Source organism: Acuticoccus mangrovi, from assembly GCF_016411865.1.
In the GTDB taxonomy this organism is placed as follows: Bacteria; Pseudomonadota; Alphaproteobacteria; order Rhizobiales; family Amorphaceae; genus Acuticoccus; species Acuticoccus mangrovi.
The window spans coordinates 113,658-161,165 of the sequence record NZ_JAEKJA010000012.1; the positions used below are offsets into that span (position 1 = coordinate 113,658).

A 47,508-nucleotide genomic window follows, 5' to 3' on the forward strand; every position below is an offset into this window, starting at 1 on the left:
TGGCGAGACGCGAGCGCGGCGCTCACCCGCTCCGCGCCGCGGCCGCACGGCACATCACCAACGCACCCAACCCGACACGGAGCCCCGTCGACAGTGACCAGTCCCGACCAGCCCCTCCTCGCCCTGGTCCATCACGAGGAGGCCGAGACGCTCGCCAGGCACATCGCCGCCCTCGCGCCGGACCTACACCTGGAGCTCGCCGCCGACCCGGACGCGCTGGCACAGGCGTCCCAGCGGGCGGACATCATCCTGACGGGCCGCCTGCCGGCCGGCTTCGTGTTTCCGCCGTCCGGCGTCACGTGGCTGCAGTCGACAAGTTCCGGCATCGACTACCTCATCCCGATGCTCACGAACCTCCCGGACGTCCTCATCTGCAACGCCAAGGGGCTGCACGCCGACGCGATGGCGGACTACGCGTTCTGCATGATGACGGCATTGCTCATCGACCTGCCCCGCCTGCAGCGCGAGCAGGCCGCGCGGGTCTGGTCGCCGCGCTCGGTCCCGACGTTGCGGTCCCGCAGCCTCGCGGTCCTCGGGCAAGGCCCCGTCGGGCTCGAGATCGCCCGCCGCGGTGCCGATCTCGGAATGCGGGTGACGGCCGTGTCGCGGTCGGGCGACAGCGGACCGGACGGCCTCGCCGCACGTCGCCCCGTCGAGGCCCTTCACGAGATCCTCCCCGACAGCGACGTCGTGGTGCTCGCCCTGCCGTCCACGCCGCAGACGCGGCATCTGATCGACGCCGACGCCCTCGCGCTGATGCGGCCGGACGCGATCCTCGTGAATATCGCGCGCGGTGCCGTCGTCGATGAAGCGGCCCTCGTCGCCGCGCTGCAGGAGAGCCGCCTCGGCGCCGCGGCGCTCGATGTGTTCGAGCAGGAGCCGCTGGCGGCGGACAGCCCGCTCTGGGCGATGCCGAATGTCATCATCACCCCCCACATGTCCGGCAATCCCGCGGACTTCTGTGCCTCGATGGCGCACCTCTTCGTCGACAACTACCGGCGTTTTCGGGACGGCACGGATCTTCTGAACGTCGTCGACTGGCGCCGGGGATATTGAGGGCGGCGCATATGGCGATCCGCGCCGCATCGGGGCGCGGCGCGGCGGCTTTGGACGGCCGGCGACCGTCCCGCGCCGCCCTTACCGCGCCCGGACCTTGATTAGACGTAGACCTTCCCGTCCATGATCAGCCGCGCGGTGCGGACGACGCCGATGAACGGCGCCTTCGCGCCAAGCCGAACCTCGGCCCGGATCACGCCGGATGGATGCCCGAAGCGGACGGTCTCGGCATCGGCGGCGGCCCCGCGCAGACGGTGCACCAATGTCCCCGGCGTGCACGCTGCCGCCGCGGTGCAGACGGTTTCGGCCACGCCATACGCCTTGTGCAGGCTCCGGCAGAAGAACTCCCGGCTGATGAAGTCGACCTCGTCCGCCGAGACGAGCGCTCCCGAGCCATACGCCTTGTAGGCCGCCGGGGAGCCGACCGCCGCGAGAAGCGGGATGTTCTCGCTCACCGATCCATCCGCCATCACGATGCCGCACATCGTCGCGACGTGGGTCCGAATGGCCTCGACGCGGTCGATCAGATCCGATCGGGGATCGATTTCGGCGGGGCCGTCCGTCGCGGCGAGGCCGAGCGCCTCCAAGGCGATGAAGGCCATCGGATTGCCGGCGTCGACGATGGACAGCTCGACCTCGCCGACGCCGGGGACCGTGACCCGATCGACGGGTCGCCCGGTGGGCAGAAGCGATCCGGTGCTCGACCCGACCGTCGCACCGAAATCGAGGAGGATCGGCGCGCCGGTCCCCGGAACGCCGGCGACGGTGGCCTCTCCCGCCTCCGCCGCTCGGCCGTCCGCGCAGGCCACCCGAGCCTCGACGCAGCGGCCGGTATTGGTCAGATGGACGCGAACATTGACCGCCGCGCCCCGCGCCGCGACGTAGCCGGCGTTCACCGCGTAGGCGGCGACAGCGGCCAGAACGTTGCCGCAATTGCCGGTGTAGTCGACGTAGCCGACCTCGATGCCGACCTGGGCGAACGTATAGTCGATGTCCGCCTCCGGGACGGTCGGTGGCCCGACGATGGCGAGCTTGCTCGTGAGCGGGTCCGCCCCGCCGAGGCCGTCGATCTGCCGTCGGTCCGGGCTTCCGAAGACCTTCAGGATGATGCCGTCACGGGCCGGCCCCGGCGGCGGCAGTTCGCTTTCGGAGAGGATCACGGCCTTGCTCGAGCCGCCCCGCATCAGGGTGCAGGAGAGTGACTGGGTCATGGACATCTTCCCCTCAGCGATCGTAGTCGCGCACGTCGACGAGGTGTCCGGCGACGGCCGCGGCCGCGGCCATCGCCGGGCTCATCAGGTGCGTGCGGGCGCGCCGCCCCTGGCGCCCCTCGAAGTTGCGGTTGGACGTCGAGGCGCACCGCTCGCCCGGCGCCAGACTGTCGGCGTTCATGCCGAGGCACATGGAACAGCCCGCCTCGCGCCACTCGAACCCGGCCTCTTTGAAGATCTTGTCGAGCCCCTCGCGTTCGGCCATCGCCTTCACGAGACCGGACCCCGGCACCGCGAGGCCCTGCACGTGGCCGCTGATGCGCCGGCCCGCCAAAATCTCCGCCGCCGCGCGCAGATCCTCGATCCGCGAATTCGTGCACGAGCCGATGAACACCTTGTCGATCGGAATGTCCTGGAGCGGCGTTCCGGGCGTCAGACCCATGTAGGACAGCGAGCGCTCCATCGCGGCGCGCCGGGACGGGCTCTGAAGCGCCGTCGGATCGGGCACGCAGTCGGTGATGGCGAGCACATCCTGCGGGGAGGTGCCCCAGGTCACGTGCGGTTCGATCTCGTTCGCATCGAAGAGGACGGCGTTGTCGTACGTCGCGTCGTCGTCCGTCGCGAGCGTCTGCCAATAGTCGAGCGCGCGGTTCCACATCTCACCGCGCGGCGCCATCGGGCGGCCTTCGAGGTAAGCATAGGTTTTCTCGTCCGGGGCGATCAGGCCGGCCCGCGCTCCGGCCTCGATCGACATGTTGCAGACGGTCATCCGCGCTTCCATGCTGAGCGCGCGGATCGCCGAGCCGGTGTACTCCACCACGTGCCCCGTCGCCCCGGAGGTCCCGAGCCGGCCGATGACGTAGAGAATGAGGTCCTTCGCGCTGACGTGTCGCGGCAGCGTGCCGACCACCTCCACCTTCATCCGTTTCAACGCCTTCTGGATCAGCGTCTGGGTCGCGAGCACGTGCTCGACCTCGGAAGTGCCGATGCCGAACGCCAGCGCGCCGAACGCCCCATGCGTCGCGGTGTGGCTGTCACCGCACACGATCGTCATCCCGGGGAGGGTGATCCCCTGCTCCGGCCCGATCACGTGGACGATGCCCTGGCGCACGTCGTTGAGGCCGAAGAACGGAATGCCGTACTCGGCGCAGTTGGCTTCCAGCAGCTCCACCTGGATGCGGCTTTCGGGATCCTCGATCGGCCCGGTCCGCGGGGTCGTGGGCACGTTGTGGTCGGCGACCGCGAAGGTCGCGCTCGGTCGGTGCACCCCGCGGCCGGTGAGCTTCAGGCCTTCGAAGGCCTGCGGGCTCGTCACCTCGTGCACGAGATGGCGGTCGATATAGAGCCAGCAGCACCCGTTCTCGTCGCGGGTCACCAGATGGTCGTCCCATATCTTCTCGATAATCGTGCGGCCTGTCGCCATCACGCGCCTTTCTGCCTACTGCTGGGGCCTGTCCGACGAGCGCTCGCTCGTTCGACCGCCTCTGATCCGTTGTTCTCGTGCCCGGTCCGGGCGGCACACGGCCGATGCGTCGCCAAAGCGGGCTCGAGAGAAGCGAAGTGTCGCGTGCAGCCGTCCGGCTTCCGTCGACCCGCATGAGACGAGCGAGCGCCCCGCCGTCCGGCCGGAATGGCGGGGCGTCGGCTCGTCGGAGCTAGACCGTCGTCAGCCCGAAGAGCGCCCCCGGCTGGTCCTGATTTTCGAGGTCGAAGACGAACGCGATGATGTCGTCGATGCGATCGGGGGAGAGGAGGCCGTCGCCGCACTCGATGAACTTGTCGCGCAGCATGGCGTCGCTCATCCGATTGGTCGGCTCGCCCACCAGCTCCTCACGGTTGACCCGCCGCCGGAAGGACCGGCCGTCCTTCAGACGGATCTCGGTTTCGCCGGTCGGGATCGTCAGATCGAATTCGGGCTCGTACTCCAGCTGCACCTTGTCGATCATCGCGCGCACGACATCGCTGGTGTAGTTGTCCTCGTTGTAGATACCCGCCGAGATCTTTCCCTCGAGCGCGGCCATCGCGGTCAGGAAGTACGTGCTGTGGTCGGCGGTCTCCTTGTTGCGCGGGTATTTCTTCACGGGATCGCCGGTGTGGATCAGGGTCCGCTTGTTGGTGCGCACGATCACCGTGTCGATATCGTCCGGCGCGATCCCGTGTTCCGTCACGAGCTGGCATGTCGCCGTCAGGTGGCCATGGTTGGTGGCCTCCGCCGGCAGGCTCTTGATCACGGTGTGAAGGATCCAGGAGCAGCCCGGCCCACAGCTCCCGTCGCCGTTCCCCCAGGAGAACATCTCGTCGCCGCCGAGAACCGCCTGGGCGAAGCCTTTGGGGCCTTCGATGATCCGCAGCGGGCCCGTCAGCCCGCGCCGCGCCAGCTCGACCGCCTGGTAACCCCGCTCCGAGATCATGCCGTCGGCAAGGTTCTTGGTCATCGTGTACTCTTCGCCGTCGGCATCGAGGATATCGAGCCCGACGGTGAGGCTGCCGGCAACCCCCATGGCGTTCGCAATCTGCGGTCCCGACGCGCCAAGAAGACGCCCCGCCATGGCGACGCTGCCGTAGACGAGGGTCGAGCCATGGTGGAACTTGCGCGCCTCGAGCGACACCCGGAAGCCCGACAGGAGACGCCCGACGACCTCGTAGCCGACGGCGATCGCCTCGATGATGTCCCGCCCCGACGCGCCGACCTTCTCGCCGAGGCACAACGCGACCGGGAGCGCGCCGCTCGGGTGCGCCGCCACGAGATCGTTGACGCCGATGGGGATCGGAAGGTCGTCGTTGTAATCGAGGTAACGGACCATCGCCTGGTTGGCGATGATGGCCGCCGACATGCCGACCTTGTGGCCGGAGCCGATCAGCGTCGCCTCGCCGGCGCCGCCCTGCGCCTGCGCCCAGTCGGTGACGATCCCACCGGTCGGGCTGCGATACCCGCCGATGCCGCAGGCGAGCGCATCGACGATCAGCCGCTTCGTCAGGGCAAGCGCTTCGGCTGAAAGATCCCCCTTCGGGAGCCCGGCGGCAAAATCTCCGAGCTGCTCGGAGACGGACGAACCGATATGCGCCTGCATCATAATCAGTGACCTCGGTGGTGGGGCAGACCTTCGGGCGCCGCTATCGGCGCGAACTGCCATCGATGGGGTGTTTCAGAAGACGGTCCGGCCGTGCCGGCGAGGCCGCCGGCGCGGGGAACTGGGCCGCACCGGCTCATCCGGGCCGCGCGCCGGGGAGTGGGCGGATCCGCGAGGTGCCGCCGACGTCGAGGGCGAGGATCGCGCGGGCGATCGTCCCGAGGGGCACTTCGTCGTCGGCGACGTCGTCCGTCGCCTCGAGCCATGCCCGCAGCGGCGCCCCGGTGTCGCTGACGATCTCCACGAGCGCCCCGCTGCCGCCGAGCGCATCGGTGGTGGCCGGTGAGAGACGCAGGATCCGCCGACCATCGCGGAAGGTGTCTTCGCCGCCGGCAACGACGAGACCCCGGTCTCCTGTCGCCCCGGCGGCCCGCGCTTCCGCCGTCGCCGCAGCGTCGAGCACGCCGTCGCGCACGATGACGCCGTAGCGCTCCGCCGCACGCGCTTCGGTGATGATGCCCTCGTGGAGGTCGGCGAGAACCTTGTCGACGGGGCGCTCCAGGGGCGAGCCGTAGCCACCGCCGCCGCCGGACTGCAGCACCGCGATGTCGCCCTTCACCATCGGAAAGCCGGAGATCTTGCCCGGAATGGGAGACGGGGAGATCACCTCCTCGCCGCGCACGACGTAGAAGTTGTTTGGCGCGGCGGCATAGCCGGCACACACGCCGTACGGCGGCAGAATGTTGCGGTCCGAGAGCTCGGAGAACTTGCCCTCGTCGGCGAGAAGGCGGACCTCGCGATGCATGCCGAGGCCGCCGCGATAGGTGCCGTCGCCGCACGAATCCGGTCGAAGCGTGCACGCTTCCACCAACAGAGCGTGTTCGATCTCCACGGACTCCACGGGTTGGATCGAGGCGAAGTCGCCCTCGTCGTAGGCCCGCAGGGTGTGGTGGCCGTCGTGACCGTTGTAGCCGCCGGTGCCGCCGGCCGGATATTCGTAGAAGATCGTCTGCCGGTCGCGCGCGCGGTTGTAGGAGCCGATGTAGGTGTGGTTCGACGCACCCTTGATGTCGCCGGACACGTAGCGGGGCACGGCGCGCGCCAGAGCCCCCATCACCACCGATTCGACACGGCGCCGAATCTCGGTGTAGCCGCCGGTCGCGCCGGGCGGCTTCACGTTGACGATGGACCCTTCGGGCGCCGCCACGGTGATCGGCACGAACGCGCCGTGGTTGATCGGCCCTTCGGGGTCGAGCAGAGCCTTGAGGGCGACGAAGCTGCCCATCGCGGCGACCGCGAGGCTGCCGTTGGTCGGCCCGGCCAGCTGAGGGGACGAGCCGGCGAAGTCGATCGACAGCGTGTCGCCGTCGACGGTGATGGCAACGCGCAACAGGACCGGATTGCCGGTCCGCAGATCGGCATCCATGTAGTCTTCGTAGTAGTAGGTGCCGGGCGTGATGGCGGTGATGGCCGAGCGCATGCGCCGCTCCGCCCGATCGATGAGCCCGCGCATGACGGCGGTCACGGCCGGGAAGGTAAACCGCGACACGAGCTGATCGAGGCGGGTCGCCGCCGTGTTGCAGCACGACAGCATGGCGAAGAAGTCGCCTTCCCGCTCGTCCGGCACGCGGACGTTGGAGAAGATGAGCCGCAGCAGCGCATCCACCGGTTTGCCGCGCTCGTGCACCTTCACGAAGGGAATTCGCAGCCCTTCCTGGTGGAACTCCGTCGCCTCGCCGGAGATGCTGCCCGGCGTCATGCCGCCGACGTCACCCCAGTGGGCGCGGGTGCAGATGAAGCCGAGGAGATCGTCGCCGCAAAAATGCGGGACGATCATCGCCACGTCGTTCATGTGCGTGCCGGACGTATAGGGATCGTTGACGAGGATCACGTCGCCCGGGTGGAGATCGCCGCCGAAGAAGGCCCGCGCCTCGCGCACCTGCCACGGCAGCGGCAGGATGTGCGCCGGACTGTCCTCCGACTGCGCGACGAGGTTGCCCGAGGCGTCGAGCAGCGCGCAGGAGAAGTCGTGCCCCTCATAGATGATCGACGAGTGGGCGGTGCGGATCATCGTCACCCGCATCTCGCGCACGGTGGAGACGAAATATTCCTGGATGATCTCGAGCGTAACGAGATCGATGTCGCTGTCCGTCACCGCCGACGCTCCATTCTGATGTTGCCGTGTTTGCAGAGTCCGGCGGTCCAGCCGGGCGGCACGTAGGTCGTGCAGCTGAACTCCTCGATGACCGCGGGGCCCTCGACGACGCAGCCCGGCGAAAGGTCGTCGCGATCGTAGACCGCGCTCTCGCTCCACTGGCCGCGCCAGTAGGTCGGGCGCGAGCCGCTCGGCTCCGGCATCACACCGGCATCGAGCGTGTCGATCCGCGGCTGCGTGACCTTTCCTTGCACCACGACCCGCACGGTGACCACTTCGATCGGCTTGTCGCTCCGCACGAAGCCGTAGCGGGTGCGGTAGAGCGTCTCGAAGCGCTGGCGCATGGTCTCTTCGGTGTCGCCCGCGGTGACGGGAACGCCGATCTCGAAGGCCTGGCCGCGATAGCGCAACTCGATGTGGGTTTCGGCGGAGACGGCGTCGCTCTCGAACCCGTCGGCCATGAGCTGCTCGCGCCCGCGTTCGACCAGCTCCGCGGCGGTGTCCACGAGCTGGGCGAAGCCGGCGGCGGTGAAGGTGCCAATGGCGGTCGCCGCATAGTCGTAACGCAGGTTCGCCCCGGTGAGGCCGAAGGCGGACAGGTTGCCCGCGTAGGGCGGCACCAGGATCTCGTCGATGCCCAGCTCCTCGGCGATTTCCGCGCTGTGCAGCGGGCCGGCCCCGCCGAGGGGCAGCAGCGTGAAGAGGCGCGGATCGTGGCCCCGCTCGACCGAGATCTCGCGAATGGCGCTGACCATCCGGGCGACGGCGAGCCGCACCACGCCCTCGGTGAGGAGATCGGCGTCGCCATAGCCGGTGGCGGCGACGAGGCGATCGCGGGCCGCCTCCGCGGCACTCCGATCGATCGTCATGCGACCGCCGAGAAGCGTCGCCTCGCCGAGCCGGCCGAGGAGCAGATCAGCGTCCGTCACGGTCAGCTCGGCGCCACCGCGGCCGTAGCAGGCCGGCCCCGGCGTGGCGCCGGCGCTGCGCGGACCCACCCGCAGGCTGTCGTCGATGTCGACCCAGGCGATGCTGCCTCCGCCGGCCCCGACGGTGTTGATGTCGAGCTGCGGCACCTTGAGCGGCATGCTCGCGATCATGCTTTCCGAGGCCATCATAGGCTTCAGCCCCTGCACCAGAGAGACGTCGGTGCTGGTGCCGCCCATGTCGCAGGTGATGAAGTTCTCGACCCCCGCCTCGCGACACACGAGAAGCGCGCCGTTCACCCCACCCGCCGGGCCGGAGAGGATCGTGCGGAACGGCTCGGTGCCGGCCTTTTGGGCCGTCATGATGCCGCCGTTCGAGCCCATCACGTAGAAGCTCTGGTCGCGCTCGCTGACGAACTTTCCAAGCCGCTCGAGGTAGCCTTCCATCTTTGGAAGGACGAAGCCGTTCACGACGGCGCTCGACAGCCGCTCGTACTCGCGGAATTCGGGAACGATGCTCGACGACGTGATGATCTTCGCGCGATTGAGCTTGCTGCGGAGAAAATTCGCGACGAGCCGCTCGTGGGCGTCGTTCTTGTACGCGTGAAGCAGGCAGATCACGACGACGTCGGCGTCGATCTCCTGAAGCGCCTGGGCCGCCTGCTCGAGCGTGGCCGGATCGGGTGCCCGCAGGACGGAGCCGTCCGCCATGATCCGCTCGTCCACCTCGATGCGCTGCGACCGGGGCACGAGCGGCGGTGCCTTGACGAAGCGCGTGTTGAAGAGGCCAGGGCCGGCACGGCGCGTTCGCCCGATTTCGAGGAGATCGCGGAAGCCCTTCGTCATCACGACCGCGAGCTTCGCCCCCTTGCGCTCCAGCAGTGCGTTGGTCGCCACGGTGGTGCCGTGCACCACGCGCGAGCCCGGCGCGTCGCACTCGCGGGACTCGCTCAGGATGCGCTCGACGGCCTCCGCCGGGTTGGCCGGGGTCGACGGTACCTTGGCGATCTGGACGCGGCCGGTCGTCACATCGTGGAGAGCGAGGTCGGTGAAGGTGCCGCCGGTGTCGATCCCTATGATTTTCATGCTGTTCTACCCGAAGTGGGCGCGCGAGGCGGTCAGCCACTTGTCGAAGTGGGCCAGCCCATCGCGCAGATGATAGTGCGGCGTGTAGTCGAGCACCCGGTGCGCCCGATCGTAGGAGAGCGGCCCGAGCGGCTGCTCGAGGACACCGTTGCGCACGACCATCGGCCCGTCGCCGAGCTCCATCGTGGCATCGGGATAGAGCTCGCGGATGGCCGCCGCGATCTGCTTCCAGGTCAGCACGACTCCGGTGCCGATATTGTAGGACCGGCCCTCGAGCCGCTCGGGCGCGACATCGAGCGCGGCGAGCGTGGCCCGGGTGATGTCGAGGATGTAGACGGGCTCCTTGGTTTGGTCCCCGCCGCGAGCCATGTGGAACGGCTTACCGATCTGCGCCGCCTCGAGCATGTCCTGGATGACGTTGCCCCTCAGGCCCGCCGGTCGACCGGGCCCGTAGATGTGCGGCATGCGCAGCGAGACGAAGTCGACCCCGAAGGCTGACGCGTAGACGTTGCCCCACTTCTCGGCGGCGAGCTTGGTCACGCCGTAGGGAGAATCGGGGTCGGTGGGATGGAGCTCGTCCACCGGCTCATACTGGCCCGGCCCGTAGACACTCTGGGAGCTGATGAGGACGATGCGGCCGAGGTCGAGGGAACGGGCCGCCTCGAGCACGTTGGTGATGCCGAGCAGATTGGTGGTGATGGTTCGCACCGGATTGTCGATGGACAGACCCGCGCCCACGATCGCCGCGGCGTGCACGACCCGCTTGGCGCCGGAGTGGGTCAACGCCCGCAGCAGCGCGAAGGAGTCGAGGATGTCGCCGAAGTAGAACGGCGCCGCCGCGATCGGATCGGAGTCGGAGATGGCCGTCGGGGGTCGCTGGTCGAAGAGCGCGACGGGTACGCCTTGGTCGAGCAGGGCTCTCGCGACGGAGGCTCCGATAAAGCCCCCGCCACCCGTCACGAGGACGGTGTCATGTGTCATCGGATCTCTCACTTGGAGTAGTATTCGGGCCAGACAGGGATCTCGAAGTTGATCGTGCCGCCCATGTGTTTCGCGTAGAGGTCGCGGATGGTCCCGTCGCTCCAGGCATCCATAATGGTCTTCTGAAGGAACAGCCGCCATTCTGAGTCGTCATGACGCACGCCGAGCACCCACGGATCGGGCTTGAACGGCGGTCCGACCAGAACGAGGCTGTCGTCGGCATCGGCAAACTTGCGCAAGGTCAGGTCGGTCGTGCTCATGGCGTCGATCCGCCCCTGCTTGAGCGCCAACAGCGCCTGCGGATATTCTTGGAAGTAGACGAGCTCGGCATCCGGCTGGAAGGCCAGCACGCCCTTGGCGTCGTTCGAACCCTGCACGGTGCCGACTTTCTTACCGCCGACATCCGCAATACTGTTGATCCCGCTCCCCTTCTCGACCAGAAGCGCTTGGCCGCCCAGGAAATAGGGGTCCGTGAAGTCGATGACCTTGCCGCGCTCGACGGTGGGGTTCATCACGGCGATGATCATGTCGACGTTGCCGTTGACGAGCATCGGAATGCGGGTCCGCGAGGTCACGGGGATGAGCTCAAGCTTTACGCCGAGCTTGTCGGCGATGTACTTCGCGAAATCGATCTCGAAGCCGACCCACTCGCCATTCCGGTCGATGTAGCCGGCCGGCGGAAAGTCGTTGCGGGCGCCGGCGATCAACGTTCCCCGCTCCTTCACCACGTCCAACGTCGATTCGCCGGGACCCTGGGCGGCGGCGTCGGTCGAGAGGGATGGGAGGGCCGCGGCGACAAGACCGAGCGCGAGCGCGGTGGCCGAAGCGTACTTTTTGAAGAACGTGTTCATGGGCTTCCTTTCCTGCGGGTCGGATTGGACGACGGCGCGTTGGATGCACCTCCCCCGTTCGGGCTCTCCACGAACCCGTCGGATGCGCCTGGTGGATGGGTCGGATTTAGGCTTTTTGGAATGTTCCGTGACGAATCATACGCTTTATCTCGATCCGTCGTGTATATCTCGATACTATAGTACAAGGTATAAAGTATACAAGAGCAACGAATGCAAATATTTCAATCGGTTTGAATTCTCTATTATTGACGATCGTCGCTGCGCGAAAGAGATCGACAATGCCGATTACGAATACAACCGATGTCGTCTTGTAGACCATCACAGCCTGGCTCATGAGGGCCGGCGTCATGTTGGCAAATGCCTGCGGCAGCACGATGTGTCTCAGGATCTGGACGAGATTCAGGCCGGTTGCCCGCCCCGCCTCCACGTTCCCATGGTCGATCGAGTTGATGCCTGCCCGGACGATTTCGGCCGAATACGCCGTGTTGAACACGATCAGCGCGACGAGACCGGCGGTGTAGGCCGGAACCGCCCCGACCAGGTGGGGAAGAAGAAAGTAGATCCAGAAGATCAACATCAGGACCGGAATCCCGCGGATCGTCTCGATGAGGAGCAGGGCGGGCAGCCGCAGCACGCGGTGTCCCGACGCCCGGGCGAGCGCCAGCGGCGTGCCGAGAAGCAGGCCACCGATCAGCGTGAACACGGTGAGATGGACCGTGGTCCACAAACCGGTCGAGAGAAAGTACAGATTGTCGGTGATGACGGAAAAATTCATGCTCACCCCATCAGGCCGCCGCGGTGACGTTAGCCATCGCCGTCATGTCTTTGGTGACACGCGATTTCGTCTTGCGATTGAGCCGGTGCTCGAGAATATACGCGCCCGCGCCGACGATCCCGCCGACGGCGAGATAGGCGAGCGTCGCCGCCGTGGCCGCCTCGAAGCCGCGGAAGGAATAGGCTTCGATCTGCTGCGTCTGGAAGGTGAGCTCCGGGATCGAGATCGTCATGGCGACGGAGGTGTTCTTCAGAGTCTCGAGCACCTGGGTCGTCGTCGGAGGGATCACGATGAAGCCGGCCTGCGGCAGGATGATCCGCCGCATGACCTGGGTGCGGGTGAGGCCGGTGGCGAACCCGGCCTCAAACTGCCCGCGGGGGATGGCCTGAATGCCGGAGCGGAAGATCTCCGCCAAATACGCGCTCTGGTGCAACCCGAGCCCGATGATCGCGGACTCGTATGCGTCGAAGCCGGCCCCGAAGTACAAGAAGAACATCTTGACCACGAGCGGCGTGTTCCGGAACACTTCCACATAGATTTCGCCGAGTGCCCGCGCCCAGCGAAGATGGCTGGCCCCCAAGATCCCAAACACGATTCCCAAGACCAGGGACGATAGAACACCGGTCACGAACAGGAACATCGTGATCCAGAAGCCCTCCAGCAGGAGGTCGCGGTATTCCCAAAGCACAGGCCAATGGAATTCGTAATTCATGCCGCTTCGCTCCGCACGCGATAGGTGGGCAGACCCGCGAGGGCGTCGGCCGCGGTAGGCAGCCCGCCGACCCACTGCAACAGCTGCTCGACATCGCTCGCCGGGGCGCCGCCGTAGGCGATGCAGTCGCGCACCTTCGCCACGAGCTGCTCGCGCGTGAGCGGCTTGTCGAAGTGCCCGAGCATCACGTCGACATGCTGGGTCAGCGTGCGACCGTCCTTCAGCGTGATGATGATGTCCTGCGGGCCGAAGCAGTAGTCTTCGTCCGTTTCCACCGTCGTCACCCGGTCGGCCAGCGCCCGGATCGCCGGATCGAGGACGACCTCGGGCTCGAGCTCGGCGAGGCCGAGCTTGCCGCGGAAGACGGCGACGGCGGCGTTGTAGGCAGCGTTGAACTGCGCGCTCACCTGCGGCGAGTCACCCGGACGATAGGGGCCGCCCACATAGTCGTGCGCCTCGTGCGGCATGCGCAGCTCCATCTCCGCGACATCGTCCGGCCCGAAGCCGACCGCCTCCTTGAGCGCGATCACGGCGTCGACCGCCGCATGGCAGAAGCGGCAGGACGGGTAGGGCTTCATCGACGCGGACATGCCCTCGAACCGCACGCCGAGGTCGTCGCGGAGATATTCGGGCGCGTAGTCGCCCAGCTCGTAGAGCGGGAAGAGCCCGAAGCGGCCCTCCAGCACGTCCTTCGCGCCGGTGAGGCCGGCGCCGGCATAGACCGCCGCCTCGACCGCCGCGCGCGCCGCGAACGCCGGCTGCATGCGCTTCGTCAGGCTCCCGTCGAGGATGCACTGGAAGTTCCCGGCCGCCAGGCTGTAGGCGATGCCCATCGCGTTGCGCAGCTCGGTTTCCGACAGACGGGCGATCATGCCCGCCGCGATGGCCGCCCCGAACACACCGCACGTCGCGGTCGGATGCCAGCCGCGATAGACGCGGATGGCCATGCCGAGGCGGTAGGAGATGTCGATCCCTGTCACGATCGCGCGCAGGAACTCAGGACCGCTGACCGGTCCGCACCGTTCGGCCATCGCCATCGCCGCCGGCAGCACGACCGCGTAGCCGTGCATGTCGCCCCGCTCGTGGGTGTCGTCGAAGTCGAGCGCATGGGCCATCAGGCTGTTGCCCATGGCGGCCGCCGGGGCCGGAACCCGCCGGTCCCGCACGAACAGCCGCGCCTCCGGCTTGCCGCCCCAGTCGACGAGCTGATCGATCACCGCCTCGCAGCCCGGAGCGCTGGCTCCGGCTGCGATGAGCCCCATCGTATCGAGGAGGTAGCTCTGCGTGGTCGCGATCACATCCGCCGGAATGTCGTCGAAGCGGATCCGGATGGCATGCGCGACGATCCCCTCAATGGCGTCGGCCATGCCTCAGGCCCTCCCGGCCGGGGTGAAGAGGGAGAGGAGCTCGGTGACGTCGTCCTGCGGGCCGAGGGCCGACAGGCGCGACACCATGGTGTCGGTGCGGTCCGCATAGTCGGGCAGATAGCCCAGCAAGGCGCGGAACTTCTCGACGATCTCCCGCTCGAACCGGCCCTTCTCCTCGTAGATCGGGTTCTCGGGGTCGCCGGAGGGAAGGTCGCGATAGGCCGTCACGCTGCGCCCGTCGTAGGTGTTGATCGTCACCTCGGTCGGGAAGCGTGCGGGGTAGCCCTTCTCGTACTCGTCGTCCGGGATGCCCTCCACACGGGCGCAGAGGTCGAGCACCGCCGGATCGTGGATCGCCTCCTCGGAATAGTGGACCGGCATCACCGGTCCGTGGATGATCGACGCGGCCACGGAGAACGGGATCGAGAACTGCGCGTCGACCACCGATGTCGGCCGGTAGCGGCGGCTCTTCGGGGTGCACAGGGTCTGGTAAGCGGTGCGGTAGACCCGAACCTTGGCGTCCTTCACCGAAGCGGCGTCGATCTTGTGCTCGCTCGTCAGCGCCAGGGTCGCGTCGATCACCTGGTGGTAGAAGCGGCAGCCGGCGTACGGCTTGAAGCTCGTCCCGTAGCCGCGATACTCGGTGCCGAGACCGTCGAGGATCATGTTCACGTCCCACTTGCGCTCGAACGAGAACGCCTTGAGGAAGCCGTGGACGCCTTCGATGATCGTGGACGGGCCGGTGTAGCCGTTCTTCGCCAGAAGGACCGACAGAATGCCGGCCTCGGCGGACTTGCCCGGATGCAGGCGCTTGATCCAGGAGCCGTCCGTCTTCCACTCCTCGAGCCCAGCGGCCTGGGTTCCGGCGATGCCGAGGGCCGCGACCATCTGATCCCGGTCGAGCCCGAGGATCTTGCCGGCGGCGGCCGCCGCGCCGAACACGCCGCAGGCGCCGGTGGGGTGGAACCCCTCGTCGTACATCGTCCCGAGGAAGGCGTCGCCGATCCGGCACATGAGCTCGTAGCCGCAGATGACGCCCTCGATGAGCTTGTCCCCTTTGGCGCCGACGAGTTCGGCCGCGGCCATCGCCGCCGGCACCACGGCGACCGCCGGATGCAGGACCGAGGTGCGGTGGTCGTCGTCCATCTCGACCGCGTGGCCCGTGGTGCCGTTGACGAGCGCACCGAGAGCGGCATTGGCCTTGTAGCTGCGCCCGACAACGGTGGCCGTCTCCTTGCCGCCGAGCTCCTCCACCACCTGCGCGATGATTTCGCTCGACCGCGAGTACGACCCGGTCAGCGCCACACCGAGGTAGTCCAAGATGAACATTCGAAACCGCTGGATCACCTCATCCGGGACCGTGCTGTACTCGCAGTCCATGATGAAATCGGTCAGCTGCTCGGTAATTGTCGGCCCCGAGATCTCGGTGATCGCGTGGTGCACATTCATGGGGTCGGACCTTCTCTCGATAGCTAGTGGATGTGAGGGCGCGCCAGGAGCGCGCTGAGCGCCGTCGTCGAATCCTGTGTGTCGAGCGTCGTGACGATCTCGAAGACGGCGCGTGCCCATGCGGGGCCGGCCACAGGCTCGACGAGGCGGAAGTATTTTTCGACGACCTCGTCATCGGTGAGTGGGTCGGCATCGCTGCCTTTCGCGTGCCCCACCTCCTCGGCGAGGACCGTGCCGTCGGTCAGATGCAGCCGGACGCGCACCCGGTGCCGCCCGGACGGGCCGAGCGCGTCGAGGTCCTCGGCCGGCTGCGCGCTCACGCGTCCGGCGAGGTCGATGATCTCGGGGTCGTGGATGCGCTGGGCCGTGAACTGCTCCACGAACGCCTCGCCGTCGATCATCGTCGCCGCCACGCAGTAGGGCATGTTCATCTGCGCGGCCGTGATGCTGCGGGGCTCATAGGGCCAGCCGACGTGAAGATAGGTCGCGGTCGTCGTATCGACGTCGATGCGCTCGACCATGCCCGGCGTCACGGCGTGACGCTCCCGCAGCCGCCGGATGGCCTCCACGGACGTGTGACAACTGCCGCAGCAGGAGTAGATCTTGAAGCCGACCTTCTCGGTCTCGAAGCGGCTTCCGAGCCCGTCGGCGATGAGGGCGGGCTTCGGTTCGTCGCTCAGCGTCGCGCAATATCCGCCATACTCGGCCTCGAAGACGTGATCGATGCCGGTAAAGCCCCGCGCGGCGAGCTCGGCGCCGACGACGCCGGCCTGGGCCGCGCGGCCGGCATGCATCCGCTTCACCATCGATTCGAACTGCGCCGCCATGAGCCCGGCGGACTGCGTCGCGGCGATGCCGATCGCATGCTCCGCCTCGCGCGGGGCGAGGCCGAGGAGGTTCGCCGCGGCGGCCGCGGCGGCGGGGGCCCCATTGGTCCCCGTCGGGTGGTAGCCTTTGACGAGATGGGACGTGCCGACGCTCAACCCGGCCCGGATCCCGACTTCGAACCCAGCGATCGACGCGGCGATCAGGGCCTCGCCACTCACCCCGCCGCGCGCTTCCGCCAGCGCCAGAGCCGCCGGAACGACGACCCCGCTCGGATGGAGGATCGACGACTTGTGGAGGTCGTCGAGCTCGAAACTATGGACGAGGGTTCCGTTGACCAACGCCGCCATGGCGGGGGGCACGGACCGGCCGGTGCCCCATACCGAGCCGCCTTCGATGCCCCCTTGCTCGACGACATAGTCGCTCAGGATGCGCCCCCACGGCGTCGTGGTCGCGAAGGTGGCGCATCCGATGGCATCGAGGAGACAGAGTTTGAACCGCGCGACCGCTGGAGCGGGAATGTCCTGGAAGCGGAGTTCCGAGACAAACCGCGCCGCAGACTGGCTGACGCCCTCTACGACGACCTGCTGCATTATGGCAGGACCGGATCGGGGATGGTCAGGTAGCGCTTCTCGAGCGCCATGTGCCCCTTGAGGCCGACCAGTTCCTCACGCTCGGGGAAGGACACCATGAGCGTGTCGTCCTCGCCGTCGGCGAGCTCTTCCACCTTGAGGATGTCGAGCGCCCGCTGCATGGCGCGAACGGCCGCACGCTGAAGATGGGAGGGAAAGATCACGACCTTGCAGCCGTAGTCCTCGAGCTCCTTGATGGGGACGCTCGGCGTCTTGCCGCCACCGAACATGTTGATCAGGAGCGGCGCTTCGATCTCTTTGGCCGCGATGCGGATCTCGTCCTTGGAGGTCGGCGCTTCGAAGAAGATCATCTCCGCACCGGCCTCGACATAGGCGTTGGCCCGCTTGATCGCCGCGTCGAACCCTTCGACGGCCCGAGCATCGGTGCGTGCGATGATGAGGAAGTCCGGATCGTTGCGCGCGCTCAACGCCGCCTCGATCTTCAGCGTCATCTCCTCGGTGGAGATGATCTGCTTGCCGTTATAGTGGCCGCACTTCTTCGGCGTCACCTGATCTTCGATGTGGACCGCGGCGGCGCCGGCGTCCTCGAACAGGCGGATCGCCCGCATCAGGTTCAGCGCGTTGCCGAACCCGGTGTCGATGTCGACGATCAACGGGATCGACACCGCTTCGGCCATCAGTCGCACGCGGTCGACGACTTCCGTCATGGACAAGAGGCCGACGTCCGGGAAGCCCAGGCTGCGGGAGATGCCCCCGCCGGTGACGTAGGCCGCCGAAAACCCGTTGGCTTCGACGAGCTTACCGGCCAGCGGGTCGATAATGCCCGGCGCGCGCAGCAGCGCATCTTGCGCGAGGAGCGCGCGCAAGCTCGCTGCGCGCCCCTTCGTCTTGCGCGTGTCAATCCACGATTCTTGATTCATTGTCCGCCGACTTTAACGTTGATAGGATACTTGAGGCCGATGCCTCGAGATGCTGCCGCATCGCCTCTTCGGCGGCCGCCGGGTCGCGGGCCCGGATGGCCTCCGCAATCTTCAAGTGCTCTTGGAGCGCAAGCGCCGCACGGCGCCCGCTCGAGCCCGACATCTCCCGGATCAGGCGGAGCTGACGGTACATACCGTTCAGGAGCTGCATCGCCCGCGCATTCCCCGACCCGATGATGACGGCTTCGTGGAAGTCGATGTCGTGCCGCGGATAACCCTTGCGCCGGTTCTTCGCGAAGGCCTTCTCGATCCGCTCGAGGCCGTCGAAAATTCCTTTGATCGCCGCATCGCTCATGCGCTCGGCCGCGAGGCGCGCCGTCAGACACTCGAGCTGCTGGCGCACCTGCAGGAGGTCCAGCGCATCCTGATAGGACGGGCTGATGACGTACGTTCCCTTCCGCGGGACCGTGGTCGCCAGCCCCTCGAAGTGAAGGCGCCGGAGCGCCTCCCGGAGCGGCGCGCGGCTGACCGACAGCTTCTCGGCCAGATCCGCCTCGAGCAAACGCTCACCCATCCCGATATGGCCGGACAGGATCGCAGTCTCCAGCGCCAGGTAAACCCGATCCGCAAGAGACGACGAATCTTCCAACTCTACTTTCATTTTTGCACCAATTTTTAGTTGATCCGCATTACCTTTACGCACAAGCGCGACGGCTTCAAACACCGCGGCAATACTCGTGGCAATAGTTGCAACGGACTTACCCCAAAGTTAGGTCAATGACTTAGTATTTTCCCGAGAAATTGGCGAGCCCTCGGATCCTTGGGCGCGGAGAAAAATGCTTCCGGCTTGGCCTCTTCGACGACACGACCGTCCGCCATGAAGATGATCCGGTCGGCGACCTTGCGGGCGAACCCCATCTCGTGGGTCACGACGACCATGGTCATCCCCTCCCGTGCGAGGCCGACCATCACGTCGAGAACCTCCTGGATCATCTCGGGATCCAGTGCCGACGTGGGCTCGTCGAAGAGCATGATCTTCGGCTCCATCGCGAGAGCCCGGGCGATCGCGACGCGCTGCTGCTGCCCACCGCTCAGCTGCGCGGGGTAGGCGTTCTCCTTTTCCGGCATCCCGACTTTCGCCAGAAGCTCACGCGCACGCGCCAGAGCCTCGTCCTGCGAATTCTTGCGCACCAGCATCGGCGCCAAGGTAATGTTCTGACATACCGTCATGTGCGGGTAGAGATTGAAGTGCTGGAAGACCATGCCGACCTCGGCCCGCAGCCGCGTCATCGCCCGGCCGCCCCCGCCAAGCGTCATCCCGTCCACCCACACGGTGCCGGCCTGGATCGTCTCCAGCGCATTGATGCACCGCAGCATCGTGCTCTTGCCCGAACCGCTCGGACCGCAGATGACGACCACTTCCCCGCGATGCACGGTCAGCTCGATGTCGTTCAGAACTTGCAGAGGCCCGAAGAACTTGTTGGCTTCGCTGAATCTTATGATCGGTGACATCTGCTGTCCGTCGCCACTCATCGAATCCCGCCTCTCAAAGGTCGGCCGCCGGCGCACCGGCAGCCCGTGGACGTCAGCGCCCGCACCGCGCCTCGACTTCGAAAAGCCTATCAGCCCCCTCGCACAATGTCGACAATATTCTTTCGATTTTTCACGCAAGGACGGCTGCGACCCCGGCGATCTCAATCTCCCACCCCAGAACATTCCGCCCTCCCGGGGCAACGCCACATCGGAGGCTCGGGAGCGCGGACTAGGGTCAGGCCTCCCACGATTGCCGCAATGGTGGGGCCTGCCAGACCGGCGATCTTGGCGGCGGCGCACTCAGCCGCTCCAGGGAGCGCCTGACCTGCCATGAACAGAGACATCGTGAAGCTGACGCCCGCGATCGGCAGCGCTGCGCTCCGCGGCCCGACCGATGCGGACGCCGAGCCCGGTGTGGAGGAACGCTTCGAATGTGGGGGCGATCGGGGCGTGGCTGACGACGATGGCGAGGATCGTCGCGGCGAGGAGACGGATGCCGGCGGACGGCCCCCGGCTGACGAAGTCGACGGCGGCGGCGTCCACGCGATGGCCGAGCCGGCCCAGCATCGCATCGACGAGCGAGCTCGAGTCCCAGGGCCCGCCGTGGCCCCAGCCGAGATGAAGAAGGTCGGCGTCGACCCGCGCCCTCGCTCGACTGGATCCTAGCGAGGGCGGGGGTCGATCGGTCGATCCAGGAGCTTTATAGATCGAGGCTCGGTCATGCTGTTGGTCGTCGGGACAGGCCGTCGTCACGGCGCCGGCAAGGCGGGGGTCGACATTCCGTCGGCAGGTCCGAAACCGACCATCACGGCGGTTGGCCGCTGCAAGGCGGGATGATCATGCGGTCCACCCCGATCAAGCCGCATTCGATGTCGATCCGGCCCTCGCACCCGCCTCGCTCGATCTCCCGTCGCGCTGGCCGCGTCGTCCCAGGCGCCTCGCGAGCGCATCGAACGGCAAGGCGAAGGCGATCGACAGGCCGATCGCGATGGCGGCGGTCACGAGCGCGGCCGTCCCGGCGAGCGCCAACGTCTCGCCCACGAGCGGGGGCGGCGCGTCGGCACCCGCGTGAATGATCGCGAGCCCGTTGCTGCCCGCACGGAAGGCGGAGGAGGCCGGCATCATCCCCACCACCCCCGGAAAGGCGAACGTGACCGTCGGGACGCGGTAGCGGATCGCGAAGCAGCGGGCGACCAGCGCCGCGGCGAGCGCGGCCACGAGCGAGGCGGCGACCAGGTCGAGCCCGAAGTCCTGGCAGAGCGTTCGGGTGCCCCGCCCGACGATGGCGCAGACCATGCAGATCCATGCCGCCTTGGCGGGAACGTTGAAGACCAGCGCGACGCCAATTCCGACGACCGCCGCCAGCGGAAGCTCCTCCCAGAGCGGCAGCCGGGCAGCGGTCGCGTCCATCACCAGGGCATCTCCCGTCACGGCGGCGACCAGGAACAGGCCGAAGGCGATCGCCAGGATCGTCACGGTCCCGACGGAAAGGCGCGCCAGGCCAACGACGACGTGGCGGCCGAGCGTGTCGCGAACCCCGTTGAGCAAGGGCACGCTGGGAACGAGCACGAGACCGCCCGCGACGAGGCACAAGACGGGCGACGTCCCCGGGAACAGCTGCACGCCGAGGCTGCCGACGAGTCCGCCGCCGAACGCGGCCAGCGCCGCGGCCGCGATGGGGTTCATGCCGGCCGCGGCGAGACGCGCGCGGATCGTCCAGGCGCTCGCCCCGACGAAGACCGAGACAAAGGTCACGGCGGCGGTGGCGCTGAACAGGCGGGCGAGCGCGGCCGCCGTGACGCCCATCGCGAGGCCGACGAGCCACGCCGGGTAGCCGCTCGACCCGCTCTCGACCGCATCGAGCCGCGCGTCGATGGCGGCCGGACTCCACGATCGCGCGGCCCCGTCGCGGCGAATGTCCTCGAGCGCCTCGAGCGTGCCCATGTTGACCGACGGACCGGCGATCGTGCGGCCGAGACGGGTGCAATAGCCATGGCTGCCTTCGAGCGTCAGCAGCAGCCCCTCGGGTAGGATGAGCGGGCGCGCGCGGTAGCCCCACGCTTCGGCCAGCGTCGTCATCGCCTGCTCGACGTGCGCTGAGTCGGCGCCGTTCAGCACCAGCAAGCGCCCGAGCCGCAGCACGAGGTGAGCGACGTCGCTCGCCGACGGCGCATCGGCTGGCGGTGACCGCGCGCCGCTGTCCTCAATGGTCGAGAGGCTGTTGCTCGGGTCCATCGGCCGTGCCGCCTTCGATCGTCACGCGACCCGCGGCAGTCCCGCGAGATGCTTGTCGAGCGTGATCGGATAGTCGCGCACGCGCACGCCCGTCGCGTTGTAGACGGCATTGGCGATCGCGGCGGCGACGCCGCAGAGGCCGATCTCGCCGATCCCCTTCGCCTTCATCGGCGACGACTTGTTGTCGGGATAGTCGAGGAATACGACCTCCTGGTGTGGGATGTCGCCGTGGACCGGCACCTCGTAGAAGCCGAGGTCGTTGGTGATGAAGGTGCCGTGGCGCACGTCGACGGCGAGCGTCTCCATCAGCGCGGCGCCGACGCCCATCGTCATGCCGCCGATGACCTGGCTGCGCGCCGTCGTCGGGTTGATGACGCGGCCGGAGTCGATCACGGCCAGCATGCGACGCACGCGCATCTCGCCGGTGAATCCGTCGACGGCCACCTCGGCGAACTGTGCCGCGAAGGTCGCCTGGACGAACTGCTCGTCGAGGTCACCGTAGGTGATGCCGTCCTCGGCGACGAGCGGCCCCTCACGCACGGCCTCGGCGAGCGCCACGGACCGGTCGCCCGAGAGGACCCGGCCATCGCGGAACTCTGCGTCCGCGGCGTCGATGCCGAGCCGCGCGGCCACCGCCTCGCGCAGTTTCACACATGCCGCGTAGAGGCCCGAGGTGGCGTTGTTGGCGCCGAATTGGCCGCCGGAGCCCGCCGACACCGGGTAGGCGGAATCGCCGAGGCGCACCGTTACGGCGGCGAGCGGCACGCCCATCATCTCCGCCGCCGTCTGGGCGAGGATGGTGTAGCTGCCGGTCCCGATGTCGGTCATGTCCGTCTCGACCGTGAGCCCGCCGTCGACTTCGAGCCGGACCCGCGCCGCCGAGGGAAGAAGGAGGTTGAGCCGGAAGCCGCCCGCCATGCCCATGCCGATCAGCCATTTGCCGTCGCTCTGCGCGCCTGGCGTGGGATTGCGGCGGTCCCAGCCGAACCGCTCCGCGCCGGTCCTGAGACATTCGACGAAGTGACGCTCCGAGAAGGGCCGATCCGGCTCGCGCGGGTCCACTTGGGTGTCGTTGACGATCCTGAGCGCGACAGGGTCCATGCCGAGCTTCTCCGCCAGCTCGTCCATGGCGATCTCGAGCGCCATCAGCCCGGGCGCCTCGCCAGGGGCGCGCATGTCGTTGCCCTCGGCAAGGTCGAGCGCGGCGAGCTTCATCGTGAGGTAGCGGTTGGGAGCGGCGTAGAACAGGCGCGTCGGGGCGATCGCCGCCTCCGCGAACGCCCCCGGCAGGTTGCCGTTGAGGCTGACGTGGCCGATGGCGGTCAGTCGGCCGTCCCGCGTCGCGCCGAGGCGGATGTGCTGGTGCGTTCCCGCGCGGCGCGTGGTGTTGTTGATGACGAGCGGCCGCTGCAGCGTGACCTTGACCGGACGGCCGACCGCCCGTGCGCCGAGCGCCGCGAGGGGCGCGTCGCACTGGGCGATCAGCTTGGCGCCGAACCCGCCACCGATGAAGGGCGCTTCGAGCCGCACGTCCCCCTCGGTGACCCCGAGCCACTTGGCAAGGTCGGGGCGGTGCCAGGCGACGATCTGGGCGGAGGTCCAGATCGTGACCTTGCCGTCTCTCCAGGCGGCGGTGGTGGCGTGCGGCTCCATCATCGCGTGTGTCTGGTCGGGCGTCGTGTAGTGCTGGTCGACGGTCACGGGCGCTGCGGCGAACGCGGCCTCGAAATCGCCGATCCGGTCCACCACCGGATAATCGGGCGCGTCACGGTCGGCGACCGGCTCGGCCGTCGCGGCCTCCGCCGCCAGATCATATCGACCGGGCGCGACCTCGTACTCGACGGTGAGGAGATGAGCCGCCGCGCTCGCCTCTTCGAAGGTGTCGGCGACGACGAGGGCGATCGCCTGGCCATAGTGCTGCACCTGCGCGCCGCCGAAGAGATGCACGGTGGTGCGGAACCCGGGCGCCAGCGGCGCGAAGTCGAGCGTCGACAGCACGGCGAGCACCCCGGGCGCGGCCTGCGCGGCAGCGGTGTCGATGGAGACCACTCTGCCCCGCCCGATCGACGCGCCGACGATCCAGCCATAGGCGGGGTTCGAGACCGCGTCGTGCCGCTCGTAGGCGTATCGCGCGGTGCCGGTGACCTTGCGCGGGCCGTCGATGCGCGGGACGGGTCGGCCGACAACCGAGAGCCGGTCGATCGGGTTCTCTCCGGCGGGCGTTGCGAACTTCATGGCCTCACCCCTTCCCTTCGGCGATCACCAGCGCGAGCGTGCGCTCGGCGAGGGGGATCTTGAACGCGTTCTCATGGGTCGGCTTGGCGCCGTCGAAGGCGCTCGCGACGACCGCGGCCGGCCCCTCGGGCAATGCCGCCTCGGCTTCGGCGACCCGCCACGGGCGCGGCGCGACGCTGCCGAACGCCACGCGACCCGTCCCGTCCTCGTCGAGAACGGCTGCGACCGAAACGATCGCGAACGCATACGACGCGCGATCGCGGACCTTGTGGTAGTGGTGCGTGCCGGCAGGCGGCGGCGGCAGCGTGACGGCGGTGATCAGCTCGCCCGGCTCCAGCGCGAACTCGATCTCGGGCGTCTCGCCGGGCAGGCGGAAGAACTCGGCGAGCGGGATGCTGCGCGTGTTCCCCGCGGCGTTCATCGTCTCGACCGCGGCGTCGAGAACCATCAGCGCGACGGCCATGTCGCCCGGGTTCTGCGCGATGCAGGCTTCGCTCGTGCCGACCACGGCCAGCGAGCGCGAGGCGCCGCCGATCGCCGAGCACCCCGAACCGGGCACGCGTTTGTTGCACGGCGTGTGGACGTTGTAGAAATACGGGCACCGGTTGCGCTGCAGGAGGTTGCCCCCGACCGACGCCTTGTTGCGCAGCTGACCCGTCGCCCCCGCGACGATCGCGCGGGAGACGACACCGTAGTCGCGTTTCACCCGCGGGTGCGCGGCGAGCGCGGTGTTGGTGACGAGAGCACCGATCCGCAGCCCCCCATCCGGCGTGTCCTCGATGGTGGCGAGCGGCAGACCGCGGACGTCGACGAGATGCGTCGGCCGCTCGATCTGGAACTTCATGAGGTCGAGAAGATTGGTGCCGCCGGCGATGAATTTGGCCCCCGGCGTGCCGGCGACCGCGCGGATCGCCGCTTCCGGGCTCGTCGCCCGCTCGTAGGTGAACGGCGTCATCCCCTGGCCTCCGCGACTTCGGTGATGGCGTCGGCGATGTTGGAATAGGCGCCGCAGCGGCAGATGTTGCCGCTCATGCGCTCGCGCAGCTCGATGTTGCTGAGTGCCATCGGTGCCGTGAGGTCGCCGGTGACATGGCTCGGGACCCCCTGCTCGACCTCGGCGAGCACCGCGACCGCCGAGCAAATCTGCCCGGGCGTGCAGTAGCCGCACTGAAAGCCGTCATGCTTCACGAAGGCGGCCTGCATCTCGTGCATGTCGTCCGGCGTGCCGAGACCTTCGATCGTCGTGACGCTGTCGCCGTCATGCATCACCGCGAGGCTGAGGCAGGCGTTGATCCGCGTGCCGTTGACCAACACCGTGCAGGCGCCGCAGTGCCCGTGGTCGCACCCCTTCTTGGTGCCGGTGAGATGGAGGTGCTCGCGCAGGGTGTCGAGCAGGGTGGTGCGCGTGTCGAGCGTCAGCGCGTGCGGTTCGCCGTTGACGTCGAGCCTGACCGCGTTCGTCGGCGCCGTCTCGGCCAGCGCCGGCGACGGGCCGACCATCGGCACCGTCGTCAGCGCACCGGACGCGGCAGCGCCGGCGACGAACTCGCGGCGGTTCAGGAGCCACTCGGGCAACAACATCATATGACCCTCCTCCGACGCGGCGCGATGTCGTTCGTGCGAACGGACAGCGCCCGGCTCACGTCCTGCAAAAGGTTGCGAGGAGAGGGTAGGTTCTCAGCCCGGAGTGGGCAGGTTAAGGATCGTAAATTGGAGTAATTCGCATGCGGCGCGCGTGACGATCCGTCGTCAGGCGAGGACGCCGTGAATCTGGGCGACGGCGGCCGCGCCTTCGCCGACGGCGGCGGCCACGCGCTTCGTCGAGCCGGCGCGGACGTCGCCGACGGCGAAGATTCCCCGCCGGCTCGTTTCGAGGAGCAGTCGCCCCGGTCCGGCCTCGCTTCCGGTGACGACGAAACCCTTGTCGTCGAGGGCGACTTTGCCGCTCAGCCAGGCGGTGTTCGGCTCCGCCCCGATGAAGAGGAAGAGATGGCGCAGCGCGCAGTGCTTCGCCGCCCCGGAGCGCCTATCCACGAAGACCGCGCCGGTCAGGCCATGCACGCGGTCGCCTTCGAGACCGACGATCTCCGTTCCGACGTGCAGCTCGACGTTGGGAAGGGCCGCGATGCGCTCGACGAGGTAGTGCGACATCGTCTCGTGGAGGGGGCGCCGCACGAAGAGATGGAGCTTGGCGACCGAGCCCGCGAGAAACACCACCGCCTGCCCCGCCGAGTTGCCGCCGCCGACCAGCGCGACCTCTTCCCCCCGGCACAGCCGCGCCTCGATCGACGTCGCCCAGAACGACACGCCGGCGCCTTCGACTTCGCCGAGATTGGCGACGTCGGGGCGGCGGTAGCGCGCGCCCGAGGCGACGACGACTGTCCGGGCGGTGGCGCTCTGGCCGTTGTCGAGGTGGAGGGCGAAGGCGCGCGTCTCGTCGCCACACTCGAGGCGGATGGCGCCGAGAGGAATCGCGAGCTCCGCACCGAACTTCGTCGCCTGCGCGAAGGCGCGGCCGGCGAGAGCCTGCCCCGTGATACCGGTCGGAAAGCCGAGATAGTTCTCGATGCGGGCGGATGCGCCGGCCTGGCCGCCATACGAGCGCTCGTCGCACACCAGCACCGACAGCCCCTCCGACGCCGCGTAGACGGCTGTCGCGAGGCCCGCCGGACCGGCGCCGATCACCGCGACGTCGTACAGCCTGTCCGGCTCCAGCGACGGCATCATCCCGAGGCAGGCCGCCGCCTCCTGGTCGCTGGGCCGCTTCAGCATCGTGCCGTCGGGGCAGATCATCAGCGGCAGATCGCGTTCCAGCACGCCGAGACGCCGGATCAGCTCGCGCCCTTCCGGCTCGCAGGTCGCGAGCACGGTGTGGGGATGGCTGTTGCGCGTCATGAAGCCGGAGAGGCGAACGAGGTCGGGATCGCTGCGCGCCCCGACCAGCACCGGTCCCGCCTCGCCGGCCTGCCCGGCCTCGATCAGCGCCACCCGGCGCAGAATGAAGGCGCGCATGATCGTCTCGCCGACGTCCGCCGAGCCGATGATCAGGGCGCGAAGGTGCGCCGCATCGAACGGCACGGCGAGGGCGCCGGCATCGCCCGCGCGGGCCGACGTGAGGCCGGCGCGTCCGCTGAGCTGGGCGGTCTCGCCGCTCATCTGGCCGGGGCCGTGGACCACGATGACGGCCTCGCGACCCGTCCCGCCCTGCTGGCTGGCGATGATCGACCCCTTGAGCACGAGCCATGCGGGGACGTTGCGTTCCCCGATGTCGTACACGCGCTCGCCCGGCGCAAAGCTGCGCTCGGCGCCGCTGGCGAAGCGCCGCGCCGATTCCAGTTGCGTCGCGGACAGTGTCGGGAAGAGCTGCGCTCTGCGCGTTTCGCTCGTGTTCATCGCTGCAACCTTCGGCCTTGCGGGCCTCCGTCGATGAAGCGTCCGCCTAGGAGGAGGTCGGCGTCACGTTTTTCGGACGGAGCACCAATGCGGTCCGCTCGGCGAGATCCCCGATGCGGGCGAGGTAGTCCTTGAAGTGCGGCGTGTCGCGGTGCGCCACGATGGCGGCGTCATCCACGTAGAGCTCGTCGAGCACGAAGCGCCCCTCTTGCGCAGGGTCCTCCCAGATGTCCCAGCGCAGGTTGCCGGGTTCGGCTCGGCAGCGGGGCGCCATCGTCTCCAGCAGCTCGACCAGCGCTGCGGTCTTGCCGGGCTTGGCGGTGAGGATCGCGGTGATCTTGGCCTGTGACGGCATGGGTGTCCCTTGACAGAAAGACCGCTGCCGGGTCCGGTTCTGCCGCCACTCTACTGCAGGGTCGCGCGATCATTGCAGTAAAAATTTGTAAGCGACGCAGAAGTCGCTAAGTTGTGGTGCCCTCACGTGGTGTTGTCGGCCGGGCGCTCCGGGTGGTGCTCGCGCGGTTGTCGGATGACGGTGGCGCGCCGCCGTCGCTGAGCGATGCGGTAGCGGGTCGGGGGATCAGGATGCATTCGCCGTTGCGAGACGCCGTCCAGGAAGCGACATACCGCTTCGAGGGTTTCGAGCTCCACGCATGCCGGCGACTGCTGACGCGCGACGGGACGCCCGTTCGAGTCGGCAGCCGGGCGATGGAGCTGCTGACGATCCTGGTCGAGCGCGCCGGCGAGACGGTCAGCAAGCAGCACCTCATGCAACGGGCGTGGCCGGACGTCTTCGTGCACGAGGACAATCTGAAGGTGAACATCGCCGGGCTGCGGCGCCTGCTGGACGGTGATCGCCGGACGAGCATGATCACCACCGTCCCGGGGCGCGGCTACCGCTTCGTCGCCGAGGTCCGGTCCGCTGCGACCGAGCCTCTGCCGCTCGCGACGCGGCATGCGGACGTCCTGCCGTCGGCGCCGCCGCTCGTCGGCCGCGCGGCGGACGTCGCCGCCGTCGCCGAGGGCCTCGTCCCCGGCGCCCTCGTCACCGTCGTCGGTTCCGGCGGCATCGGCAAGACCGTGGTCGCGATCGTCGCCGCCGGCCGCGTCCTTCCCGCGTTCGTCGATGGCGCCGCCTTCGTCGATCTCACCAAGGTCAACGATGGTGGGCTCGTCCCAACCGTCCTCGCTTCGGCGCTCGGCATCGGCGCGATCACGGACCCGCTGGCGAGCGTGATCCATGCCCTCAGAACACAGACGAAGCTGCTCATCGTCGACAACTGCGAGCATGTCCTGCCCACCGCCTCGGCGGTCGTCGACCAGCTCATCCGCGACGTGCCGGGACTCGCAATCCTCGCGACGAGCCGTGAGCCGCTCGCCATCCGGGAGGAGCGCCTCCACCGGCTCGACGCGCTGCGGACCGCCCCGTCCGCGACACACAGTGCGGCCGACGCGCTCTCCTATCCGGCCGTCGACCTGTTCGTGCGCCGCGCCGGCGAGCGCACCGGCTACGCCTTCACCGATGCCGACGCGGCGGTGGTCGCGGAGCTCTGCCGACGCATCGACGGCATCCCCCTCGCGATCGAGCTCGCGGCGACGCATACGGCGGCACGCACGGTCCGCGACGTCTTGGCGATGCTCGACGACCAGCTCCGCCTGTTGAGCGACGGGCCCAGACGATCGCCGCCACGCCAGCAAACGCTGCTCGCGACGCTCGACTGGAGCTACAATCTCCTGTCCGACGACGAGGCCGCCGTATTGGCAGCGCTCGCGGTCTTCATGGGTCGGTTCGACGCCGAGGCGGCTCTGGCGGTCGCTCCGCCGCATGTCGCACCGCTGGCGGTGGTCGACGCGCTCGCCCGCCTCTGCGCCAAGTCTCTGCTCGTCCATGAGGTGCGGGACGGGGCGATCACCTATCGGCTCCTCGAAACGACCCGCGCCTACTGCCTGGAGCGGCTCGCGCGCGGTGGTGAGCTCGCGACCGTCCGCCGACGCCACGCGGAGTACGTGTGCGAGCGCCTGGAGCGGGCGGCCGGCGAGTGGACGCAGCGGCGCGCCAGCGAGTGGGGTGCCGCGCACGGCCCGCTCCTCGACGACCTGCGGAGCGCCATCGCGTGGGCCGGACAGGGTGCGGATCCCGCGCCGATGATCCGCCTGACGGTCGCGGGCTGCACGCTGTGGAACCACCTCTCCCAGCTCGGCGAGTGTCGTGATCATGCGGCGCGCGCGCTGGCGGCGATCGGCGCGGCGGGACTGGCCGGTTCCGCCACCGAGATGGCGCTGCAGGCCGCGCTCGCGAGCGCCACGATCTACACGCGCGGCCTCGTGCCGGAGGCGGCCGAGGCGTCGCAACGCGCGCTCGACCTCGCCGAGCATCTCGGCGACACCGAGACCGCCCTGCGCAGCCTCAAGACGCTCGCGACGAGCGACATTCTGACCGGCAATCCCCTGCGAGCGGTGGCCCGGCTCGAGCAGTTCGCCGACATCGCGACTGCCGACGACCGCTCCGCGCTGCCGGACGGCGAGCGGCTATTCGCCATCGCCGAATATTATCTCGGTCGGTTCGACAGCGCGCGACGGCGGCTCGAGCACCTCGCGACCGGGGCGCGGGACAGCGCCGGTGTCCGACCGACGCGGTTCGACATCGAGCGCGAGGGGGTCGTCGGATGTGCCCTCGCCACGGTCCAATGGCTGACGGGCTTCCCGGACACGGCGATGCGGACCGCCGCGCACGTGGTGGAGCGGGCGCTCCTGTCGGGGCACGACCTGTCGCTCAGCAACACCCTCGCGCTCGCCTGCCAGATCGGCCTGTGGAGCAGGCGATATGCGGAGGCCGAGCGATATTGCGAGATGCTCGGAGAGCTGAGGCCCGAGAGCAACGACATGTGGCGCCAGCCGCTGATGCTCTACGCGCGGGGCATCCTCGCCTGCGCCGATGGCGCATCCGAGGCGGGGGTCGATCTGATCCGGCAGAGCATCGCCGCGCACGAAAGCGCCAATCTCCTGGTGCGCACGGCGCACTATCTCGGCACCCTGGCGCTGGAGCTCGCGAACCTCGGCGAGATCGGAGAGGCCGACCGCACGGTCCAGGCCGCACTCGACCGCGCCGTCGCGCACAACGAGCACTGGTGCGTCCCGGAGCTCCTCCGGATCGAGGCGCTGGTGCGGCGACGGCAAAACCGCGCCGACGCTGCGGAGGCCGCTCTGTCGTCGGCGCTGTCGCGCGCCACCGAGATGGGCGCCCTGTCGTGGCGGCTCCGCGCCGCCAACGATCTCGCTCGGCTCTGGCTGGACCGAGGTCGCACCGACGACGTGCGGCCCATGCTGTCGCCGATCGTCGACGCCTTCACCGAAGGTTTCGAGGGCCCGGATCTCGTCGCCGCACGCGGGCTCATCTCCGATCGCATCCGCACCGAGCGTCGCGACGGGCGGAGACCCCGCTCCGAGACGAGGAGCATCCGCTCGCTTCGCGGCTGAGCCCGTCGACAACCCGGTCACGTTCTCGCCGCGGCCGGCGGGAGCGGCGATGACATGGCTTCCGCCCTTTGCGAGGGCCGCATCGAGCGCCTCCACCGCAGTCACAGGCCGAACTTGGAAAACCGAGCCGATCGAAGCTGCCGACCAAAGTGCGGAGGCGGCAGCTCGGAAGAATGGTGCCGCGGAGAGAGCGGTGTCGCGTCCGTTCCCCGGTGCGCCGTCGGCAGCTCCGGCGCAACACTACGGAGGGTCGTGGCGCTTTTCGCGCTCGGCGCACGAAGCATTCGGAGCCCGCTCCGACCGTCAAACGGAGTTGCGCGGAGCTCGAAGGCGTAGTCGAGCCGCGCCGCATCGGCCCCTACCCGCCTGCGCTCACCTTGAACCCACCCGAGCACAGCAGCGACCTGAAGTCGTCATCGACCACGTACTCGCCGACGGCCTCGTCGAACCGCAGCCAGCCCGCCGCGATGGCACGCTGAGCATACTCCGTCTCCCTGTCGAAACGGTTCTGCGAATCACCCCTCTGCCAGACGATCAGCTTCGGCGTTCCGCTGGCATCGAGGATCAGCGTGCTGCCGCTCACCAGACGCACCGTGCTCGCTGTGCCGCCGACCGGAACGGCGCGGTCCTGAACGATCTCGGCGATGATCTCGAAGTCGATGAGGCCGCCTGGGCCCGTCCGCAACGTCGGACGCAGCGATTCTACCCGCGGCGGCGAGAAGCCGTCGCCGGCCGGGCGCAGGCGCAGGGCGGCCCAGAGGTTCGGATCGGCCTCGATCGCCAGCGCCAGCGCGCGGGCCTGGCGGCGAATCTCCCTGGCCGAGCGCGGCGACGTCGGGTTGGCGACGAAGCGCAGGTCCGCGAGGGCGAGGCCCGGAATCGGGTAGAGAGGAATGTCCGGAAGGTCCCACGCGAGAGCACGGTCCGAGACCACGTCGATCTCAGGTGGGTAGATGCCCCGGCGGCGGAAGGCGTCGACGATGTCCTCGCGGTAGCCGAGCTCGTCGGCCGGCACGAGGATGCGGTCCGCGGTGACCAGCGCCCGCAGATAGTCGGAGAAATTGATCGACGCCGGGGGACAGTAGTCGATCGCACGCACGCACATCGCCAGATAGTGCCGGGCGGTGCGGGTCGTGAGATCCGCGATCTGCCGTGCGAGATAGTTGCGCACGGTGGGCCCCGTCCCGGCGGCGAGCTCAGCCAGCGGCCGCGCCCGCCGCCTGAGGGAGCGCATGAAGGCCTCGAACACCGCCGACGCCAAAAGGCCGCCGCGGGCGTGCGGCTCGTGCTCCCCGTCCCACAGGCCGACATAGCGCGGCAGCTGGGCTTCCTCGGCGCGCCCGGCGGTCGTCCATTCCACGTCGAGCGTACGCAGGCCCGACTGGCGGATCAGTGCGCCGAGCTCCGGCGCCAGCGAGATCAGCCGCGCGTCGGCGAGAATGTCCCGCTCCGTCGCCCCCATCAGATGCTCGACGTAGCCCGGGCGGCGGAAGCGCGACAGGAGCGCCACGATGTCCGCGAACGCTTCATGGAAGGCGAGAACGTCGGGGTTCACGGGACGATCGAAGCCCGGCCTCAGCCCGTCGAGCAAGGCATGCGTCACCTCGTGCACGACGACGTCGCTGGACAGAGCGGTGAAGCGGATGAGCCGGGCATCGGCCCGCTCGTGGTCCGGGCCCGCGCCGGAAAAGCCGAAGCAGATCTCACCGGCGCGGCGGTCGTAGTAGGCGTTGAGATCGTCGAAGGCGAACGGCGCCAGGGAGAGCGGCGGGTAGTGCCCCTCGCGCCAGAAGCCCCAGGCGACCGGACGGCCGAGAGCCATGCGGAACGCCTCGTAGGTCTCCATGGCGACGAGATAGGCGTTGCGGCAGTGGCTCTCCGGATCGCCTTGATCGAAGCGAAAGTCCTCCATCCGGTCGAGGTCGGGAAAGCTGCGCATCAAGTGCGTGCGGCGGTCCACCGCGTCGACGGCGAAGAGCCCGCCGGCCGGCCCCGGCATCAGCCTTTCGTAGGGCACGGTGATCGAGGAGAGCGCCGCTTCCGACATGCGCAGCGAGGGGTCGACGGTGAACACCTCGCCGCGCCGCAGACGGCGCGGCACGTTGCCCGAGATCGCGTAGCAGGCGGCGTCGAGACCAGCCTCGCGTACCACGTTGTCGGAAATCTCGACCTGCATGGCGCCACCTAGCTCAACAGGAGGAAGGATTCCGACTCTGCCGAGCTGCGGCAGGACAGCGTGCAGATTTGGTCTTGTCCTCGCGTCAACCGGGTCACCTCAGCGCAGAATTGCGCATTAGAGAGCTGAGTGCCGCGGGCGATCACCGACAGCGCCGCGCGAGTGAAGACGCCGAGCGGCTCCGGCCCGTTCTCATGCGCAGTCCCGAAGAAGTCGCAGGCGCTGACGAGCACGTGATTGGCGTTTTCGTAGCCCACAGAGCGCCCGCCCGGCGACACCAGGTGGCGCTTTGCGCGGTTGCGACGCGGGCCCGCGATCGTCACCGGGCCAACCGAGCGCACCCGCGAGCTACCGAAGCTGGCGAGCGGGGACAGCTTCGTCGCCGTGCCGGAAAAGCAGCTGTCCAAAAGGACGAGGAGCGACGCGTCCGGATCGAGCGCCGACAGGATGTCGCCGATGCGATCGTCGCGCAGGATGGCCGTCGCCCGGTCGGTGTCGTTACCGAGGATCGCCTGATCCTGCTCACGCTCTCCTTCGTCCCCGCTGGTGTCGAACACCGGCGCGCCGTGGCCGGAATAGTGCCAGATGAGTTTGTCCTGCGGCCGGGCGGAGGCGATGAAATCGGTCAGGTAGGTCTCGATGTCTGCCCTCCGCAGTGCGTCGGCCGCCACCTTCTGGATCACTTGGACGGATGGGCGCTCTTTCGTGATCGCGGCCACCCATTCGTTGGAATCGTTGACGCATCCGTGCAGTCGGATCGAGCCCGCGTAGTCGTCGATCCCGATGCTGAGGAGGCGTATCGCCGCCCCGCGCGCCTGCGCCGGGACCGTCGCGCGCGCGCTCGGTGGTGGCGGCGCGGACGCCTCACGCACGGCCGCCAGCAACGTCGACAGCTCCTCCGGCATCCGGTCCGTCGCACCCGCCCGGTCGGAAAGTCTGCGGGCCGCGGCCGGGAAGGGCTCGAGGTCATCGCCCGGATCATTGCTCGGATCGCAGATCATCTGGACCACCGAGGACATCGTCGCCGGGTCGTTGTCGAAGTCGCCGTGCGTGGTCGCGTGGGAACTGAGACGGCGCGACGTGCCGGGCTGGGTCGGCGACAGGACCAGCGCCTCGCGCAGGTCGTCGAACGGCGCCTCCAGGAGGTCGAGGAGATCGGGGTCGTCGGCGAGGTCCTTGTGCAGCCCGCAAAGGGGCTCGCCGAACGAACGCTCGAAGCCCCGGCTCACGAGGTAGAGCAGCGACTTGCCGTACACGTCGCGCACCGTATCGTCGCGCTCGGCGGTATCGGTCATAGTGTAGATGCGCAGCTTCGGTGACGCGGCCAGCGCAGCCAGCGTGGTTCTGAGAAGCTGCGTGGTCGCGGCCGGCGCCAAGAGCTGCACCGAGGCCGTTTTGATGCCCTCCGCCTCGAGGCGCTGCAGGAAATGAAGGTGGAGGATCGCACCCGCGCTGTGGCCAACGAGGTGCAGCGGCTGCCGGGTGTCGGCGCGGGCGTCGCCGAACATCTTGGCGAGCAGCGTCAGTCCGTGCGCATCGCCGGCGGCGGACGCGAGCCGGGCGGCGGCCTTCATCGTGCCCCAGATGTCGGTCGCGGTGGCGTGCACCAGCCGCTCCACGGCACTGTCTCGCAGTTCGCTCAGCGTATCGCGGGCGCCCCACGCGCCGACGCCGACGGCGGCGCCGATGAGATCGACCAACGTCGAAGCGAGGTCGCTCTCCCAGACGACGAAGATCGGATAGACGCCGTTCGCCAGCCACCACGGGGTGGTGATGCGCGCCTGCTCGACCGCCGCACGCTCGCCGGTAAGACCGCCGTGCGCGTAGATCGCGATCGGCATTCCGGCCCCCACGGCTTTGCCAACGATGCGCTTGACGTCGCTCGCAGAGGTGCGGATCGCCCCGCCGGACGACAGCGCCCCCATCCTGAGGTTCACCACGTGGTTGGCAAGGTCTACCGGCGCCAGCGCCGAAGGCCGTCGGGTGGCGGCTCGCCGCACGACGCGAGGCCCCTCCCCCAACCCCGGCATCCGCGCGGCAAACCACTGCAAAGTCGCATCCACGACGCTCGTACGCTCGAGCTCGACCGTCTTCCCGTCGAGCTTACCCAACGCCGCCTTCAGATCGGCACGCGGCAGGCACTTCGGCAGCTCGTTGCCCCGGCGAGAACCGCTTCGCTGGTTGCCGAGCGGGTCTTCACCCGTCAGCGCCTGCTGCCCGAAGAGGATCTCCGCGACCGCGTTCAGCACCGCGCCGTTGGCCCCCTCGTCCGGCTCGTAGTCAGCGATGCCGATCTCGAGCCGCGGCTGCACCTTCGCGTTGCGCACGATGGCTCGGTCGAAGTGACAACACAGGGCGACCCAGCCGTTCGGCATCACCACCAGGTGGAACCGCTCACCCTCGCTCCCAAACGCAACGCGGTCGAGATCGGCGAGATATTCCTGGGCGGCCGCGTAGGAGCCGGCCATTTCGACGCGATCGTCGAACGAGCGCACCCGGTCGGAGCGTCCAATCAGGGTGACATTCGTGTGCGACGGCAGCGCCGTGACGAACGCGCCCGCCCGCGCGAAGAACTGCTCGATCTCCCGCGGACCGCGCATGATCGGATAATCGTTGTCGAAGATCGGCATCGCAAAGCCTTGTCGATCGGCAAACTGAAAAATATGACCAAAATATCTGCCGCAGCGGGCACCCCATCGGGGCGGATAAGATCGCGCACTCGTTGCGCGACTTCAACCAGTCTGTTAGCCTGGCACTGAATTTTTGTTTTCTGCGTAGTGACGACTTTTTTATAAGGCTATAGGACGGGCTCGATGTCTAACCGTGCTCGGTTTGCTTCATTTTGCATATTCGCAATCATGCTTCTCGGGGTGGCACGTTCGCCGGCCGAGGCTACCGACTTCTGCAAATTCAACGCGGCGGACTTTTCGGAGCTGGCGTCGAGCCGGCGCACGACGCATCGCGTGATCTGCGCCGACGTCGCGGCGCTCGACCAGATGTTGGTGTACAACCGCTTCGGCTCGCACAACCCCTTCGGCATGATCTTCGCGTTGACCCGTGATCTCGTTTCCGTGGACGAGAAGGCTGCCGACGGCGTCGACGACATTACCGAATTCACCGCCGAAACGTGCGACTCCGACCTCGGCACCCACGCTCAACCGGGCACGATGACGCCAGGGCGGGTACGCCTCCGCAACTGCAAGCGGCCGCGCCCGCTGACTCTGCGCGCCAACGTCGGCGACGTTCTTCACGTTCGCGTCCGCAATCTGCTGCGCCGCCCCGCCTGGGACGATGCCGGCGACCGGCCGGGATACAGCGAAACATTCTGCCGGCAGGGGCGGCCCGGCGCTGAGCTGAACGGCGCACCGGAGGATGGCTGGCTGTGGCGCACGATCGTCCGGCCGTTCGTCTCCGAAGGCGAGAAGCACGGCGAGGACATCGTCGAGGAGCGCGGCGACCGGCTGATCGCCGCCGTGTGCGAGACGGGCTCGCAAGCCAAGCCGACCGAGCTGTCGGCCGAGGCCGCCGACTGGCCGCGCACCCGCGGCATCTCATTCGTCATCGACGGGCTGCGCCCGGTGAAGGATCCCGACACGGGTCGGGTCGACGAGGTGTGCCTCGGCCTCGACCAGGTGCATCCCGGTGAGCCGCCGGTCGACTGCTACTGGCACGCCGAGCGGGAGGGACCGTTCTTCATCAACTCACTCGCCGCCCCCGCCGGCGGAGAGGGCGACGGCGGTTCGCTGGTGCACGGCCTCTTCGGCAGCCTCGCCGTCGAGCCGCAACCCGAAGACGCGGAGACGTCGACACAATGGTATCGCAGCCAAACCTCGCGCGCCGCCTTCGACGGGGCGTGGAGCAAAGCGACCAGCGCCACCAACCCGCACGCCCGTGCCGGCGCGCTGAACTACGAGGCGATCCACGCGGACACCGGCCTACCGATCCTCAACCTGCTGCACCGGCTTGGCGGCGAGCGGTACGAGCTCGTCCACAACGAGCTGAACGCCATCATCGCGCCGCCGCACGATGTGGCCTTCCGTGAGTTCACCGTGGTCTTCCACGACGAGCTGAAGACCTTCTACACCCGCAACTTCAAGGAGCTCGGCCGCTTCGACCAACTCGCCGGCGTGCGCGACGGGTTCGCGATCAACTACGGCGCCAGCGGTCTTGGCGCGATGATCATCGCCAATCGCAAGGGCATCGGCCCGGCGGCCGACTGCATGGAGTGTCTCTACGAAGAATTCTTCCTGGAGAGCTGGGCAAACGGCGACCCGGCGTTGCTGGAGAGTTATTCCAACGACCCGTCGAACGTCCACCATTCCTACCTGAACGACCCGATCGTCTTCCGGAACTACCACGCCGGGCCGAAGGAGACACACGTCTTCCACCTGCACGCGCATCAGTGGTTTTCGGGCAACGACAGCGGCCGCAGCGCCTACCTCGACTCGCAGACCGTCGCACCGCGGCAGGGCTTCACTTACGAGGTCTACCATGGCGGCCTGCGCTACTACAGCGAGGACGGAGGTGGCGATAAGGGCAAGGGGTGGTGGCAGTCGCTGGGGTCGGGCAACCGCAACCGCACCATCGGCGATTCCATCTTCCACTGCCACCTCTACCCGCACTTCGCGCAAGGCATGTGGGAGCTGTGGCGGGTACACGACGTTCTGGAGGACGGCCAGCGCCGCCTGCCAGACGGCCAAGCCGAGCCCGGCCTTTCGGTGGATCTGTTGAAGCGCGACGAGCGCGGGCTGGTGGCACCGACGATGTCTCGTACCGGCAGCGTCGACAGCGATGGCCGCTACGTCGAAAACGCGCCGGGGACGCCGATTCCGGCGCTGATCCCCTTGCCCGGCATCGCGGCGCCGCTGCTTCCCACCTACACCACGGACACGGTCTCCCGCGAGGCCGCCGTCCTCGGCTACCCGTTCTTCATCGCCGGGGAGGCCGGCCACCGCGCGCCGCAGGCGCCCAACGATATCGCCCGCGCTCAGGGCACCGACGGCAAGGACGGCTCGAAGGGTAGCTGGCTCGACGGCGGATTGCCGCGCCACGTCGTGCTCGACCGGACCGAGCGCGAACTGGGCGTTACGGCGGAAACCGGCGACCTCGCCATCGACGACACGACCAGCCCCGCGGACCGCCGGCGCGTCGAGGACACGCTGTACCGGCTCACCGCCAAGATGCTGGCGCTCGGCGACTTCTCCTCCAAGCTGACATCGGCGCGGATCGAGGTCCTCGACAACGGCGGCGAGCCGCAGGAGCGCGCCGCCATGGGGTTCCACCACAACGGCGTGGGCGAGGCTCCGCTGGCCCTCGTCAAAGCCGACGGTACCGCAAGCACGTTCGACACCAGCGGCAAGGGCTACACGAGCTTCGACCCGCAGGCACCGGCCGAGAAGGCACCGCATCGCTTCGCCGTGAACGGTGCACCCCCTAAGCCCGGCGCCCCCTTCGCCGATCCGTGCGGCGCGCCCGACGGCTATGCCGGCACGACGACGGAGCGGCGCTTCGTTCCCGGCGACAGGACAAGAATGGAGGCGTACACCGACCAGTTCGTCAAAGGACTCGATGGGCTGGAGCAGACTTTCGTCACCGATCCCGCCATGATCGGCTTCCGCCGCTACGCCGCGTCGGCGGTACAGGTCGACATCGTCACCAACCGCGCCGGCTGGCACGACCCGCAGGGGCGCATCAACGTCCTAACCGCGGACTCCAACACCTATAAGAACCGCGGCCCCAGCGCACGCGAGGAGCCGTTCTTCTTCCGCGCCTACTCCGGCGAGTGCGTCGAGTTCCGCCACACCAACGAGCTGCCGAAGGAACTGGAGCTCGACGATTTCCAGGTAAAGACGCCGACCGACACCATCGGCCAGCACATCCACTTGGTGAAGTTCGACGTGACCTCCTCGGACGGTTCCGGCAACGGCTTCAACTATGAGGACGGCACCTTCGCCGCCGACGAGCTGGCGATGAGGCTGTGCGCGATGCTGGATCCTGCGGCAACGGACCCGACCATCCGCGACCCGTCGACGATGTCCTCCGACGCGGCACCCGCCCAAATGACAGCCGACGAGTGGAACCACCTGTGCCAGCGGGCCGGGAATGGCACCGAGGCGCACTGGGAGCCGCGCAATCACCATCACTGGGCCAGTCCGCTCTATGACGGGAGCGTGCGCAATCCGCGGTTCCAAACCACGGTGCAGCGCTGGTTCGCCGACCCGATCCTCTCGATCGTGGAGAAAACCCCGTCGGGCACGAGCGAACGTCGTGCCGATCGCACCATGCGCACGGTCTTCACCCACGACCACTTCGCCCCCTCCTCGATCCAGCAGCACGGCTTCTATGCGGCGCTTGTGGTGGAGCCGGCCGGAATGCGCGTGTGTCCGTCGCTGGGCGGGGAGATCGCTGCCGGGCGGGACTGCATGCAGGCGGACGAGACGACCATGCAGGCGATCGCCATCGGCGACGAGCGCGGCACTGGCACGGCGAAGATCGTCGGCAACCTCGACGACGATCTCCACCCTGATTTCCGCGAGTTCGCCCTCGCGATCGCCGACTTCGCGCTGCTCTACGATCCGACAGACGGCGACGACGAGAGCGTGTCGGCCGCGTCCGGCCCAATGCTGGTCGGCGACGGCTCGGGGCAGACCGTGATGCTCTCGCCGACGAGCGCGACGGATCGCCTGTCGCCCAAGGGCATCGCGACGCTGGTCTGCGAGGCGCAGTATGGCGGCCTGCTGGCCGCCGGCGACCCGGTCCCGGGGGATGTGCTGGAGAACCTGTGCGGCTCCAACCTCACCCACATGGACTTCGGCGGCCAGCCGCGGGTGGTGGAGAGCGAATCGGTGCCGCCAGCCCTCGTCGCCCGCGGGCTCATCACGGAGACCGAGGTGCAGGCCCTGCGTGCCTTCTTCGCGTTCGTGCGCTACCGGGCGGGATTCGGCAAGGGCCTCGCCCGGCCGATTGCGGCCCCGCAGCGGCCCGAGTCCATCTCGGTCGACCACCACGACCCGTACCTCGTCAACTACCGCGGCGAGCCGGTGCCGCTCCGGATCGGCGAGCAGCACGTCGGCGAGGCGACCGAGCCGGAGGGCGAGGACGAGGACGAGGACGACATTCGGACCGAGCTGGAGCGGGAGGACGAGTCTGCAGTCGAGATGAAGCTTCGGCGCGAGGACACTCCCGACCATGGGATCGGGCCCGAGGATGGCGACTCCGCGAAGCTGGTCGACGACCACGCCGCCCTGATGCCACGCCGGCCGATCCTCCTTGCCAGCGCCGACCTCGGCGACCCTTCGGTAATGTCCGACGTCACGCCCGACTACGTGCGCCTCGCCCAGAACGACGCCGCCGTCGAGGCGGTGGCCGCCACCGATGCTGAGTCCACCTCCCGCACCGCTTTCGACTGCTTCGAGGAGAGTCATGCGGATGTCGTCGAGCAGTTCCTGCGGCGCGCTCCCGGCCCGGTCGGCGGCCGACCCGGCGGCATCGAGCCGCCCGGCATCGACCCGACACTGAGCGCCGGGCTCCTCAACAACATCGCCGGAGCCACGGTCGCCCTCGACTGCTCGATCCGCCATCAGTCCGAGGACCCGCGTGGCGACCTCGCAAACGTGTACCGCTCGCAGTTCGACGGCGACAAGACCGGTCCGATCGCCCACCGGTGGCACCGCGACCCGGTGACGCCGCTGCTCGAGACCTACTCCGACGAACGCATCCAGATCCGCCTGATCCAGGGTGCACAGGAGGTGCAGCACACCTTCAACGTCGAAGGGATGGCCTGGCGGCGCAACATCGACCAGGGCTACCCTTCCGGTGCCGACCCGTTGGACAACGACTATGTCGAGCCGACCTGGTGGCAGACATGCCACGAGCACGGCCGCTACGGCATCGCCGACCAGCACGATCGCTGGCGTGACGGCGAGCTCAAGACCACGGACGATCTCGGCTACTTCGACAAGCACTCCCGTTACGTTGCCCGATGCAACAACCTCGAGGGCTTCACCGCGGCGCAGGAGGTCGGCATCTCGGAGCACTTCGAGTTCCCGTCCGCCCCGAGCCGCTATGCCGTCAACTACCGTTCCGTGCAGAACGCGCTGAACCGAGCCGAAGCGCCGGTCCCGGGGGACGAGGATGAGAAGGTGCTCGACTACCTCTACCATTTCGGCTCGCTCGACGCCGTGTGGAACGGCGCTTGGGGCCTCATCCGCGTCTACGACAAGCCGTCCCGCGGATTTGTCGAGGACACCACACGCCGCCTCGAGACCGCCGGAACCGAGTGCGACGCCACCAGCGACCGGCCACGCGACGACAGTGCCTGCGCGATAGACTCCGTGCTGCGCCAACTCGCCGAAGTCGACGACGAAAAGACGGACGACGAGGGCACCAGAAGTCTTCCGATGCAAAGCCTCCTCGCCTCCTGCCCGGCAGGGGCGCCGCGGGTCGAGTCCTATGCGGTCGCGATGCCGCTCCCCGAGGGACAAAGCTACGACTCCTGGGGAAGCCGCCTACACGACGTCGACGCCCTCGCGCTCGTCCACGTGCCGAAAGATCTCGTCCTGCGCCTGAGCGATTCCGACGGGAGGGTGCCGCTGACTAAAATCCACACGCTGCGCGAGGCGGCGATGGCCTACTATCGAGACGAGCCCTTCGTCGCGCGGGCCAATGCCGGGGACTGCCTGAAGCTGTCCATCGTGAATGCGCTCGCCACCGACGCCGAGCCGGATTGGACCGGATGTGGCCACGCCCCGAACGGCGACCGCCCGGGCCTCGTCCGCGACTGCTTGGGCGATGCGCCGATGCCGAAGATCGTGCCGCTCAACGTCGAGCCCGACTGGCAGCCGCCGAACGGCGGTGACGAGGTGGACATCCCCGTCACGGCGCACCAGAAGAACCGGATCGACGTCCGCCCCTCTGCCCGCATGGCCTTCACGTCACCGGTGTCGATGCTGACCCGGGGGGCCGACGCGCAGCTTCCCTTCGGCGTGAACCCGACGACCACGGTGGAGCCTGGCGAGATCCACGAAGGACAGTATTATCTTGGCCTGCTTCGGATCGACTACGTACTGATCGACAGTCTGTTTGGGGCGACCCGCGCGGACGCCAACGTGCCGGTGCTGAAGGCGACGCGCGTCTGCACCGAACTCGGTATCGACCTCGACGCTCTCCCCGGCACCTCGACGGACGACGCCGCAGCGGCGCGCAACATCATCGCCAGCCGTGATCCCGACTATCTGATCCGGCCCGTCAACGATAACGACCATTTCGACGGCGTCTTCCCAGAATCGAAAACGATCGTCGCGAGGCTCAGCTTCGACGTTCTGGGCAATCGGCGCACCGTCGCCGTGGTGACGCACGGCGCGCAGGCATCTCGGCCGCTGCCGGACAGCGTCGTCGCAAACGCCATGCACATGATCGGCGGCTGCATCGACGCGCTGGCATACCGGCCGGGCCTCTACCAGGAGATCGAGCGTTACAACGATACCCTCGACGACCAAAACCAGGTGAAGGCCATTCCCATCGGCGCTCAGTTCAAGGGGGAGCGGGCGAAGGCGATACACGCGATCCCCTACGCGCTCGGCGCCATGCCGCTGAAGCCGATCGGCGACCTCTTCAACCACCTCCCGCACGGCTTGTTCGGGGCAATCGTGGTTGAGCCCGAGGGCGCCACCTATCAGGGGCGCTCTCCGGTCGTCGACGGCTCCGCCCTCTATGAGCCCGACCGCTCTCCCTACATAGGGGCGGCGCATCGCGGCAGAGGCGCCAACCGACAGATCACCTTCACCGGACCGGAGAACGAGCCGCGTTCGCTGCGCGAATACGTGCTGTTCTACCAGGACGGGCTGAACCTTTGGGACGACGACAGCCGCAATGCGTGGTACCCGGAGGGGAGCAGCGTGCCACTGAAGATCGTCCGCGACTGCGCGATCTGCGACGATACCTACGACTTCGGCGAAAAGGCCGTCAGCTATCGCGCACCCGCCTTCTCTCGCCGACTGTGGCAGACGAAGGCACCGGGTTCGACCAGCCCGCAACTGGAAGCCCACGCCAACCTCAATCGGGTCCGCTTCGGCGACGATTTCTATGATCTGAAGGACCGCCTGTGGTCCAACTCGCTGCGGCTGTGGGCGAAGGCCGGCGAGGAGGTCCTGGTGCGCGTCGTCCACCCGGGCGGGCGGGCCCGTCAGCGAGCCTTCGTCACCGTGGGCAACGACTACGACGACGTTTACCCCGGCTTCGGCTTCCCGCACGCCTCGCTGCTGGCTCCCGGCAAGGCAGTGTCGGCGGCCTTCTCCGCTCCGTTGCGCCCCGGCTGCTACATGTGGTCCGACGGACCGCGCCACATCTTCGCCTCAGGCGCCTGGGGCCTGCTCGACGTGCTAACCGATCGCGGGGGCTCCTCGTGCGGCTTCCACAAGTAGCCGTCGCGGGCGCTCTCCTCGCCGTTGCCACGGGCCCGGCGGCCACGGCCCAGCCGGCGGCGAAGATCGATCCGTCCTTTGCCGCGACGCTGACGGCCGAGGTCTCGCTGTTCGATCCGGCGAAGCGCACTCCGGTGGACCGGGCCCGCTCCGGTGCACCGATCGGCATCACCGTCCGCCTGACGGACCCGGTCACGGGCGCGCCGATCACCGACGAGCACCTCGCCGGCTGGATCCGGCCGGTGGCAGCCTCCAACAGCCCATGCCGCGAAGCCGCGCGCTCCTATTTCGTCAGTAGCGGGCGCCTGCCAAGCGGCGCCACCGATCTCGACCGCTCGCTCTACGCCCTGCGCCACGAGGACGGCACGGTTTCCATCGTCGACTGGGAGAAGTCGATCGCCAGCGCCAACATCCTGGCGATCGCGCGGGTGCCCGGCCGCGGTGGCGCCCTTGCGGCGCGGCGGGCCAGCTACACCTTCCTGGCCGAGACGTCGGACGGACCGCCCGTCGCGATCCCTGCGATGGCCGACACCACGCCACACCCGCTCGCCGGCTTGGGCGCCGCTCACCACCATATCCTTACTCCGACCGGCTGGCTCGCAGCGGACCGCACGCTGGAGACGCCTCACGGCCAGCGCCTCACGCTGCCCGTCCCCGTCACCGCCCTTGTCCCCACCTTCCCCGACAGTGACGGGATCGAACGCGGCGTCCTCGCGACGCTCGCCGACGGCACCGTCGTTCCGGTCCATGCCGACGGTACGGCCGCGCCGGCGATCCACGGCGTGGCAGCGACGACCGGCGCTGCCTACGCCCCCGCGGCCGAGGCGGCGATCTTCGTCGATGGCACCACGACGCTGACGATCGACTACGGCCGCCGCAGCCGCATCGCCACGTCGCTGCCGGCGCCGGCCGACCGCGTCCTCGTCCACCCGGACGGCGATTTCGCGGTGGCTTGGTCCGACAGCGCGCCGACATTTTCGATCATTGAGGTCGCGACCGGAACGGTGACGCAAGCGGTGGAGCTCAACGCGCCACCCACCGACCAGCCGATCCGCGAGGTCGCCTTCGCCGGCCGCTCCGCGTTCGCGCTGCTGGAGAGGCTGGATTTCGTCCTTGTCGTCGACCTCGCACAGGCGCGGCGCGGCGAGCCGGCGGCGGTGCGTCCGGTGCGGATCGGGCCGCCGGTGGGCGCCGTCACCCCCGACCAGGGGCCCTTCCTCATCGAGAGCGCGCGCGGGCATGCGGGCGGGGTCGTTCTCGTCCTCCATCCCGACCTGTCGGCCGCCTTTCCGGTCAAGGAGGAGAGCGGCAACGCCACCGCCGCGATGAACGGATTCCGCGTCCGCGCCGGTCGGCCGGTCGGTCTCGCCGAGCTGGAAGGGGGCTTCGAGGAGGTCGCGCCTGGCCGCTACGAGGCGGTGAGCATCGTCGCCAGCGGGGGTGATCATGAGGTCGTCGTCTCCGGCGGCATCGGCCGGTTCAGCGCCTGTGCGGCGTTCCCCGTGGAGGGCGGCGGCACCGCCCCGCCGGCCTTCCGCCTCCTTGCCGACGAGGCCACCCCCGGCACGTTGCGCCTCACCATCGTCGACACCGACGGCAATCCCCAGCGCTGGCCGGCGCCCTACCGGGTGCGTCTCCAGGCGCTCGGCAGTCACTGGCGCCACATGGCGACGGCCGTTCCCGATGGTGACGGCCACGTCGCCCATCTCGGCGCATCACCGAGCGGTCCGCTCGTCGCGACGTTCGCCGAGGCGCTGCCGACACCGATCGTCATCGCCCCGGCCCAGGTCAGGAGAAAGCCGTGAACCGCGTCCTCGTCGTACTCGGCCTGCTGGCCGTCACGGCGGTGTCCGCCGCCACCACCGTCCTCCTCGCCCGCGCTAAGGGGGACGACGCCACGCCGACCGCGCTCGCGGTCGATCTGACGCCGGACCAGATCCGGATGCCCGACACGCCGGTCGTCACCCAGGACGGTACTGAGCTCGCCTTTTCCGAGGCGCTCGGTCCAGGTGCCTACATCATCGGCTTCACCTACACGAAGTGCCCGGCGATTTGCGGTGCAACCGAGCTCGACATGCAGTTCGTCGCGGCGAGCCGAGCTGATCTCGACACCCCGCTTCGCCTGGTGACGCTGACGCTCGACCCGCAAAACGACACGCCGCAGGTTCTGGCGACAGCCCACAGCGCCGCCGGCGCGCCGCCGGAGTGGGTGCGCCTGACAGGACGCCCGTCCGACATCATGCGGCTGCTCGGTTATCTCGGTGCTTGGGACGGGCGACCGCTCAAGGAGCACAAGCAGGTCTTCATCGTCGGCAACACATCGAGCGGTCGCAACAGCCGCCTGTCGGTCGAGGAAGTCGGCTATGATCCCGAGCGCCTTCTCGCCATAGCCGCGTCCTACGCCGCATCATGAGGAGCAGTGGACGGGCGATCGCCGTCCTTGTCGCGGCTATCCTCGCCGCTGCCGCCCCGGCCGCCCACGCCGACGCGCTGCTGGAGCGCGGCCGCGCACTCTACGAAGGCACCGCCGGACCGCTCCCCACCGCAATCGGCGGCCGCACGATATTGGCCCGCGGCGTGACCTGCAGTGGGTGCCATGGGCGCGACGCGGGCGGCGGCCGGGAGACCCGCGCCGGCCCACCGATCGACTGGGCGACGCTGATGGCAGCGACCGCGACCCGCCCCGCCTACGACACGGCTGGCGTCTACCGCGCCACGACGGCCGGGCTCGATGTGACCGGCACACCGTTCGCCAGCACGATGCCCCGCTTCGTGCTGAACCCCACCGATCTCGACGCACTGGCCGCCTACCTGAAGGCGATCGCGGCGGAGCAGCGGCTCGGGCGGACTGACGAGGCCATCGGCTTCCTCGCCCCGGATCTTGCGCGCACGCCTGCGGGCAACCGCTTCCGCGAGGCCTTCGAAGCGACGGTGCTCCGCCTCGCCCCTCACGGCGTGTTCGGACGACGCATCGAGATCGTCGCTGCGGCCCCGGCGTTCGCGACCCTCGCGGCGCCGGTGCTGCGCGCGCACCCGCCGATGCCGGATCTCTTCCCCGCCGCTCCCCTCGTCGGCGACGAGGCCCCGGGCGACGTCCGCGGCGCCTCCGCTTCGATCGCCCGCCAGGTCGAAGCGCTGATCGGTAGCGCGACGAGTGGCTGCGTCGTCGCGGCGGCCGACCTCAGGGCGCGCCTCGCACCACTTGTCGATGCCGTCGACGGGACCGACTGGCGCTGGTGCGACGCGCCGTCCGGAGGTGTGACGCTGGCGCTTGGCACGGCGCTCGCCGACGCCGTGCGGGCCGCTGATGGCCCGGTGCTGGCGCTGGCGGACGATCTCGTCCGCCTCGCGGTCGCGCCGCCGGACTGCCTGTCGGTGGCCGACCCGCATCCGCCGAGCGGAGCCGGCGGCGGCGCCCCGGCCGAGCGCTTCGGCACCGTCGCCGCGGAAACGCTGATCGAGACGCTGAAGCTATGCGGCCCGGACTGCACGCGGGCGCGGCTGATCGAAGCCTTCGACGCGGTACGCGTGCCGGAGCGGGTATGGCCGGCGCTCGACTACGGGCGACAGCCCCTCACGGGCACCGACGCCGTCGCGATCCACCATCTTTGCACGCCGATCGAGCCGTCGAGATGACCGAAGCGGCAGCGATCCTGACGAATGTCATGCCGGGTGCAATCGCAGCGCTTGGCTGAGCGGCAAACGTTGCCCTGACCTTAAACGCAAATCATCGCCCCGTTTGGGTTCTGCAGGAGAAGGCGCTTATGGCGCGCGTGTTCTGGTTGTCAGAAGGCGCGTGGGCGAAGATCGAACCGCACCCGCCGCACCAAAGGCCCGACAAACCTCGGGTGGATGAGCGGCGGGTGATCAGCAGCAGCTTGCACGTCCTCACGACCGGCTGCCGACGGCGCGACGTGCCCACCGCTGACGGCTCACAAACGACCGTCTGCTGATTCTGCCCAGTTCGAGTGGACACCGATGGAGGCTTTCGAGCCAAAGATGGAGTGTCGGATGAGCGAGTGAAGTGCCCCCCATTTCGACCGGACAGCTGGCGTAAGCA

The 47,508-nt window shown here is 68.6% G+C and carries 31 protein-coding genes and 1 pseudogene; 8 read left to right on the plus strand and 24 right to left on the minus strand.

Annotation, left to right across the window (positions count from 1 at the left end; genetic code table 11):
• Positions 1 to 93 precede the first annotated feature (93 nt).
• Positions 94 to 1,056 (plus strand): D-2-hydroxyacid dehydrogenase, encoded by a 963-nt coding sequence (locus tag JCR33_RS15430; protein ID WP_198882996.1) that lies wholly within the window; start codon positions 94 to 96, stop codon positions 1,054 to 1,056.
• A 101-nt stretch (positions 1,057 to 1,157) separates the two neighbouring features.
• On the opposite strand, the gene JCR33_RS15435 is transcribed toward JCR33_RS15430, so the two are convergent.
• From JCR33_RS15435 to JCR33_RS25645, 16 genes are all read right to left on the minus strand, one after another.
• Positions 1,158 to 2,267, minus strand: a complete 1,110-nt coding sequence (locus tag JCR33_RS15435) for a PrpF domain-containing protein (protein ID WP_198882997.1) — start codon at positions 2,265 to 2,267, stop codon at positions 1,158 to 1,160.
• 13 nt (positions 2,268 to 2,280) lie between these two features.
• The gene (gene leuC / locus JCR33_RS15440) at positions 2,281 to 3,690 is read right to left on the minus strand and encodes a 3-isopropylmalate dehydratase large subunit (protein WP_198882998.1); all 1,410 of its coding nucleotides are present in this window, start codon (positions 3,688 to 3,690) and stop codon (positions 2,281 to 2,283) included.
• Between the two features lie 232 nt (positions 3,691 to 3,922).
• On the minus strand, positions 3,923 to 5,341 hold the full coding sequence (locus tag JCR33_RS15445; RefSeq protein ID WP_198882999.1) for an MmgE/PrpD family protein: 1,419 nt from the start codon (positions 5,339 to 5,341) through the stop codon (positions 3,923 to 3,925).
• Between the two features lie 133 nt (positions 5,342 to 5,474).
• Complete coding sequence (locus JCR33_RS15450) at positions 5,475 to 7,493, minus strand: hydantoinase B/oxoprolinase family protein (RefSeq protein WP_198883000.1); 2,019 nt, start codon at positions 7,491 to 7,493, stop codon at positions 5,475 to 5,477.
• The gene (locus JCR33_RS15455; protein WP_198883001.1) at positions 7,490 to 9,505 is read right to left on the minus strand and encodes a hydantoinase/oxoprolinase family protein; all 2,016 of its coding nucleotides are present in this window, start codon (positions 9,503 to 9,505) and stop codon (positions 7,490 to 7,492) included. The genes JCR33_RS15450 and JCR33_RS15455 overlap by 4 nt, the downstream gene beginning before the upstream one ends.
• A gap of 6 nt (positions 9,506 to 9,511) precedes the next feature.
• Complete coding sequence (locus JCR33_RS15460) at positions 9,512 to 10,486, minus strand: NAD-dependent epimerase/dehydratase family protein (protein WP_198883002.1); 975 nt, start codon at positions 10,484 to 10,486, stop codon at positions 9,512 to 9,514.
• An 8-nt stretch (positions 10,487 to 10,494) separates the two neighbouring features.
• Complete coding sequence (locus tag JCR33_RS15465) at positions 10,495 to 11,337, minus strand: transporter substrate-binding domain-containing protein (RefSeq protein ID WP_198883003.1); 843 nt, start codon at positions 11,335 to 11,337, stop codon at positions 10,495 to 10,497.
• 106 nt (positions 11,338 to 11,443) lie between these two features.
• Complete coding sequence (locus tag JCR33_RS15470) at positions 11,444 to 12,112, minus strand: amino acid ABC transporter permease (RefSeq protein WP_198883004.1); 669 nt, start codon at positions 12,110 to 12,112, stop codon at positions 11,444 to 11,446.
• A gap of 10 nt (positions 12,113 to 12,122) precedes the next feature.
• Positions 12,123 to 12,824, minus strand: coding sequence for an amino acid ABC transporter permease (locus tag JCR33_RS15475; RefSeq protein ID WP_198883005.1), 702 nt, complete (start codon positions 12,822 to 12,824; stop codon positions 12,123 to 12,125).
• On the minus strand, positions 12,821 to 14,191 hold the full coding sequence (locus tag JCR33_RS15480) for an MmgE/PrpD family protein (RefSeq protein ID WP_198883006.1): 1,371 nt from the start codon (positions 14,189 to 14,191) through the stop codon (positions 12,821 to 12,823). The genes JCR33_RS15475 and JCR33_RS15480 overlap by 4 nt, the downstream gene beginning before the upstream one ends.
• 3 nt (positions 14,192 to 14,194) lie before the next feature.
• Positions 14,195 to 15,640 carry an MmgE/PrpD family protein gene (locus JCR33_RS15485; RefSeq protein WP_198883007.1) on the minus strand — a complete coding sequence of 482 codons (1,446 nt, stop codon included), beginning with the start codon at positions 15,638 to 15,640 and terminating at the stop codon, positions 14,195 to 14,197.
• 23 nt (positions 15,641 to 15,663) lie between these two features.
• Positions 15,664 to 17,058, minus strand: a complete 1,395-nt coding sequence (locus JCR33_RS15490) for an MmgE/PrpD family protein (RefSeq protein ID WP_198883008.1) — start codon at positions 17,056 to 17,058, stop codon at positions 15,664 to 15,666.
• Positions 17,058 to 17,924: an isocitrate lyase/PEP mutase family protein gene (locus JCR33_RS15495; RefSeq protein ID WP_198883009.1), complete on the minus strand. Its 867-nt coding sequence runs from the start codon at positions 17,922 to 17,924 to the stop codon at positions 17,058 to 17,060. The genes JCR33_RS15490 and JCR33_RS15495 overlap by 1 nt, the downstream gene beginning before the upstream one ends.
• Before the next feature lie 31 nt (positions 17,925 to 17,955).
• A complete protein-coding gene (locus JCR33_RS15500) occupies positions 17,956 to 18,702 on the minus strand; it encodes a GntR family transcriptional regulator (protein ID WP_198883010.1) in 747 nt (248 codons plus the stop codon).
• 50 nt (positions 18,703 to 18,752) lie between these two features.
• Positions 18,753 to 19,511, minus strand: a complete 759-nt coding sequence (locus tag JCR33_RS15505) for an amino acid ABC transporter ATP-binding protein (protein WP_211110332.1) — start codon at positions 19,509 to 19,511, stop codon at positions 18,753 to 18,755.
• Between the two features lie 161 nt (positions 19,512 to 19,672).
• Positions 19,673 to 19,855 carry a hypothetical protein gene (locus tag JCR33_RS25645; protein WP_198883011.1) on the minus strand — a complete coding sequence of 61 codons (183 nt, stop codon included), beginning with the start codon at positions 19,853 to 19,855 and terminating at the stop codon, positions 19,673 to 19,675.
• Between the two features lies 1 nt (position 19,856).
• Here JCR33_RS25645 and JCR33_RS25650 point away from each other — a divergent pair, with 1 nt between their 5' ends.
• Positions 19,857 to 20,177 carry a hypothetical protein gene (locus JCR33_RS25650; protein WP_198883012.1) on the plus strand — a complete coding sequence of 107 codons (321 nt, stop codon included), beginning with the start codon at positions 19,857 to 19,859 and terminating at the stop codon, positions 20,175 to 20,177.
• A 189-nt stretch (positions 20,178 to 20,366) separates the two neighbouring features.
• Here the strand turns inward: JCR33_RS25650 and JCR33_RS15520 are convergent, their stop codons facing one another.
• The 6 genes from JCR33_RS15520 to JCR33_RS15545 all read right to left on the minus strand — a co-directional run bounded on the left by JCR33_RS15520 (position 20,367) and on the right by JCR33_RS15545 (position 27,729).
• Entirely contained in the window at positions 20,367 to 21,746 is a 1,380-nt protein-coding gene (locus JCR33_RS15520) for a threonine/serine exporter family protein (RefSeq protein WP_198883013.1), read from the minus strand.
• A gap of 21 nt (positions 21,747 to 21,767) precedes the next feature.
• The gene (paoC, locus tag JCR33_RS15525; RefSeq protein ID WP_198883014.1) at positions 21,768 to 23,981 is read right to left on the minus strand and encodes an aldehyde oxidoreductase molybdenum-binding subunit PaoC; all 2,214 of its coding nucleotides are present in this window, start codon (positions 23,979 to 23,981) and stop codon (positions 21,768 to 21,770) included.
• A 4-nt stretch (positions 23,982 to 23,985) separates the two neighbouring features.
• Positions 23,986 to 24,936: an FAD binding domain-containing protein gene (locus JCR33_RS15530; RefSeq protein WP_198883015.1), complete on the minus strand. Its 951-nt coding sequence runs from the start codon at positions 24,934 to 24,936 to the stop codon at positions 23,986 to 23,988.
• Entirely contained in the window at positions 24,933 to 25,565 is a 633-nt protein-coding gene (paoA, locus tag JCR33_RS15535) for an aldehyde dehydrogenase iron-sulfur subunit PaoA (protein ID WP_408628769.1), read from the minus strand. Before paoA ends, JCR33_RS15530 begins: the two co-directional genes overlap by 4 nt.
• Positions 25,566 to 25,730: 165 nt before the next feature.
• Entirely contained in the window at positions 25,731 to 27,374 is a 1,644-nt protein-coding gene (locus tag JCR33_RS15540) for an FAD-dependent oxidoreductase (protein ID WP_198883016.1), read from the minus strand.
• Positions 27,375 to 27,420: 46 nt separating this feature from the next.
• Positions 27,421 to 27,729: a putative quinol monooxygenase gene (locus JCR33_RS15545; RefSeq protein WP_198883017.1), complete on the minus strand. Its 309-nt coding sequence runs from the start codon at positions 27,727 to 27,729 to the stop codon at positions 27,421 to 27,423.
• 242 nt (positions 27,730 to 27,971) lie between these two features.
• On the opposite strand from JCR33_RS15545, the gene JCR33_RS15550 reads away from it, so the two are divergent.
• Positions 27,972 to 30,851: an ATP-binding protein gene (locus JCR33_RS15550; RefSeq protein WP_198883018.1), complete on the plus strand. Its 2,880-nt coding sequence runs from the start codon at positions 27,972 to 27,974 to the stop codon at positions 30,849 to 30,851.
• Positions 30,852 to 31,209: 358 nt separating this feature from the next.
• Here JCR33_RS15550 and JCR33_RS15555 read toward each other — a convergent pair whose 3' ends face one another.
• Positions 31,210 to 33,027: a gluzincin family metallopeptidase gene (locus JCR33_RS15555; RefSeq protein ID WP_198883019.1), complete on the minus strand. Its 1,818-nt coding sequence runs from the start codon at positions 33,025 to 33,027 to the stop codon at positions 31,210 to 31,212.
• An 8-nt stretch (positions 33,028 to 33,035) separates the two neighbouring features.
• Positions 33,036 to 35,657: a caspase family protein gene (locus JCR33_RS15560; RefSeq protein WP_198883020.1), complete on the minus strand. Its 2,622-nt coding sequence runs from the start codon at positions 35,655 to 35,657 to the stop codon at positions 33,036 to 33,038.
• A 240-nt stretch (positions 35,658 to 35,897) separates the two neighbouring features.
• Here JCR33_RS15560 and JCR33_RS15565 point away from each other — a divergent pair, with 240 nt between their 5' ends.
• The 5 genes and pseudogenes from JCR33_RS15565 to JCR33_RS15585 all read left to right on the plus strand — a co-directional run.
• Positions 35,898 to 43,448, plus strand: a complete 7,551-nt coding sequence (locus JCR33_RS15565; protein WP_211110333.1) for a hypothetical protein — start codon at positions 35,898 to 35,900, stop codon at positions 43,446 to 43,448.
• Positions 43,430 to 45,253, plus strand: a complete 1,824-nt coding sequence (locus JCR33_RS15570) for a hypothetical protein (RefSeq protein ID WP_198883022.1) — start codon at positions 43,430 to 43,432, stop codon at positions 45,251 to 45,253. The genes JCR33_RS15565 and JCR33_RS15570 overlap by 19 nt, the downstream gene beginning before the upstream one ends.
• Entirely contained in the window at positions 45,250 to 45,861 is a 612-nt protein-coding gene (locus JCR33_RS15575; protein ID WP_198883023.1) for an SCO family protein, read from the plus strand. The genes JCR33_RS15570 and JCR33_RS15575 overlap by 4 nt, the downstream gene beginning before the upstream one ends.
• On the plus strand, positions 45,858 to 47,084 hold the full coding sequence (locus JCR33_RS15580; protein WP_198883024.1) for a c-type cytochrome: 1,227 nt from the start codon (positions 45,858 to 45,860) through the stop codon (positions 47,082 to 47,084). Before JCR33_RS15575 ends, JCR33_RS15580 begins: the two co-directional genes overlap by 4 nt.
• Positions 47,085 to 47,212: 128 nt before the next feature.
• A pseudogene (locus tag JCR33_RS15585) lies at positions 47,213 to 47,395 on the plus strand (transposase); the annotation flags it as partial.
• Positions 47,396 to 47,508 lie beyond the last annotated feature (113 nt).

What these genes read in the sequence shown, in the direction of transcription:
- JCR33_RS15435 (WP_198882997.1), bottom strand. Translation starts at nt 2,267, where the DNA reads ATGACCCAGTCACTCTCCTGCACCCTGATGCGGGGCGGCTCGAGCAAG.
- leuC (WP_198882998.1), bottom strand. Translation starts at nt 3,690, where the DNA reads ATGGCGACAGGCCGCACGATTATCGAGAAGATATGGGACGACCATCTG.
- JCR33_RS15445 (WP_198882999.1), bottom strand. Translation starts at nt 5,341, where the DNA reads ATGATGCAGGCGCATATCGGTTCGTCCGTCTCCGAGCAGCTCGGAGAT.
- JCR33_RS15455 (WP_198883001.1), bottom strand. Translation starts at nt 9,505, where the DNA reads ATGAAAATCATAGGGATCGACACCGGCGGCACCTTCACCGACCTCGCT.
- JCR33_RS15460 (WP_198883002.1), bottom strand. Translation starts at nt 10,486, where the DNA reads ATGACACATGACACCGTCCTCGTGACGGGTGGCGGGGGCTTTATCGGA.
- JCR33_RS15465 (WP_198883003.1), bottom strand. Translation starts at nt 11,337, where the DNA reads ATGAACACGTTCTTCAAAAAGTACGCTTCGGCCACCGCGCTCGCGCTC.
- JCR33_RS15470 (WP_198883004.1), bottom strand. Translation starts at nt 12,112, where the DNA reads ATGAATTTTTCCGTCATCACCGACAATCTGTACTTTCTCTCGACCGGT.
- JCR33_RS15475 (WP_198883005.1), bottom strand. Translation starts at nt 12,824, where the DNA reads ATGAATTACGAATTCCATTGGCCTGTGCTTTGGGAATACCGCGACCTC.
- JCR33_RS15480 (WP_198883006.1), bottom strand. Translation starts at nt 14,191, where the DNA reads ATGGCCGACGCCATTGAGGGGATCGTCGCGCATGCCATCCGGATCCGC.
- JCR33_RS15485 (WP_198883007.1), bottom strand. Translation starts at nt 15,640, where the DNA reads ATGAATGTGCACCACGCGATCACCGAGATCTCGGGGCCGACAATTACC.
- JCR33_RS15490 (WP_198883008.1), bottom strand. Translation starts at nt 17,058, where the DNA reads ATGCAGCAGGTCGTCGTAGAGGGCGTCAGCCAGTCTGCGGCGCGGTTT.
- JCR33_RS15505 (WP_211110332.1), bottom strand. Translation starts at nt 19,511, where the DNA reads ATGAGTGGCGACGGACAGCAGATGTCACCGATCATAAGATTCAGCGAA.
- JCR33_RS25645 (WP_198883011.1), bottom strand. Translation starts at nt 19,855, where the DNA reads ATGTCTCTGTTCATGGCAGGTCAGGCGCTCCCTGGAGCGGCTGAGTGC.
- JCR33_RS15520 (WP_198883013.1), bottom strand. Translation starts at nt 21,746, where the DNA reads ATGGACCCGAGCAACAGCCTCTCGACCATTGAGGACAGCGGCGCGCGG.
- paoC (WP_198883014.1), bottom strand. Translation starts at nt 23,981, where the DNA reads ATGAAGTTCGCAACGCCCGCCGGAGAGAACCCGATCGACCGGCTCTCG.
- JCR33_RS15530 (WP_198883015.1), bottom strand. Translation starts at nt 24,936, where the DNA reads ATGACGCCGTTCACCTACGAGCGGGCGACGAGCCCGGAAGCGGCGATC.
- paoA (WP_408628769.1), bottom strand. Translation starts at nt 25,565, where the DNA reads ATGATGTTGTTGCCCGAGTGGCTCCTGAACCGCCGCGAGTTCGTCGCC.
- JCR33_RS15540 (WP_198883016.1), bottom strand. Translation starts at nt 27,374, where the DNA reads ATGAACACGAGCGAAACGCGCAGAGCGCAGCTCTTCCCGACACTGTCC.
- JCR33_RS15545 (WP_198883017.1), bottom strand. Translation starts at nt 27,729, where the DNA reads ATGCCGTCACAGGCCAAGATCACCGCGATCCTCACCGCCAAGCCCGGC.
- JCR33_RS15555 (WP_198883019.1), bottom strand. Translation starts at nt 33,027, where the DNA reads ATGCAGGTCGAGATTTCCGACAACGTGGTACGCGAGGCTGGTCTCGAC.
- JCR33_RS15560 (WP_198883020.1), bottom strand. Translation starts at nt 35,657, where the DNA reads ATGCCGATCTTCGACAACGATTATCCGATCATGCGCGGTCCGCGGGAG.
- JCR33_RS15580 (WP_198883024.1), top strand. Translation starts at nt 45,858, where the DNA reads ATGAGGAGCAGTGGACGGGCGATCGCCGTCCTTGTCGCGGCTATCCTC.